The 41,926-nt window shown below is 74.2% G+C and carries 43 protein-coding genes and 1 pseudogene; 24 read left to right on the forward strand and 20 right to left on the reverse strand.

Going from position 1 to position 41,926, the window contains the following annotated elements; translation table 11 throughout:
• The 8 genes and pseudogenes from AC07BF_RS32190 to AC07BF_RS32225 form a co-directional block, all read right to left on the reverse strand.
• A partial coding sequence (locus AC07BF_RS32190) for a beta-ketoacyl synthase N-terminal-like domain-containing protein (RefSeq protein WP_478334291.1) occupies positions 1 to 644 on the reverse strand: 644 nt, incomplete at its 3' end.
• Positions 641 to 1,849: a beta-ketoacyl-[acyl-carrier-protein] synthase family protein gene (locus AC07BF_RS32195; RefSeq protein WP_478334292.1), complete on the reverse strand. Its 1,209-nt coding sequence runs from the start codon at positions 1,847 to 1,849 to the stop codon at positions 641 to 643. The genes AC07BF_RS32190 and AC07BF_RS32195, both read right to left, overlap by 4 nt.
• Positions 1,850 to 1,888: 39 nt before the next feature.
• Positions 1,889 to 2,224, reverse strand: a pseudogene (locus AC07BF_RS32200) (FAD-dependent oxidoreductase); the annotation flags it as partial.
• Positions 2,225 to 2,240: 16 nt separating this feature from the next.
• A complete protein-coding gene (gene panD, locus AC07BF_RS32205) occupies positions 2,241 to 2,690 on the reverse strand; it encodes an aspartate 1-decarboxylase (RefSeq protein WP_363587738.1) in 450 nt (149 codons plus the stop codon).
• Between the two features lie 78 nt (positions 2,691 to 2,768).
• Positions 2,769 to 3,674, reverse strand: coding sequence for a pantoate--beta-alanine ligase (panC, locus tag AC07BF_RS32210; protein ID WP_363587740.1), 906 nt, complete (start codon positions 3,672 to 3,674; stop codon positions 2,769 to 2,771).
• Positions 3,674 to 4,603, reverse strand: a complete 930-nt coding sequence (locus AC07BF_RS32215; RefSeq protein ID WP_363587795.1) for a Rossmann-like and DUF2520 domain-containing protein — start codon at positions 4,601 to 4,603, stop codon at positions 3,674 to 3,676. The genes panC and AC07BF_RS32215 overlap by 1 nt, the downstream gene beginning before the upstream one ends.
• Positions 4,604 to 4,824: 221 nt before the next feature.
• The gene (locus tag AC07BF_RS32220) at positions 4,825 to 5,514 is read right to left on the reverse strand and encodes a response regulator transcription factor (protein WP_350878413.1); all 690 of its coding nucleotides are present in this window, start codon (positions 5,512 to 5,514) and stop codon (positions 4,825 to 4,827) included.
• Positions 5,515 to 5,551: 37 nt separating this feature from the next.
• Positions 5,552 to 6,778, reverse strand: coding sequence for a sensor histidine kinase (locus AC07BF_RS32225; RefSeq protein ID WP_363587743.1), 1,227 nt, complete (start codon positions 6,776 to 6,778; stop codon positions 5,552 to 5,554).
• 128 nt (positions 6,779 to 6,906) lie between these two features.
• On the opposite strand from AC07BF_RS32225, the gene AC07BF_RS32230 reads away from it, so the two are divergent.
• Positions 6,907 to 7,923, forward strand: coding sequence for an SAM-dependent methyltransferase (locus AC07BF_RS32230; RefSeq protein WP_478334293.1), 1,017 nt, complete (start codon positions 6,907 to 6,909; stop codon positions 7,921 to 7,923).
• On the forward strand, positions 7,920 to 9,089 hold the full coding sequence (locus AC07BF_RS32235) for an NADH-quinone oxidoreductase subunit D (protein ID WP_363587747.1): 1,170 nt from the start codon (positions 7,920 to 7,922) through the stop codon (positions 9,087 to 9,089). The genes AC07BF_RS32230 and AC07BF_RS32235 overlap by 4 nt, the downstream gene beginning before the upstream one ends.
• Before the next feature lie 50 nt (positions 9,090 to 9,139).
• Here AC07BF_RS32235 and AC07BF_RS32240 read toward each other — a convergent pair whose 3' ends face one another.
• Positions 9,140 to 9,976, reverse strand: coding sequence for a DUF3109 family protein (locus AC07BF_RS32240; protein WP_363632237.1), 837 nt, complete (start codon positions 9,974 to 9,976; stop codon positions 9,140 to 9,142).
• Positions 9,977 to 10,243: 267 nt separating this feature from the next.
• Here AC07BF_RS32240 and AC07BF_RS32245 point away from each other — a divergent pair, with 267 nt between their 5' ends.
• From AC07BF_RS32245 to AC07BF_RS32270, 6 genes are all read left to right on the forward strand, one after another.
• Positions 10,244 to 11,095 (forward strand): glycerophosphodiester phosphodiesterase, encoded by an 852-nt coding sequence (locus AC07BF_RS32245; protein WP_478334294.1) that lies wholly within the window; start codon positions 10,244 to 10,246, stop codon positions 11,093 to 11,095.
• 123 nt (positions 11,096 to 11,218) lie between these two features.
• A complete protein-coding gene (locus AC07BF_RS32250) occupies positions 11,219 to 12,181 on the forward strand; it encodes a Ppx/GppA family phosphatase (RefSeq protein WP_363587751.1) in 963 nt (320 codons plus the stop codon).
• A gap of 608 nt (positions 12,182 to 12,789) precedes the next feature.
• Positions 12,790 to 13,617 (forward strand): sugar phosphate isomerase/epimerase family protein, encoded by an 828-nt coding sequence (locus tag AC07BF_RS32255; RefSeq protein ID WP_363587799.1) that lies wholly within the window; start codon positions 12,790 to 12,792, stop codon positions 13,615 to 13,617.
• 46 nt (positions 13,618 to 13,663) lie between these two features.
• Positions 13,664 to 14,431 carry a class I SAM-dependent methyltransferase gene (locus tag AC07BF_RS32260; protein WP_363632231.1) on the forward strand — a complete coding sequence of 256 codons (768 nt, stop codon included), beginning with the start codon at positions 13,664 to 13,666 and terminating at the stop codon, positions 14,429 to 14,431.
• Positions 14,432 to 14,642: 211 nt separating this feature from the next.
• Positions 14,643 to 16,487 (forward strand): dihydroxy-acid dehydratase, encoded by a 1,845-nt coding sequence (gene ilvD / locus AC07BF_RS32265; RefSeq protein WP_478334295.1) that lies wholly within the window; start codon positions 14,643 to 14,645, stop codon positions 16,485 to 16,487.
• Positions 16,488 to 16,558: 71 nt separating this feature from the next.
• Complete coding sequence (locus AC07BF_RS32270) at positions 16,559 to 17,089, forward strand: hypothetical protein (protein ID WP_363587757.1); 531 nt, start codon at positions 16,559 to 16,561, stop codon at positions 17,087 to 17,089.
• 3 nt (positions 17,090 to 17,092) lie between these two features.
• Here AC07BF_RS32270 and AC07BF_RS32275 read toward each other — a convergent pair whose 3' ends face one another.
• Positions 17,093 to 18,457 carry an SCO2583/SCO2584 N-terminal domain-containing protein gene (locus AC07BF_RS32275; protein WP_363587759.1) on the reverse strand — a complete coding sequence of 455 codons (1,365 nt, stop codon included), beginning with the start codon at positions 18,455 to 18,457 and terminating at the stop codon, positions 17,093 to 17,095.
• Positions 18,458 to 18,589: 132 nt separating this feature from the next.
• On the reverse strand, positions 18,590 to 19,039 hold the full coding sequence (locus AC07BF_RS32280; RefSeq protein WP_159398487.1) for a hypothetical protein: 450 nt from the start codon (positions 19,037 to 19,039) through the stop codon (positions 18,590 to 18,592).
• A 165-nt stretch (positions 19,040 to 19,204) separates the two neighbouring features.
• Between AC07BF_RS32280 and proC the strand changes: the two genes are divergently transcribed.
• From proC to AC07BF_RS32295, 3 genes are all read left to right on the forward strand, one after another.
• The gene (proC, locus tag AC07BF_RS32285) at positions 19,205 to 20,032 is read left to right on the forward strand and encodes a pyrroline-5-carboxylate reductase (RefSeq protein WP_063348845.1); all 828 of its coding nucleotides are present in this window, start codon (positions 19,205 to 19,207) and stop codon (positions 20,030 to 20,032) included.
• A 22-nt stretch (positions 20,033 to 20,054) separates the two neighbouring features.
• The gene (locus AC07BF_RS32290; protein ID WP_363632228.1) at positions 20,055 to 20,705 is read left to right on the forward strand and encodes an HAD family hydrolase; all 651 of its coding nucleotides are present in this window, start codon (positions 20,055 to 20,057) and stop codon (positions 20,703 to 20,705) included.
• A gap of 166 nt (positions 20,706 to 20,871) precedes the next feature.
• Entirely contained in the window at positions 20,872 to 22,068 is a 1,197-nt protein-coding gene (locus AC07BF_RS32295; RefSeq protein ID WP_363587763.1) for an MFS transporter, read from the forward strand.
• A 40-nt stretch (positions 22,069 to 22,108) separates the two neighbouring features.
• Here the strand turns inward: AC07BF_RS32295 and AC07BF_RS32300 are convergent, their stop codons facing one another.
• Positions 22,109 to 22,624, reverse strand: a complete 516-nt coding sequence (locus AC07BF_RS32300; RefSeq protein WP_363587765.1) for a hypothetical protein — start codon at positions 22,622 to 22,624, stop codon at positions 22,109 to 22,111.
• A gap of 120 nt (positions 22,625 to 22,744) precedes the next feature.
• On the opposite strand from AC07BF_RS32300, the gene AC07BF_RS32305 reads away from it, so the two are divergent.
• The 5 genes from AC07BF_RS32305 (at position 22,745) to AC07BF_RS32325 (ending at position 26,939) form a co-directional block, all read left to right on the forward strand.
• Positions 22,745 to 23,941 (forward strand): acetoin utilization protein AcuC, encoded by a 1,197-nt coding sequence (locus tag AC07BF_RS32305; protein ID WP_478334296.1) that lies wholly within the window; start codon positions 22,745 to 22,747, stop codon positions 23,939 to 23,941.
• 226 nt (positions 23,942 to 24,167) lie between these two features.
• Complete coding sequence (locus AC07BF_RS32310; RefSeq protein WP_063351305.1) at positions 24,168 to 24,377, forward strand: helix-turn-helix domain-containing protein; 210 nt, start codon at positions 24,168 to 24,170, stop codon at positions 24,375 to 24,377.
• A gap of 189 nt (positions 24,378 to 24,566) precedes the next feature.
• Positions 24,567 to 24,665 carry a 30S ribosomal protein bS22 gene (locus tag AC07BF_RS32315; RefSeq protein WP_003948845.1) on the forward strand — a complete coding sequence of 33 codons (99 nt, stop codon included), beginning with the start codon at positions 24,567 to 24,569 and terminating at the stop codon, positions 24,663 to 24,665.
• Positions 24,666 to 24,811: 146 nt separating this feature from the next.
• Positions 24,812 to 25,924, forward strand: a complete 1,113-nt coding sequence (locus tag AC07BF_RS32320) for an NAD-dependent epimerase/dehydratase family protein (protein WP_363587801.1) — start codon at positions 24,812 to 24,814, stop codon at positions 25,922 to 25,924.
• Positions 25,925 to 25,931: 7 nt separating this feature from the next.
• Entirely contained in the window at positions 25,932 to 26,939 is a 1,008-nt protein-coding gene (locus tag AC07BF_RS32325; protein WP_363587769.1) for a lysophospholipid acyltransferase family protein, read from the forward strand.
• A gap of 103 nt (positions 26,940 to 27,042) precedes the next feature.
• Here AC07BF_RS32325 and AC07BF_RS32330 read toward each other — a convergent pair whose 3' ends face one another.
• The 3 genes from AC07BF_RS32330 to AC07BF_RS32340 all read right to left on the reverse strand — a co-directional run bounded on the left by AC07BF_RS32330 (position 27,043) and on the right by AC07BF_RS32340 (position 31,080).
• Positions 27,043 to 28,365: a DUF5667 domain-containing protein gene (locus AC07BF_RS32330; protein ID WP_363632227.1), complete on the reverse strand. Its 1,323-nt coding sequence runs from the start codon at positions 28,363 to 28,365 to the stop codon at positions 27,043 to 27,045.
• A 270-nt stretch (positions 28,366 to 28,635) separates the two neighbouring features.
• A complete protein-coding gene (locus AC07BF_RS32335) occupies positions 28,636 to 29,457 on the reverse strand; it encodes an ECF subfamily RNA polymerase sigma factor, BldN family (protein ID WP_363587803.1) in 822 nt (273 codons plus the stop codon).
• Between the two features lie 570 nt (positions 29,458 to 30,027).
• On the reverse strand, positions 30,028 to 31,080 hold the full coding sequence (locus AC07BF_RS32340) for an HAD family hydrolase (RefSeq protein ID WP_400986262.1): 1,053 nt from the start codon (positions 31,078 to 31,080) through the stop codon (positions 30,028 to 30,030).
• Positions 31,081 to 31,199: 119 nt separating this feature from the next.
• Here AC07BF_RS32340 and AC07BF_RS32345 point away from each other — a divergent pair, with 119 nt between their 5' ends.
• The 7 genes from AC07BF_RS32345 (at position 31,200) to hemB (ending at position 38,569) form a co-directional block, all read left to right on the forward strand.
• Entirely contained in the window at positions 31,200 to 31,484 is a 285-nt protein-coding gene (locus AC07BF_RS32345) for a glutaredoxin family protein (protein WP_478334297.1), read from the forward strand.
• Positions 31,485 to 31,646: 162 nt separating this feature from the next.
• Positions 31,647 to 32,393 carry a 3'-5' exonuclease gene (locus AC07BF_RS32350; protein WP_478334298.1) on the forward strand — a complete coding sequence of 249 codons (747 nt, stop codon included), beginning with the start codon at positions 31,647 to 31,649 and terminating at the stop codon, positions 32,391 to 32,393.
• A 107-nt stretch (positions 32,394 to 32,500) separates the two neighbouring features.
• Positions 32,501 to 33,388 (forward strand): redox-sensing transcriptional repressor Rex, encoded by an 888-nt coding sequence (locus AC07BF_RS32355; protein WP_363587805.1) that lies wholly within the window; start codon positions 32,501 to 32,503, stop codon positions 33,386 to 33,388.
• 97 nt (positions 33,389 to 33,485) lie between these two features.
• Entirely contained in the window at positions 33,486 to 34,823 is a 1,338-nt protein-coding gene (locus AC07BF_RS32360) for a glutamyl-tRNA reductase (RefSeq protein WP_478317665.1), read from the forward strand.
• Positions 34,824 to 34,864: 41 nt separating this feature from the next.
• Positions 34,865 to 35,875 (forward strand): hydroxymethylbilane synthase, encoded by a 1,011-nt coding sequence (gene hemC / locus AC07BF_RS32365; protein WP_363587777.1) that lies wholly within the window; start codon positions 34,865 to 34,867, stop codon positions 35,873 to 35,875.
• A complete protein-coding gene (locus AC07BF_RS32370; protein ID WP_363587779.1) occupies positions 35,872 to 37,521 on the forward strand; it encodes a bifunctional uroporphyrinogen-III C-methyltransferase/uroporphyrinogen-III synthase in 1,650 nt (549 codons plus the stop codon). The genes hemC and AC07BF_RS32370 overlap by 4 nt, the downstream gene beginning before the upstream one ends.
• 67 nt (positions 37,522 to 37,588) lie before the next feature.
• The gene (gene hemB, locus AC07BF_RS32375; RefSeq protein WP_363587781.1) at positions 37,589 to 38,569 is read left to right on the forward strand and encodes a porphobilinogen synthase; all 981 of its coding nucleotides are present in this window, start codon (positions 37,589 to 37,591) and stop codon (positions 38,567 to 38,569) included.
• Between the two features lie 100 nt (positions 38,570 to 38,669).
• On the opposite strand, the gene AC07BF_RS32380 is transcribed toward hemB, so the two are convergent.
• The 3 genes from AC07BF_RS32380 to AC07BF_RS32390 form a co-directional block, all read right to left on the reverse strand.
• Positions 38,670 to 38,936 (reverse strand): hypothetical protein, encoded by a 267-nt coding sequence (locus AC07BF_RS32380; RefSeq protein ID WP_063348859.1) that lies wholly within the window; start codon positions 38,934 to 38,936, stop codon positions 38,670 to 38,672.
• A 239-nt stretch (positions 38,937 to 39,175) separates the two neighbouring features.
• Positions 39,176 to 39,520: a rodlet layer protein gene (locus AC07BF_RS32385; protein WP_363587783.1), complete on the reverse strand. Its 345-nt coding sequence runs from the start codon at positions 39,518 to 39,520 to the stop codon at positions 39,176 to 39,178.
• A gap of 76 nt (positions 39,521 to 39,596) precedes the next feature.
• On the reverse strand, positions 39,597 to 39,941 hold the full coding sequence (locus AC07BF_RS32390) for a hypothetical protein (protein WP_030232098.1): 345 nt from the start codon (positions 39,939 to 39,941) through the stop codon (positions 39,597 to 39,599).
• 302 nt (positions 39,942 to 40,243) lie between these two features.
• On the opposite strand from AC07BF_RS32390, the gene AC07BF_RS32395 reads away from it, so the two are divergent.
• Positions 40,244 to 40,900, forward strand: coding sequence for a hypothetical protein (locus tag AC07BF_RS32395; RefSeq protein ID WP_363617823.1), 657 nt, complete (start codon positions 40,244 to 40,246; stop codon positions 40,898 to 40,900).
• A 79-nt stretch (positions 40,901 to 40,979) separates the two neighbouring features.
• Here AC07BF_RS32395 and AC07BF_RS32400 read toward each other — a convergent pair whose 3' ends face one another.
• Positions 40,980 to 41,360, reverse strand: coding sequence for a hypothetical protein (locus tag AC07BF_RS32400; RefSeq protein WP_478334299.1), 381 nt, complete (start codon positions 41,358 to 41,360; stop codon positions 40,980 to 40,982).
• Between the two features lie 118 nt (positions 41,361 to 41,478).
• Positions 41,479 to 41,748: a chaplin gene (locus AC07BF_RS32405; protein WP_063348863.1), complete on the reverse strand. Its 270-nt coding sequence runs from the start codon at positions 41,746 to 41,748 to the stop codon at positions 41,479 to 41,481.
• Between the last annotated feature and the right edge of the window lie 178 nt (positions 41,749 to 41,926).

The following is a 41,926-nucleotide window of genomic DNA, read 5'->3' on the forward strand; positions in this document are numbered from 1 at the left end:
GCGGCCAGGGCCGGCGGCGGGACAAAGCGCAGTACGGTCCACAGTCCCCGGCCGCCGGCCGGTACGGGCCCGCCGCCCCGGCGGAGCACGAACAGCGCCGCTCCCGCTTCCGGTTCGGCGTCCGCGGCCCGCGGGTCGGGGGCCTCGGCGGCCCCGGCCAGGGTCACGGCGGCGCGGCCCGCGGCCAGTTCGAGGGCGGCCAGGTGCAGGGCCTCGACGCCGGCCACCCGCGGCGAGGTCACGGTCAGGTTGAAGCCCTTGAGCACGTGCTCGGTCGACAGGCGGCCTGCGACGAGGTTCACCGCGAAGTACGGCACGCTCATCGGGCTCAGCGCGGAGGCCCCCTCGCGGCGGACGGTCTCGTCGATGGCCGCGTGCAGGGCCGCCACGGCGCTGTTGGTGCCGACGACGGCGCCGCGCAGCTCCGGGGCCGCGGCGAGCGGGTCCGCCTCCGGGCCGCAGTCCTCCAGGGCCGTCCGGGCCGCCGCGAGCAGGTACTGGCAGGCGGGCGGCAGGTACTTGTACCCGCGGCCGAGCCGTGCCCGGTGGTCGAACCACGACTCCGCCGGGCCGGTCCCCTCCGGCGGCAGGACCAGTCCCGCACCGTGGACGACGGACTCGGCCACCACGACACGAACCGTCACCGCGACCCGCCCCCGAACACCATCGTGAAGTTGCTGCCGCCGAACGCGTACGCGTTGACCAGTACGTTCGGCTGCCGCAGCGCGGTCGGTCCGTCCTGCGGCAGCCAGACCGGGCACTCCGGGTCCTGCCGCGCGAGCGCGATGTTCGCCGGGATCTCCCCGTGCCGGACCATCAGCGCCGCGGACACGGCGGCGAATGCGGCCGCGGCGCCGGCGGTGTGGCCGATGAAGGCCTTCAGGCTGAACAGCGGGGTGTGCGCGGCGCGGTCGCCGAGGACCTCCCGCAGGACCTGGTACTCGACCACGTCGTTCTGCCGGGTGCCGGTGCCGTGCGGGACGACGCACCCGACGTCGCCGGGGCCGCGCCCGGCCTCCTCCAGGGCCGCGCGGGCCACCCGTACCAGCTGCTCGCCGCCGGGGTCGGGCGCGGTGGGGTGGTGGGCGTCGCAGCTCCACGCGGTCCCCAGCACCCTGCCGTAGACGGGTCGGCCGGCCGCGGCCCGGGCGGACTGCAGGACCAGTACGGCGGCCCCCTCACCGAAGACGGTCCCCCGGCGGCCGGCGTCGAAGGGCCGGCAGGTCTCGGGGTCGGCCGCGCCCAGCCGGCTGAAGCTGGCCAGGGGCACCCGGGCGATGCCCTCCGCACCCCCGAGCAGCACGGTGTCGGCCTCGCCGCGGCGGATCAGGTCCACGGCGACGGACAGCGCGTAGCCGCTCGCGGCGCAGGCGTTGCTCACGCTGATGTTCGGCCCGAAGGTGGCGAGTTCGGCGCCGACCGCGGACGCGACGGAGAACATGGGCTCCCAGGACGCCGCCGCCGGTTCAGGGGTCCCGTCCCCGGCGCCCTCGCCGTCGTGGCCGCCCTCGCGCCCCCCGCTCTCGCCGACGGCGGTTCCGATCACCACGGCGGCTTCCGCGACCTCGTGCGCGCCCAGGCCGGCGTCGGTGACCGCCTCACGGGCGGCGGTCAGCGCGAAGCGCGCGGCACGGCCCAGGGCGCCGGGCGACGCGTCCGCCGCGGCGGTCCCGTCGGCGGGCACCTGGTAGGCGAGTACGTCGGGCACGTGCTCGGTCAGGCCCGGTACGGGGGTGGGCCGCGAGGCGGCGGCCTTCAGCCCGGTCCAGAACGCGTCCGCGGTGGCGCCGAGGCAGCTGACGGCGCCGATTCCGGTCACGAAGACGTCGGGGGTGGCAGAGGGGCGCAAGGGTCAACTCACTCTCGTGGGAGCCGCATACGGCTGCGCGGCCGACCCGGCGATCAGCCGGCGGACGGCGTCCGGGCCCTCGGTGACCAGGGTGCGCACGGCCTCCTCGTCACAGATCCCGGCGCCGGCCACCAGGGTGTCGTCCAGGTGCTGCTCGGGGGTGTCGCCCTCGCCCAGGGCGGCCGCGATGCCGCCCTGGGCCCAGCGGGTGGAGCCGTCGTCCAGCATCGCCTTGGTGACCACCATGGTCCGCAGGCCGGCCTTGCGGGCGTTGAGGGCGACGGTGAGGCCGGCCACCCCGGAGCCGACCACGACCACGTCGGTGGTGGCGGTCCAGCCGGGAGCCGGGGCGGTGAGGCGGTGCGTGGCGGACATGGCGTCAGTGGCTCCTTCAGCGCGCGGCGGTCGGGGCCGCGCCGTTGCCGTCACCGTACGCCCCGTCGCCGCGGAGCAGTCCGGTGCCCTCCGGGGCCTCGGCGGGGTCGCCGCCCAGGCCGGTGATCCGGTTCCGCTCGTCCACGAAGACGATGCTCGGTTCGTAGCCCTTGGCCTCGGCCGTGTCCATCTGCCCGTAGGCGATGAGTATGACCAGGTCGCCGGGGTGGACCAGGCGAGCGGCGGCGCCGTTGATGCCGATCACGCCGGAGCCGCGCGGGCCGGCGATGGTGTAGGTCTCCAGCCGGGCCCCGTTGTCGATGTCGACGATGTGGACCAGCTCGCCGGGGAGCAGGTCGGCGGCGTCGAGCAGGTCCTCGTCCACCGTGACGGAGCCGACGTAGTGCAGGTCGGCCTGGGTCACGGTGGCCCGGTGGATCTTGGACTTGAGCATGGTGCGGAGCATTGCGGGTCACGCCTCCTGTGAGTGCATGCCTGAAAGGGGAGCTCTTGCCGAACGGTTCCGTGCCGGGTGGCCGGTTGCCTAGCGGCAGATGACGTGGACGTTGTCGATCAGGCGGGTGGAACCCACCTTCGCGGCGACGGCCAGCACCGCCGCGCCCTGGAAGTCGTCCGCCGCTTCGCTGAAGTCGTGCGGGTCGATCAGGGCGAGGTAGTCGAGGGTGATGCCTTCGGCCGCGTCCAGGACGGCCGAGGCGGCCTCGCGGACGGCCTTCGGGCCCTGGGCGGCGGCGTCCCGGCCGGCGAACAGCGCCTTGGAGAGGGCGAGGGCCTGCTCGCGCTCGTCGGTGGAGAGGTAGCGGTTGCGCGAGGAGCGCGCCAGCCCGTCCTCCTCGCGGGCGGTCGGCACCCCGACCACCTCGACGTCGAAGTCCAGGTCGGCGACCATCCGCTGGATGATCGCGAGCTGCTGCGCGTCCTTCTCGCCGAAGAACGCGAAGTCCGGGTCGGTGATGTGCAGCAGCTTGGCGACGACGGTCAGCACGCCGTCGAAGTGGCCGGGGCGGGTGGCGCCCTCGAAGCGCTCGCCCATCGGGCCGGCCGACAGGCGCACCTGCGGCCGGCCGTTCGGGTACACCTCGTCGACGGAGGGCGCGAACACCACGTCGGCGCCGTTCTCCTCGGCCAGCTTCACGTCCTCGTCCAGGCTGCGCGGGTAGCGCTCCAGGTCCTCGGCCGGGCCGAACTGCAGCGGGTTGACGAAGACCGTCACCGCCACCCGGCCCTCCTGGCCGACCTGCTTGCGGGCGGCCCGGATCAGCGCGGCGTGGCCCTCGTGCAGCGCGCCCATGGTCATCACGACGGCGTTGTCGACCGGGCGCTCGTCCGGCCAGAACGCGGCCTCGAAGTCGTCCACGGTGCGGGTGACGACGGCCCGGTGGACCTTCGGCGCCCGCTGGGTCCTGACCGGCTGCTTTCCGCGTGCCATTAGCGATTCTCCTCGTTCAGTACGTCCAGCAGCGCCGCCGCCGACGCTTCGTCGATCGTCCCGTTGGCGAGCGCCCGCTGCGCGGTGGCGCGGGCCATCGCCCGGTAGGCCGCCGGGATGTCCGGGGACACCGTACTGAGCTGCGCCAGGTGGCGCCGCACGGTGCCCGCGTCGCCCCGGGCGACCGGGCCGGTGAGGGCCGCGTCGCCGGAGCGCAGGCTGTTGTCCAGGGCGGCGCCGAGCAGCGGGCCGAGCAGCCGGCCGGGCTCGGCGACGCCGGCCGTGCGCAGCAGGTCCATCGCCTGCGCGACCAGGGTGACCAGGTGGTTCGCGCCGTGCGCGAGGGCCGTGTGGTAGAGCGGGCGGACCTGCTCCGGCACCCACTCCGGCTCGCCGCCCATCTCCACCACCAGCGCCTCGGCGACCGGCCGCAGCTCCTCGGGGGCGGTCACCCCGAACGGGCAGCCGGCCAGCCGGTCCAGGTCGACGGAGGTGCCGGTGAAGGTCATCGCCGGGTGCAGCGCCAGCGGCAGTGCCCCGGCCAGGGTGGCGGGCTCCAGGATGCCGACGCCGTGCGCGCCGGAGGTGTGCACCAGCAGCTGCCCGGGGCGGACGGCGCCGGTCGCGACGAGGCCGGCCACCAGGTCGGCCAGCGTGTCGTCCGGCACGGTGAGCAGCACCAGGTCGGCGGCGGCCAGCACCTGCGGCGGGGTGACGATCCGCACCCCCGGCAGCAGCGCCTCGGCGCGGCGGCGGGAGGTGGCGGACACCCCGGAGGCGGCGACCACGGTGTGCCCGGCGAGCTGCAGGGCGGCGCCCAGCGCCGGGCCGACCCGGCCGGTGCCGACCACGCCGACGGCCAGCCGGGCCGGGCGGTTGCCGGGGTCGGTCGGGTCGTCGGCGTAGCCCGGGTAGCTCGGGTCGTTCAGGTGGCTCGGATCGCCGAAGCCGTCGGCGAGCGGGGCGAACCCGCCGTCGGCGGCGTGGTCGGCACTGTCGGACGTGTTCACGGCCCGGCCCTCGTCCTTAGCTCCTCGTTCCGGTCCTCTTCGGGTACCGGACGTACCGGCCCATTCTACGGGCGCTCAGCCGGTCCTCCACGGGGTGCTCCACGGGATGCCCGGGGATGCCCGGGGATGCCCGGGGGCGCTCAGTCCGTCGCCCCGGCCCGGATCAGCCCGGCCTCGTAGGCGAGCACCACGGCCTGGACCCGGTCGCGCAGGCCGAGCTTGGCGAGGATCCGGCCGACGTGGGTCTTCACGGTGGCCTCGGAGAGCACCAGCCGGGCCGCGATCTCGCCGTTCGACAGCCCCTGGGCGACCAGCAGGAACACCTCCCGCTCCCGCTCGGTCAGCGGCCCGAGGGCGTCCGCGCCGGGCGCGCTCTGCGGAGTCGGCAGCACCTCGGCGAAGCGGTCGATCATGCGGCGGGTGGTGGTCGGCGCGACCACCGCGTCCCCGCCGTGCACGGCGCGGATCGCGGCCACCAGCTCGGTCGGCGGGACGTCCTTGAGCAGGAAGCCGCTGGCGCCGGCCTTGAGCGCGGCGAAGGCGTACTCGTCCAGGTCGAAGGTGGTCAGGATGAGCACGTGCGGGGCGTTGGGCACGGGGCTGCCGTCCTCGGCCAGGCAGATCCGGCGGGTGGTCTGCACCCCGTCCAGGCGCGGCATCCGCACGTCCATCAGGATCACGTCCACCTCGGTGTGCCGCAGCTGCTCCAGGGCCCGGGCGCCGTCGCCGGCCTCGGCGACGATCTCGATGTCGCCCTGCGACTGCAGGATCATCCGGAAACCGGTGCGCAGCAGTTCCTGGTCGTCGACCAGCATCACGCGGATGGTCAAGGTGGCTCCTTCAGGGGGCGTCGGGGGGACCGGGGGGTTAGTGGGCCGCCTTGAGCGGCAGGATGGCGCGGATCCGGAAGCCGCCGCCGGGGCGGGGGCCCACGTCGAGGCTGCCGCTGACCATGCCGACCCGCTCGCGCATGCCGATCAGGCCGTGGCCGAGGCCGTCCGTGCCGCCGGTGGCCAGTTGCTCGTCGGTGCTGCCGCGGCCGTCGTCCTCGACGAGGACGGCCAGCTCGCGCTCGCCGAAGTCGACCGCGACCCGGGCGTGCACGTCGGGGCCGCCGTGCTTGCGGACGTTGGTCAGCGCCTCCTGGACGATCCGGTAGACCGTCAGCTCGACGCCGCGCGGCAGCTCGCGCGGATGCCCGGAGGTCGCGTAGTCCACCTGAAGCCCGGCCGTGCGGACCTGCTCCAGCAGCTCCGGCAGTTCCTCGACGCCCGGCTGCGGCACGTACTCCTCGGCGGTGTCGGCGGTGCGCAGCACGCCCAGCAGGCGGCGCATCTCGACCAGCGCCTGCCGGCCGGTGGACGCGATCGTGCCGAGCGCCTCCTTCGCCTGCTGCGGCGAGTTGTCGAGCACGTACGCGGCGCCGTCGGCCTGGACGATCATCACCGAGACGTTGTGCGCGACCACGTCGTGCAGCTCGCGGGCGATCCGGGCACGCTCGGCGGCCACCGCCACCTTGGACTGGGCGTCCCGCTCGCGCTCCAGCCGGGCGGCACGGTCCTCCAGCTCGGTCAGGTAGGCCCGGCGCACCCTGGTCAGCCGCCCCCACGCCCAGCACAGGATGAACGGGGTGCTCATCAGCAGCGTGATCAGCGCCGCCTCGCCGAAGGAGTACGGGCGGGTGTGGAAGTCCCCGGCGCCGTTGGAGACCGTCTTCAGCGGGTGGAGCTGCCAGAACACCAGGGGCCCGGCGGCCAGCCCGGCGACCAGCGCCAGCCGGGACGTCCACTTCTGGCCGAAGGCGGCGCCGGTGTACGCGAACACCAGGTAGGCGATGGAGGAGGCGGCCGGGAGGACGTCGGCGGCCACCTGGCCGAGGCCCAGGCCGGTGGCGGCGGCCACGGTGACGTCGGGGAAGCGTCGGCGGAAGACCATGAGCGCGGGCAGCAGCACCGCGATCAGGATCTGTGCGTCGAAGCGCCAGCCGTCGCTGGAACTGTCGTTCGGCAGCAGGCTGGCGAAGAGCACCATCGCAGCCCAGGCGGCGTCGACCACCACGGGGTGACGGCGGAGCCAGGCGTTGAGTCGATGCACGTCTCCAGCCTAGGCAGTCACCTGGCGTGTTCAGGTCCGCCGGTAGGGCGATCCGTCCTACTCCGTAGGTCGGAGACGCACCGTACCGGTGGGGAGGGCGCGCCCGGCTCCGGGTAGCGTCCCGCGCTATGACTTGGATGCGGTGGGCGCCCGCCATGGAGCAGGCCCTGTACGACCCGGACGGCGGCTTCTACCGCAGGCCGGAGGGCCCCGCCGGGCACTTCCGCACCTCGGTGCACGCCTCGCCGAGGTTCGCCCGCGCGGTGGCCCGGCTGCTACTGGAGGTTGACGCCGCCCTGGGCCGTCCGGAGGAGCTGGCCCTCGTCGACGTCGGGGCCGGACGCGGCGAACTGCTCACCGGGGTGCTGGCCGAACTGCCCGGCGAGGTGCTGGCGCGGCTGCGCCCGTACGGCGTGGAGATCGCGCGGCGCCCGGCGGGCCTGCCGTCCACAGCCCTGTGGACGGACGAGGTGCCGCGCGGCCTCACCGGGCTGCTGTTCGCCAACGAATGGCTGGACAACGTGCCGCTGGACGTCGGCGAGGTCGACGAGGACGGGGTGCTGCGCTATCGGGAGGTGGACACCGCGACCGGCGGGGAACGGCTCGGCGGGCCCGCCTCGGCGGCCGACGCGGCCTGGGCCGAGCGCTGGTGGCCGGTCGGGCGCCCCGGGGACTTCGTGGAGTTCGGCGGCCCCCGGGACGCCGCCTGGGCGCGGGCCGTCGCCGGGCTGGAGTGCGGCCTGGCCGTCGCGGTCGACTACGGGCACACCGCCGACCGGCGCCCGCTGTTCGGCACCCTCACCGGCTTCCGGGGCGGCCGTGAGGTGTCGCCGGTGCCGGACGGCTCCTGCGACGTCACCGCGCACGTCGCCCTGGACTCCGCGGCGGCGCCCGGCCTCCACAGCCTGTGGACAACCCAGCGGGACGCCCTGCGCGCCCTCGGCGTGAGCGGCGCCCGGCCGCCGCTCGCGCTCGCCTCCACCGACCCGGCCGGCTACCTGCGGGCGCTCGGCGGGGCCGGCGAGGGCGCCGAACTGACCGACCCGGCCGGGCTCGGCGCCTTCGGCTGGCTCGCCCAGGCCGTCCGCATGCCGGTACCGGAGGCCCTGGCCGCCCTGCCGGGGTGGCAGACTCTGACCTCATGAGGGAGACCACGGTCGGCATCGGGGCGGGAGCCGAGAACTTCACCGGCGAGGCGGGCACCACCGACATGGTGCTCAACATCGGCCCGCAGCACCCCGCCACGCACGGCGTGCTGCGACTGCGGCTGGTGCTCGACGGCGAGCGGATCATCACCGCCGAGCCGGTGATCGGCTACATGCACCGGGGCGCGGAGAAGCTGTTCGAGGCCCGCGACTACCGGCAGATCATCATGCTGGCCAACCGGCACGACTGGCTCTCCGCCTTCGGCAACGAGCTCGGCGTCGTCCTCGGCGTCGAGCGGATGCTCGGCATGGAGGTGCCCGAGCGGGCGGTGTGGATCCGCACCCTGCTCGCCGAACTCAACCGGGTGCTCAACCACCTGATGTTCCTCGGCTCCTACCCGCTGGAACTCGGCGGCATCACCCCGATCTTCCACGCCTTCACCGCCCGCGAGGACCTCCAGCACGTCCTGGAGGAGGCCTCCGGCGGGCGCATGCACTACATGTTCAACCGGGTCGGCGGCCTCAAGGAGGACATCCCGGCCGGCTGGCTCGGCCGCGTCCGCACCGCCGTCGCCACCGTCCGCTCCCAGCTGCCGGTCTTCGAGGACCTCGTCCTCGGCAACGAGATCTTCCGTGCCCGCACCGCCGGCGTCGGCGCCCTCACCCGGGCCCAGGCCGAGGCGTACGGCGTCAGCGGGCCGATCGCCCGCGCCAGCGGCCTCGATTTCGACCTGCGCCGCGACGAGCCCTACCTCGCGTACGGCTCCGACGAACTGCGGCAGGTGCTCACCGTGGTCACCCGCGAGGAGGGCGACTGCCTGGCCCGGTTCGAGTGCCTGCTGGAGCAGACCCTCAACTCGCTGGACCTCGCCGACGCCTGCCTCGACAAGATCGCCACCCTGCCGCCCGGCCCGGTCAACCAGCGGCTGCCCAAGGTGCTCAAGGCCCCCGAGGGCAGCACCTACTCCTGGACCGAGAACCCGCTCGGCATCAACGGCTACTACCTGGTCTCGCGCGGCGACAAGACGCCGTGGCGGCTCAAGCTGCGCTCGGCGTCCTTCAACAACGTCCAGGCGCTGACCGAGCTGCTGCCCGGGACGCTGGTCGCGGACATGGTGGCGATCCTCGGGTCGATGTTCTTCGTCGTCGGGGACATCGACAAGTAGGGCCCGGCCCTTCGCGGGCCGGGCCCGCGCGGGCCCGGTGCTTCCCGGGCTCAGCCCTTCTTCGGCCGCTTGGCCGGGTCGGCCGGGTGCGGGGCCACCTTGCGGTCGCCCTTGGTGGCGATCCGCTCCGCGCACAGGCCGGCCAGCACGTCGTACGCCGCCCTGCCCATCAGCTCGGTCAGCTCGGGGCGGTAGCTGACGTACACCGGGTCCGGCCCCTGGTGCGCCGCCGGGCTGCCCGTGCACCACCAGTGCAGGTCGTGGCCGCCCGGGCCCCAGCCGCGGCGGTCGTACTCGCCGATCGAGACCTGGAGGTAGCGGGTGTCGTCCGGCCGGTCGATCCAGTCGTAGGTGCGGCGGACCGGCAGCTGCCAGCAGACGTCCGGCTTCGTCTCCAGCGGCTCCCGGCCCTCCTTGAGCGCCAGCGCGTGCAGCGCGCAGCCGGCGCCGCCCGCGAAGCCGGGGCTGTTCACGAAGATGCAGGCCCCGTTCACCCGGCGGGTCTGGCGGTCGCCGTCCTCGTCGAGCATGGTGACGCCGCCGTCGGACGTGATCCGGCCCGCGGCGTCGGTGCCGTGCGCGAAGTTCTCCCACAGCTCGGGCGTCAGCCGCTTCGCGTGGCCGAGGACGCGCTTCTCGTCGTCCTCGTCCGAGTAGTGCGCGCCCAGCGTGCAGCAGCCGTCCGACTCGCCGCGGCCCTCGCGGATGCCGTGGCAGCCCTGGCCGAAGACGCAACCCCAGCGGGAGGTCAGCCAGGTGAGGTCGCAGCGGAACACCTGCTCCTCGTCGTCGGGGTCGGCGAACTCGACCCAGGCGCGCGGGAAGTCGAGCGGGACCTCGTCACGGGGGATCCCGCCGAGCGGGGCCTCGCCGCGCAGGGTCGGCATCGCCAGGTCGACGGGGGCGGGGGAGGCCTTGGACTTCTTCTTGGACGTTTCTGCTGGTGCCACCCGGCAAGGGTAGAGCCTTCGGGGCGGCCTGCCCGGACCCGTCCGGGTGATCCGGGGTGCGCCGCGGCGCCGGTGGCGGCCGGCCGACCGCAGGCTGGAGGGAACCGGGCGGCACTGTCGGGTTGTCAGATCAGTTTGATGATCTCGCGTTGACCCGTATTGGATGCCCTGGAACACCCCGGATCACCACTGGAGCACCGAGCCGTGACCGCCTCGCCCCGCGCCGCCCAGACGGCCGTCCTCGCCGCCCTCGCGGTCCTGGCCGCCGGGTGCGCCTCCGCGCCCGCGCTGCGGGCCCGGTCGGCCGCCGCCGCTCCGCTGTACGACGCCCCGGTGGTGATCGGCCACCGGGGCGCCCCGCGCAACGCCCCCGAGAACACCATGGCCTCCTTCGAGACCGCCCTCGACCAGGGCGCCGACTGGCTGGAGACCGACGTCCAGACCACCAGGGACGGCGTCCCGGTGCTGATGCACGACCCCACGGTGGACCGCACCACCAACGGCAAGGGCGCCATCGCCGACCTGACCGCCGCCCAGATCGCCGCCCTGCGGGTGACCGTCGGCCCCGGCCCCACCGAGCCCGTCCCCACCCTCCAGGAACTGCTCAAGCGCCTCTCCGACAGCAACGCCACCCTGCTGATGGAGATCAAGTGGCAGCGCGCCGAGGACGTCACCCGGATCGCCCGGATCGCCGCAGCCAGCGGTGCCCGGGTCGTCCTCTACTCGTTCTCGGCGGAGCACCTGCGCCAGGCCCACGCCGCCGCGCCCGCCCTGCCGGTCGTGCTGATCCAGGGCTCCGCCATCGCCGAGGACCCGGGTGACCTGCCGCTGCGCGGCATCGCCCTGGACGCGGCGCTGGCCAGCGCCTCCCGGATCGCCGCCGAGCGCAAGGCGGGCCGCGAGGTGTACGTCTGGACGCTCGACGACGAGGAGTCCTGGCAGCTGATGTCGGCCCGGGACGCCGACGGCCTGATCACCGACACCCCGGGCCGGGCCCGCCGCTGGGTGGACACCAACTGCCGCCCCGAGCGCCGGGCCGGACCGCGCGGCCACTGATGCGTCCGGTCGCCGGAGGCGGCCTGACGCGTCCGGTCGCCGGAGGCGGGGTACGGCCGGGACCGGTGTGAAGACGGTCGAGACCGGTTTCGCCCGGGGCCGGATCGCGTAGCGTGGAGAGTTATGCGACTCGGTGTACTCGACGTAGGTTCCAACACCGTCCACTTCCTCGTGGTGGACGCCCATCCGGGTGCCGCCCCGCTGCCCGCGTACTCGCACAAGGCCGAACTGCGGCTGGCCGAACTGCTCGACGGCGACGGCGCGATAAGCGAGGCAGGCGTCGAGCGGCTGGTCGGCCACATCGCCTCGTCGCTGCGGGTCGCGGAGGACAAGGGGGTCGTCGACATCCTGCCGTTCGCCACCTCCGCCGTCCGGGAGGCCGCCAACGGCGAGGAGGTGCTGCGCCGGGTCGCCACGGAGACCGGGGTGGAGCTGCGGGTGCTGTCCGGGCAGGACGAGGCCCGGCTCACGTTCCTGGCCGTCCGGCGCTGGTTCGGCTGGTCCTCGGGCCGACTGCTCAACCTGGACATCGGCGGCGGCTCGCTGGAGATCGCCTGCGGCCTGGACGAGCAGCCCGACGTCGCCTGCTCGCTGCCGCTGGGCGCCGGCCGGCTCACCGCCCGCTGGCTGCCCGGCGACGTCGCCGACCCGGACGGGCTGCGCGGGCTGAGACGCCACATCCGGGCCGAGATGGCCACCGTCGCGGGCGAGGTCGCCCGGCTCGGCGCGCCGCAGCACGCCGTCGCCACCTCCAAGACCTTCAAGCAGCTGGCCCGGATGACCGGCGCCGCCCCCGCCGACGCCGGCCCGTACGCCGACCGTCGGCTCACCCGCAGCGGGCTGTCCGCCTGGCTGCCGCGACTGTCCTCGATGACCGTCGAGGAGCGGGCGCGGATCCCCGGCGTCTCCGAGGGCCGCGCCAAGCAGTTGCTGGCCGGGGCGCTGGTCGCGGACGCCGCGATGGACCTGTTCGGCCTCGACGAGCTGGACGTCTGCCCGTGGGCGCTGCGCGAGGGCATCATCCTGCGCCGCCTGGACGCCATGGACGGCTCCGCCGACCGCCGCCGCCCGGCCCTCACCCCGTAGGGCCCCCGCGCCGCAGGGCTCCACACCGTCGGCCCCATGGCCCGTCCGGCGGCTCCCGCCGGGGCCGGCCGGGGATCCGGTCCCGTTCGGAGCGCGGTCCGCTTACGCTGTCTCCCGTGGCGCAACCAGCGGGCGAGGACGGGACGCGGGAGGGCCGCGCTCCTGGGGACGGGCAGCCGCGGCCGGACGGCCCGCGCCGCAAACTCGGCAAGGCCGTCAAGGGCGCCACCGGGGCGCAGGCCGCGAAGGCCGTCGAGGCGGCCCGGCGCACCGGGCGCAAGAGCGCCGCGCGCAAGGCCACCGAGAAGCCGTCCGCGCCCGAGGCGAAGCAGCCCGCGGGAGGCGCGTCCGAGGCGAAGACGCCCGCCGGGACGAAGTCTGTCGGGACGAAGTCCGAAGTGAGCAAGCCCGCCGGGACGAAGCCCGCGGGGACGAAGCCCGAAGCGAGGAAGTCCGGAACGCGGAAGGCCGCCGCGACCGCTGCCCCCCGGGAGACCCGCACCGCCCGGGCCGCCGGCGCCGCCAAGGCCGCCGTCCAGTCGGTGCGCTCGGTCAAGGCCGCCCGCCGCGACGCCGCCCGCCCGCCGCTGCTGCGCACCACCGACCGGCTGGTGCTGCCCTCGCACCCGGCCCTGCACATCCCCGACACCAAGGTGGTCCTGTCCACCGCGTCGGTGTACCCGGCGGGCACCGCCGTCGCCTTCGAGCTGGCCGCCAAGCTCGGCTACGACGGGGTCGAGGTGATGGTCTGGAACGACCCGGTCAGCCAGGACATCGAGGCCCTGCGCCGTCTCTCCGACGCCCACCAGCTGCCGATCCTGGCCGTGCACGCGCCGTGCCTGCTGATCACCCAGCGGGTGTGGACCACCGACCCGTGGACCAAGCTGGTCCGGGCCCGGGCGGCGGCCGAGAAGCTCGGTGCGAGCGCCGTCGTGGTCCACCCGCCGTTCCGCTGGCAGCGCCAGTACGCCCGGGACTTCGTGACGGGCATCAACCGGATGGCGGGCGAGACCGACGTCCGCTTCGCGGTGGAGAACATGTACCCGTGGCGCTACCGCGACCGCGAGGTGCTGGCCTACGCCCCGGGCTGGGACGTCACCGACGAGGAGTACCGGCACTTCACCATCGACCTCTCGCACGTCGCCACCTCCCGGATCGACGCGTTCGCCATGGTCGAGCGGATGGGCGACCGGCTCGCCCACATCCACCTCGCCGACGGCAGCGGCTCCGGCAAGGACGAGCACCTGATCCCGGGCCGCGGCAAGCAGCCCTGCGCCGAACTGCTGGAGCACCTGGCCCGTACCGGTTTCGACGGCCACGTGGTGCTGGAGGTCAACACCCGCCGCTCCGCGTCCCCCGCCGAACGCGAGGCCGACCTGGCCGAGGCGCTCGCCTTCACCCGCTTGCACCTGGCCACCCCCTCGCGCGTACGCTGAGGAACCGCGCCCGGCTGGGTGCGAACTTCCTTGCTTAAGGGGAGAGATGACGGACCAACAGGACTTCCGGGAGATCGCCGAGAGCTTCGGCGGGGTCGCCGCCGAGTACGACCGGGCCCGCCCCGGCTACCCGGACGGGCTGTTCGAGGCGCTGGAGCGGCTGTCCGGTCGCAGCCTCAAGGGGGCCCGGGTGCTGGACGTCGGCGCCGGCACCGGCATCGCCACCCGGCTGCTGGCCGCGCGCGGCGCCGACGTCGTCGCGGTGGAGCCCAACGCGGGCATGGCCGCCCAGTTCCTGGCCTCCTCGGCGGGCCTGCCGCTGGTCAGGGCCGGCGGTGACGAACTGCCGTTCCACGACGACTCCGCGGATCTGATCAGCTACGCCCAGTCCTTCCACTGGACCCGCACCGAACGGGCCATCCCCGAGGCGATCCGGGTGCTGCGGCCCGGCGGCGCCCTCGCCGTCTGGTGGAACGTGCACGACGAGACCGTGCCCTGGGTCCGGGCCCGGGTGGAGCGGCTGAGCGCCGCGCTGCCCAACTACCACGGCTACGGCCGGATCGCCGAGTTCACCGCCCTGCTGGCCCCGGCCGGGCTGAGGGTCGAACGCGCGGTGCTGCGCTGGGAGCGGCGGATCACCGTCGACCACGTGCTCGACGACCTGGTCTCCCGCTCGTTCATGGCCGCGCTCTCCCCCGCCGAGCGCGAACCGGTGCTGGCCGTCGAGCGGCAGGCGATGATCGCCGAGTTCCCGGACGGCCGGGTGGTCGAGCCCTACGTCCTGGAACTGGCGGTGGGGATCACCCCGGCCTGACCCGCGCCCGGACGGCCCGCGCCCCGCCTGACCCGCACCCCGCCTGACCCGCACCCCGGCCCGACCCGCGCCCGGACGGCCCGCCCGCGTGACCGCATCGCGGACGGACCGTCCGCCGCCTGGACGGCGGGCGTAGGCTCGGTAGCCACAGCGGCCCCCGCATCCTCCTACCGGCGGGGCGCCGGCGAGAGCCCCGAAGGAGTGGAGCACAGTGCCCGAGCTGAAGTCCCGTACGGTCACCCACGGTCGCAACATGGCAGGCGCCCGGGCGCTTCTCCGGGCCGCCGGCGTAGCCCGCGAGGACTTCGGCAAGCCGATCATCGCGGTCGCCAACTCCTTCACCGAGTTCGTCCCGGGCCACACCCACCTCCAGCCGGTCGGCCGGATCGTCTCCGAGGCGATCAAGCAGGCGGGCGGCATTCCGCGCGAGTTCAACACCATCGCCGTGGACGACGGCATCGCGATGGGCCACGGCGGCATGCTCTACTCGCTGCCCTCGCGCGACCTGATCGCCGACTCGGTCGAGTACATGGTCAACGCGCACTGCGCCGACGCGCTGATCTGCATCTCCAACTGCGACAAGATCACCCCGGGCATGCTGATGGCCGCGCTGCGCCTGAACATCCCGACCGTCTTCGTCTCCGGCGGCCCGATGGAGGCCGGCAAGGCCACCCTCGTCGACGGCACCGTGCGCAGGCTCGACCTGATCGACGCGATCTCCGAGGCGGCCAACGAGAACGTCTCCGACGAGGACATCGCGATCATCGAGGAGAACGCCTGCCCCACCTGCGGCTCGTGCTCCGGCATGTTCACCGCCAACTCGATGAACTGCCTCACCGAGGCCATCGGCCTCTCGCTGCCCGGCAACGGCTCCGTCCTCGCCACCCACACCGCCCGCAAGGCCCTGTACGAGCGGGCCGGGCGGACGGTCGTCGAGATCGCCGACCGCCACTACGGCCAGGACGACGCCTCGGTGCTGCCCCGCGCGATCGCCACCCGCGCCGCCTTCGAGAACGCCATGGCCCTGGACATCGCCATGGGCGGCTCGACCAACACCATCCTGCACCTGCTCGCCGCCGCCCAGGAGGCCGAGCTGGACTTCGACCTGCGGGCCATCGACGCCGTCTCCCGCCGGGTCCCCTGCCTGTCCAAGGTCGCGCCCAACGGCTCGTACTACATGGAGGACGTGCACCGGGCCGGCGGCATCCCCGCCATCCTCGGCGAGCTGTACCGCGGCGGAATGCTCAACGAGGACGTCCACACCGTCCACTCCGACTCGCTCGCCGAGTGGCTCAAGACCTGGGACGTGCGCGGCGGTTCGCCCTCCGCCGAGGCCGTCGAACTGTGGCACGCCGCCCCCGGCTGCGTCCGCTCCGCCGAGGCCTTCTCCCAGTCGGAGCGCTGGGAGTCGCTGGACACCGACGCCGCCGGGGGCTGCATCCGCAGCGTCGAGCACGCCTACTCGATCGAGGGCGGCCTCGCCGTCCTGCACGGCAACCTCGCCGAGGACGGCTGCATCGTGAAGACCGCCGGCGTCGACGAGTCGATCTGGACCTTCAGCGGCCCGGCCGTGGTCGTCGAGTCCCAGGACGACGCCGTCGAGGCGATCCTCGCCAAGCGGGTCAAGGAGGGCGACGTCGTCGTCATCCGCTACGAGGGCCCCAAGGGCGGCCCGGGCATGCAGGAGATGCTCTACCCGACGTCCTTCCTCAAGGGCCGCGGCCTCGGCAAGGCCTGCGCGCTGGTCACCGACGGCCGCTTCTCCGGCGGCACCTCCGGCCTGTCCATCGGCCACGCCTCCCCGGAGGCCGCCTCCGGCGGCACCATCGCCCTGGTCGAGGACGGCGACACCATCGCCATCGACATCCCGGGCCGGAGCATCTCCCTGGAGGTGCCCGACGAGGTCCTGGCCGAGCGCCGCCGCGCCCTGGAGGCCGCGGGCGGCTACCGCCCGAAGAACCGCGACCGCCAGGTCAGCCAGGCCCTGCGCGCGTACGCCGCGATGGCCACCTCCGCCGACAAGGGCGCCGTCCGCGACGTCACCAAGCTCGGCTGAGTCCCGCAGCACCGCAGGAGCCGTCCCGCAGGCCGGGGCGGCTCCTCGCGCGTTGGGTGATAATCGACCCCGTGAGCGAGCAGCCCCCCACCCCCGCACCCAAGCCCGCCGGCGCCCCCGAGCCGGAGCCGATCCGCTGGTTCGGCACCAGCTGGGTGAACCGGGACAACGGCTACTGGCTGCGCCGCGTCGCCGTGTCGGCCGGCGCGCTGGTCACGACCGCCGCCGCCGTCCTGCTGCTGCGCTTCGGCGTCGAGGGCGTCGCCCTCTCCGACGGCGGCGGCTTCCTGAACGGGCTGCTGACGGCCGCGATCGCGGTCTGCTCGATGATGTGCGTCATGCGCACCTGGAAGGTCCTCACCGAGGGCAAGGACCAGTTGAGCGGCTGGATGGCCGAGGACAAGTCGCTCGGCGCGGTCTGGCTTATCGGCGGCGCCGGCAGCCTGGCCGCCTACTTCGCCCGCAGCCTGGTCGAGGCCCCCGGTGAGGCGGTCAGGCGCTCCTCGTACGAGCGGGCCGTCGCCCAGTACGAGAAGCGCCAGGCGGGCCGCAGCGGCCGGCCCGGCGCCAAGGCGCCGGGCCGGGGCAAGCGCCGGGGCTGAGCCTCAGAGGCGGCTGGCCGCGCCGCACTCGTCGGCGGTCGACAGGTCCTTGCGGCGGTCGTACGGGTCCGTGGTGGGGCCGGTCGGACGGCTGCCCGGGGCGTCCGGCGACTGCGCCGCGAACTGGTCGAACTGCGGGTGGTAGTAGCCGTCGTAGACGTCGCAGGACGAGTTGGCGGACTCCGAACCGCCGCCCTCGCCGAACACGAGCTTCTTCGGGTTGGTCCGGTAGCGGGCCGGGTCGTAGAAGCGGAAGTTCTCGACCCGGCGCACGATCGTGCGCGTGGTCCAGGTGTCCCCGGTCACGTCGGCCGCTGGCACCAGCAGACCCACCGGCTTGGCCGTGCCGTCCTTCGGCGCGGCCGGCTTCGTCGGCGGTTGTCCGCCCGTCGGCGGCTGGGGTGACGCGGCGCGCTTGGTGGCGTCCGGGCCGGGGCGCATCGCGTACACGTAGCTGAAGTCGGCGTGGACGAGGAGGCCCTTGTCCCCGTCGCCCTCGAAGGTGATCCGGCCCTGCACCTTGACCGCGTCGCCCACCTGGACGGCCTCGCGCTGGTCGAAGCGGCTGAACCAGGTGGTCGGGTCGGTGTCCTTGGAGGGTTTCGCCAGCGCGTTGATCGCGCGGTCCCGGTCCTCCCGGTCCAGCAGCGCCAGGGCGGCTTCCGGCCGGCCGCCCGCGATCACCTGCGGGTCCAGGTTGGCGGCGGTCAGGTAGTCCTTGACCAACTGCAGCTGGGCGCCCACCTGTTCGGCGGAGAACACGCCGGTGGCCCGGGCGTCGGGCAGGACGAAGGCCTCGGCGCCGTTCGGCCAGCCCTCGGCGATGGAACCGGCCCACGGGTGGTCCACGGTCGGCTGCTGCTCGTCGACCTTCGGCGGTGCGGCGGTCGGCTTGGCCGTCTCCGGGGCGACGGTGGGCGCGGGGGCGTGGGCCGTCGAGGAGTCGCCGCCGTAGTGGTCGGAGTACCAGCTGCGCAGCCCGTCGAGGTTCAGGGCCGCGAGCAGCACCGCGATGGTCAGCACGACGTACAGCGGCGCGCGCCAGTCCAGCCGGCGGCGGCGCGGGCGCGGGTTGCCCCACGGGTCGGTCACCGGGGGCTTCGGCGTGCGGCCGAACCGGCGGCCGGCCTTGGCCGGGCCGTCGTCGACCGAGCGGCGGCCGCCCGGGTCGACCGGCGGGGTGTGCTTCCACCGGGCGGCCAGCATCCGGGTGCGCCCGGACTGCTCGGTGACGGCGGCCCCCTTGACGAACTCCTCGTCCAGGACGAGGTCTGCGAACGGGTCCTTCCCGCCCGCTCCGGACGGGTCGGACCCGCCCGGCTCGCGGCCCTCGGCGGGGCGCGGTTGTGGATCTTCGGCTGTCGGCATCGCGCCAGTATGCCGACGGGGTGTGACGATTCGTCGATCGGGGGCACACCTTGTGGTGAACTCGTGTGCGGGCGCGGTGATCCGTCCCGGTCTGTTCCGTTCCGGCCGTTTCCGGCGCGCTCTGCGGGGGCGTCAGTCCTTGGTGCGGGCCTGCTTCACCGATCCCACGATCCCGGCGACGGCCAGCAGGATGCCGGCCGGCAGCAGCGCCAGGAAGAACGCGCCGAACAGGCCCGCGTCCCCGAGCAGCAGTTGCGCCAGCATGTCCAGCACCAGCAGCCCGCCGGCCGCCGGGAGGGCCGACTGCCACGGGTGGTCGTTCGCCCAGCGGCGCAGCCGCCGTTCGGAGGTGTCGCGGCGCAGCTGCCCGCCGACGGTGCCGACCAGGAAGAAGAAGAACAGGGCCCAGCCGGCCGGCCCGGCCAGCATGCCCAGGGACCAGTGCCCGGAGATCGCGTCGATCCCCAGGGCGGTCGCACCCACCACCGCACCGACCCCCGCGGCCGTCCGCCACGGTCCCACGGTCGCCGAGGCGACGGCGAGTTGCCGGTTCTCACGTCGGGACATTTCGTCGTGTGCCATGACTCCACGGTGCTCCCGTGCGGCGCCGGAGGCCATAGGGGAAACCCCCGAGATTCTCCCTAGGGACGAGGTGGGGCAACCCGTCGCCGACCACGGGCTGGACGGTCCCTGCGGGTGCCCCCGTGCGGTGCGAGGATGGCCGCAGTACCGAGGTAAGGAGCGGCCATGGGCGCCAGCGCAGCACACGGACAGAAGATCGCCTTCCTGGGCACGGGCAAGATCGGCGAGGCCCTGCTCTCCGGCCTGCTGCGGGCCGGCAAGGACCCGGCGGACGTCCTGGTGACCGCCCGCCGCCCCGAGCGCGCCGCCGAACTCGCCGCCCGCTACGGCGTGGTGGCCGCCTCCAACGCCGAGGCCGCCAAACTCGCCGACACCCTGATCCTCGCCGTCAAGCCGCAGGACATGGGCACCCTGCTGGAGGAGCTGGCCCCGCACGTTGGCGCGGACCGGCTGGTGATCTCGGCCGCGGCCGGCATCCCCACCGCCTGGTTCGAGGAGCGGCTGGCGGCCGGCACCCCGGTGGTCCGGGTGATGCCCAACACGCCGGTCCTGGTGGACGAGGGGATGAGCGTCATCTCCGGCGGCTCGCACGCCACCGAGGAGCACCTGGAGCGGGCCGAGGAGATCTTCAGCTCGGTCGGCAAGGCGCTGCGGCTGCCCGAGGCCCAGCAGGACGCGGCCACCGCGCTCTCCGGCTCCGGCCCGGCCTACTTCTACTTCCTGGTCGAGGCGATGACGGACGCGGGCATCCTGCTCGGCCTGCCCCGGCAGGTGGCGCACGACCTGATCGTGCAGTCCGCGATCGGCGCCTCGGTGATGCTGCGCGACTCCGGCGAGCACCCGGTGAAACTGCGCGAGGCCGTCACCTCCCCGGCCGGCACCACCATCGCGGCCATCCGCGAGCTGGAGAACCACGGGGTGCGGGCCGCGCTGCTGGGCGCCCTGGAGGCGGCGCGGGACCGCTCCCGGGAGCTCGCCTCCGGGGGGAAGTAGCCGGCTGGGTAGGCTCGACGGCATGGCCTACGACCTGGTGATCTTCGACAACGACGGTGTCCTGGTGGACAGCGAGCCGCTCTCCAACCGGGTGCTGGCCGCGTACCTGACCGAACTCGGCTACCCGACCACGGTCGAGGACTCCTACCGGGACTTCATGGGCTGCGCCGCCCACCGCATCCACGACGTGATCGCCGAGCGGTACGACGCCGCGACGCTGCCGGAGGGCTTCGACGAGCTGTTCCACGGCCGGGTCTTCGACGCGTTCGGCACCGAGCTGACGGCCGTCCGGGGTGCGGAGCAGCTGCTGAAGGAACTGCGGCAGCGCTCCGTCCCCTACTGCCTGGCCTCCTCGGCGCACCACGTGTGGATCCGCACCGCGCTGGACGTCACCGGCCTGCGCGGGTACGTCGCCGAGGAGCGGATCTTCAGCGCCCAGGACGTCGGCGTGGGCAAGCCCGCGCCGGACCTCTTCCTGCACGCCGCCCGCACCCTCGGCGTCGACCCGGCCCGCTGCCTGGTCGTCGAGGACAGCCCCAACGGCGTGCTGGCGGCCCGGGCCGCGGGCATGGACGTGTACGGCTACACCGCGCTCACCGACCCGGCGAAGCTGACCGCCGCCGGGGCCACCGGGCTGATCGCCGACCTCTCCGAGGTCACCGCCCTGCTCTGACCCGCCCTGCTCTGACCCGCCCTGCTCCGACCCGCCCTGCTCCGACCGGTTCCGCCCGGCCCTTCCGTCCGGCTGCGGAAAGTCCCTGCGCGACCCCTCCCGCAATCGCGGTCCACCGCCTACGCTCTCGCCAACATCGTCGTACCGGCCAGTAGCGAGGTTCGCCATGAGTGCCGCGTCACCCGCGATCCCGCCCGGCCTGCGCGCCGGGCGGGCCGCGCTCGCCGTCAGCTTCCTGCTCCAGGGCACCACCTTCGCGCTGCTGGTCACCTGCATTCCGGAGATCCAGCACCGGTACGGGCTGAGCGACGCGCTGCTGCCGCTGTTCCTGGCCGCGGTGCCGATCCTCGCCGGGGTCGGCTCGATCACCTCCGAACAGCTGGTGAAGCGCACCGGCGCGCGGGCCGTGCTGCGGGTCGTCCAGCCGCTGGTCTGCCTCAGCCTCGCGGGCGCCGGCCTCGGCGACACGCTCTGGCAACTCGCCGTCGCGCTCGGGGCGTTCGGCCTGCTGGTGGGCGCGCTCGACGCGAGCATGAACATGCTGGGGGTGGGCCTGCAACACCGCTACGGCCGCTCGATCATGATCGGCTTCCACGCCGCGTTCAGCCTCGGCGGCATCCTCGGGGCGGCCCTCGCCGGCCTCGGCTCGCACTACGGGCTCGGCCTGCCGGTGCTGTTCGGCACGGTCGCGGCGGTGATCGCCCCGCTGGCCCTGCTGACCGGCACCCGATTCGCCGGACCGGCCGAACTCGGGGACGCCGTCCGGGAGGCCGCCGAGGCCGCCGCGCGGTCCATCCCCTGGCGGCCGCTGCTGCCGCTGTGCCTGGCGATGGCCTTCGCGTACATCGCGGACGCCTCGGTCTCCAACTACAGCGTCAAGTACCTCACCGACGGCCTGGGCAGCGCCGCGGACGTCGCCAAGCTGTCCTACCTCGGCTACATGGTCGCGATGCTGCTGGGCCGCGCGCTGGGCGACCGCGCGGTGCAGCGCTGGGGCGCCGTCCCGGTGGTCCGGGCCGGTGCCGGGCTGGCCGCGCTCGGCTTCGCGCTGGCCGCCGCCGCGCCCGCCGCCTGGGTGGGGATCGCCGGGTTCACCGTGCTCGGCTTCGGCATCTGCGCCATCATCCCGCAGGTGTTCGCGGCCGGGGGCCGGCTGTTCCCGGCCGACTCGGACGCCGCGGTGGCCCGGCTGAACCTCTTCAACTACGTGGGCTTCCTAGTCGGTTCGCCGCTGGTCGGGACGATCGCCGACGCGAGTTCGTACCGCTGGGCGCTGCTCGCCCCGATGCTGCTGGTGCTCGCCGTCCTGCCGCTGGCCGAGCGCTTCGCCCCGGCCCCGGCGCTCGCCCCCGCCACGGTGTGACGGGGGCGGGGGCGGGGGCGAGCGGGGGCGGGAAGGGAGGTCAGCCGATCACGGTGGCCAGCTCGGGCAGGCCGTTGGCCCACAGCTGGTCCTTGATGCCACCACCCGACTGGTAGTACTCGTAGTAGACGTACGGTGCCCAGTTCAGGGTGTACGGCCCGGTCCAGGTCGGGGCCGAGGTGATCTGGACGGTGACCGCGACGGTGCGGGTCTCGCCCGGGGCGATCGGCGCCCGGAAGTGGAAGTTCGCGTTGTTCCCGTTGACGGCGCAGTCGGTGGAGTCGCCGGAACACCCGGTGACCGTGAACGCGCCGGCCTCCTGGTTGGCCGGCCAGATCGGCTGGATGAACTCGTAGGCGAAGTAGATGTCGGTGGTCTCGGTGTTGGTGAGCGAGAGCGTCAGGGTCAGCTGGTCGCCCGCCGCCGCCGTCTTCTTGTCGACGGCGAACGAGCTGCCGCTGACCGCGGCGGAGGCCGGCTGGGCGGCAAAGAGCAGGCCAAGTCCCAGTAATGCAGCGAGAATTACCCCAAGGCGTTGCGCGCTGAATGGCTTCATGGCGGAGAGGATATGAAGTCGTGAAGGTTTTGTCTGTAGGGCCTCCGCGGGGGCCCTGAGCCCCGCCCCCGGCGCGCCCTGGACAAGGCCCGGCCACCCCCACCCGCTACGGTGGAGGCCATGCCCGACGCCGAGCGTGACACCCCCTGCGGCCTGCACCTCTTCTGGGACGAGGCCGTCACCGCCTACGACTTCGGCCCCGGCCACCCGATGGACCCGACCCGGCTGGCGCTCACCATGCGCCTGGTCGAGGCCCTCGGACTGGACGCCGGGCCCGGGGTGACGGTGCGGGCCGCACCGCCCGCCGGCGAGTCCACCCTGCGGCTGGTGCACACCCGGGAGTACGTCGAGGCGGTCAAATACGCCGCCGCCCACCCCGACGAGTCGGATGCCCGGCACGGGCTCGGCACCGACGACAACTGGTCCTTTCCCGCTGTGCATTCGGCCTCCGCGCTGATCGCCGGTCAGTCCGTGGCCGCCGCCGAGGCGGTCTGGCGCGGGGAGACCCCGCACGCCGTGAACTTCGCCGGCGGGCTGCACCACGCGATGCCCGCCAAGGCCTCCGGCTTCTGCGTCTACAACGACCCGGCGCTGGCCGTCGCCCGGCTGCTCGAACTCGGCGCCGAGCGGGTCGCCTACGTCGACGTGGACGTCCACCACGGCGACGGCGTCCAGCAGGCCTTCTGGAACGACCCCCGGGTGCTCACGATCTCGCTCCACGAGCACCCCGCCACGCTCTTCCCGCAGACCGGCTGGCCCACCGAGACCGGCGGCCCGGACGCCCCCGGCTCCGCCGCCAACCTGCCGCTGCCGGCCGGCACCGGCGACGCCGGCTGGCTGCGCGCCTTCCACGCCGTGGTGCCCGAACTGCTCACCGCCTTCCACCCGCAGGTCCTGGTCACCCAGCACGGTGCCGACACCCACCTGGAGGACCCGCTCGCCCACCTCGCCGTCACGCTGGACGCCCAGCGGATGATCGCCGAGGAACTGCACGACCTCGCCCACCGGCTCACCGGCGGCCGCTGGATCGCCACCGGCGGGGGCGGCTACGCCGTCGTGGACGTCGTCCCGCGCACCTGGACCCACCTGGTCGCCACCGCCGCCGGACGGCCCGTCGACCCGGCCACCGAGACCCCCGAGTCCTGGCGCGCCGAGGTCTACCGCCGCACCCGCCGGCCCGCCCCGCTGCGGATGACCGACGGCGCCCGACCGGTCTGGCGCGACTTCGACGCGGGTTACGATCCGGCCGACCGACTCGATCAGGCCATCCTCGCCAGCCGCCGCGCGGTGTTCCCCCACCTCGGCCTCCTGGCCTGAGACCGGCCTCCCCGCCCAGGTGCGGGTGGGCCGTGCGTACGCCCACTCCCGCGTTCCGCCGAGTGACTACGTACTGCAACAGTCCTATCTCTCACCGTACGAGGACCGCACCTCCCCTCTTCCCACTGGTACCACCCATAACTACTCTGGGGATACACGTGTGCCGGTGGAGTCACCGGAGGGGAAGCCGGTGCCTTGCACACGGGTGAAGGGTCGGGTGATGGTCATGAGTTCCGGCGAACGCCCCTTGCAGGAAGTCGTCTTCCTGACCGTGGCGGAGGTTGCCTCGGTCATGCGGGTGTCGAAGATGACGGTGTACCGGTTGGTGCACAGCGGAGAGCTGCCGGCCATCAGGGTCGGGCGGTCCTTCCGGGTGCCCCAGCAGGCGGTGCACGAGTACCTCAAGGAGTCCTACGTGAGGCTTGAGAGCGCGTAGTTCCGGGTGGGCGGGGGTGGGGCCGCAGCTGCGGATCCCACCCCCGTTCGCCGGGGATTCCCCGCGAGTTTCCCGGTCACCGGGAGCACGATTACGGCCCTGGGCCCGTGGACGGTAGGCTAGGCCGTCCGTCAGTCGTATGGACTCCGTCTCTCACGGGCGAGAGTCTCAGTGAGCGAGGGTTGTTCCGTGGGCTCTGTCATCAAGAAGCGTCGCAAGCGTATGGCCAAGAAGAAGCACCGCAAGCTTCTGAAGAGGACCCGCGTTCAGCGTCGCAACAAGAAGTAAGCGCCCCCGGCCGCGCTCAGCGCGCCCGGCGCTTCCACCGCCCGCCCAGGCCTCGGCCTGGGCGGGCGGTGTCGTTTCACGGCCCGGCAGGGCGGCACGGTACGGTGCACGCAGGCCGCTCGGGCCGAGGGAATGGGGTGCACACCGTGGGCGTGGTCGTGCTCGTCACCGGCGTGGCACGCCATCTCGGTGCCCGCTTCGCCGCCGAGGTCCGCCGTCGTCCGGGTGTGGACCTGGTGGTCGGCGTGGACGTGCAGCCGCCCCGGCTGCCGGTCGAGGAGCCGGAGGGACCGGCCGCCGAGTACCGCTTCCACCAGCTCGACCTGCGCCGCCCGGCGGTCTCCCGGGTGATCGCCGAGCACCGGGTCGACACCGTGGTCCACCTCAGCGTCAGCGCCACCGGCCTGGGCTCCACCAACCGCTCCGCGGTGAAGGAGTCCAACGTCATCGGCACCATGCAACTGCTCGGCGCCTGCCAGAAGGCGCCCGGGGTGCGCCGGTTGGTGGTGAAGTCGACCACCGGCGTCTACGGCTCCGCGCCCCGCGACCCGGCGGTGTTCACCGAGCGGATCCAGCCGAAGAACCCGCCCGGCGGCGGCTTCGCCAAGGACGCGGCGGAGGTCGAGGGCTACGTCCGCGGCTTCGCCCGGCGCCGCCCGGACGTCGCGGTGACGGTCCTGCGCTTCGCCAACATCGTCGGCCCCGGCGCGGACACCCCGCTCAGCGAGTACTTCGCGCTGCCCGTGCTGCCGACCGTCCTCGGCTACGACCCCCGGCTCCAGTTCGTGCACGAGGACGACGCCGTCGCGGTGCTCTGCCGGGCCGCCGCCGAGGCCGAGCCGGGCACCGTCAACACCGGGACCTTCAACGTGGCCGGGGAGGGCGTCCTGCTGCTCTCCCAGTGCGCCCGCCGGCTCGGCCGGCCGACCGTGCCGCTGCTGCTGCCCGCGGTCAGCTGGATGGCCGGGCTGGCCCGGCAGACCCGGCTGCTGGACGTCTCGCCGGAGCAGCTGCGGCTGCTCACCCACGGCCGGGTGGTGGACACCGCGCGACTGCGCGAGACGCTCGGCTACCGCCCGGCGTTCACCACCCCGGAGGCCTTCGCCGACTTCGCCGCCGCGCAGGGGCCCGGCCTGCTGCCGCCCGAGCGGCTGGCCGCCGTCACCGACCGGCTGGCCGCCCTGCTCGGCCCGGTGCGGGCCCCGGCCGCCGGCGTCCCCACCGTCCGTACCGACCGCCCCCGCCGACCCAGGAGCTGAACCCGCGATGAGTGCCGCAGCCGAGAACGCGCCGGGCGAGGCCAGGGTCATCCCGATCGAGTCCGCCCCCAGCTGGACCTCGCCCGACGACCCCGGGCCCGCCGACCGGCTCGCCGACGCCGTCGGCGGGGCGTTGTCCGGGCAGCTCGGTTCGGCGGCCACCAGACTGTTCGGCAAGGGCTGGGAGGGCCGGGCCGCGGACGGGCTGGCCTTCCTGCGCCGCCGGATCACCGGCGACTACGAGGTGGACGAGTTCGGCTTCGACCGGGAGCTCACCGAGGAGGTGCTGCTCGCCCTGCTGCGCCCGCTGGCCGAGAAGTACTTCCGGATCGAGGTCCAGGGAGTCGAGAACATCCCGGCCGAGGGCGGCGCGCTGATCGTCGCCAACCACTCCGGGACGATCCCGCTGGACGCCCTGATGACCCAGGTCGCCATCCACGACCACCACCCGCACCACCGGCACCTGCGGATGCTCGCCGCCGACCTGGTGTTCGTGCTGCCGGGCGTCAACGAGCTGGCCCGCAAGGCCGGCCACACGCTGGCCTGCAACGAGGACGCCCAGGCGCTGCTGGAGCGCGGCGAGGTGGTCGGGGTCTGGCCGGAGGGCTTCAAGGGCATCGGCAAGCCGTTCGCCGAGCGGTACAAGCTCCAGCGCTTCGGGCGCGGCGGCTTCGTCTCCTCGGCGCTGCGCGCGAAGGTGCCGATCGTGCCGTGCTCGATCGTCGGCGCCGAGGAGACCTACCCGATGATCGGCAACGTGAAGACGCTGGCCCGGCTGCTGGGCCTGCCGTACGTGCCGATCACGCCGACCTTCCCGTGGCTGGGGCCGCTGGGCGTGCTGCCGCTGCCGACCAAGTGGACCATCCGGTTCGGGGAGCCGATCGCCACCGACGGGTACCCGGCGGAGGCGGCGGACGACCCGATGCTGGTCTTCGACCTGGCCGACGAGGTGCGCGAGACGATCCAGCACACGCTCTACAAGCTGCTGGTGCAGCGGCGGTCGGTGTTCTTCTAGGTTTCCCGCGACCTTCGGGGGCCTCCCGTGGCCTCCGAGGCACGGCCGAGGGCCCCGGCGATCCCTGGAACTCCAGGGATCGCCGGGGCCCCGCGTCGTCCGGTCAGCCGCCGAGGAGCCGCAGCCCGGGCAGCAGGCCCGGGATCAGCGGGGGCACCTCGACGCCCTGCGGCTGGCCGGCGGCCGGGGCGCTGGGCGTGCCGGAGGGCGGCTGCGGTGCCTGCGGCGGGGCCGGGGCGGCGCTCGGCGAGGTCCTGCCGCCGGTGAGCCCGCTGGTGAGGTCCCCGACGAGCCCGTTGACGGCGTCCGGCGCGCTGCTGGGCAGGGTGCTCGGCAGGCCGCCGCCCTTGGCGCCGGTGCCGCCGGGCGTGCTGGCGCCGGTGCTGGCGGGGGCCCGCTCGGTGCCGCCGGGGCGGTTGTTGCCGCCGCTGGTCGCGCCGGTGGCACCGCCCTGGGCCGGGCCGTCGCCGGGCGCGGGGCCGGAGCCGTTCGCCGGGGTGTCGGCGGGGGCGCCGCCGGTGGCCGGGCCGGCCGTGTCGCCGCCCGCTCCGGTGCCGGCCGGGCCACCGCTCTTGGCGGCGGGCTGGGCCAGGCGCAGGGGCGCGACGTCCTCGCTTATGTCGTCGAAGAGCTGGTCGACCAGGTGGGCCTGCTGGGTGAGCTGGACGGGCAGCTGGCCCGCCAGTTCGGTCCAGCGGCCGTCCTCGCCCTGGGCGAAGCCGGCCAGGGCGCGCATCGGGCCGAGCGAGCCGTTGCTGCGGTAGACCGAGCGGAGCAGCTCGCGGCCCTTGATGGCGTCGGCGTGCATGTCGTCCAGCGCGCGGCGGACCCGTTCGACGGTGCCCGGGCTGAGCCCGGTGGCCGGGCCGGGGTGGCCGACCAGGGTCTTGGCCTCGCCGAGCCTGGTGGCGGCGTTGTCGAGCAGCAGTTCGCCGCGCTCGGAGTCGGTGTCCGCCAGGTCGAGCCTGAGCCCTTCGAGGCCGCGCTTCATGCCGTACAGCGTGTCCCCGGGGAGGGCGTTGGAGCTGGCGGCGGCGGCGCCGGCGAGGCTGCCGACGGCCAGTCCGGCGACCAGCCCGCCGATCGCGAACCGGCGGCTCCAGCGGCCGCGCGGCGCCGTCCGGATGGCCCGGTGCCGGCGTTGGCGGGGCACCGTGGCGCCCGGTCCGCCGGCGAAGGCCTGCTCGAACGCGGCCATCAGCTGGGCGCGTTGGACGGTCCGTACCTCCGGGTCCAGCGCCGGTCCGGGCATCGCGCCCAGTGCGTCGGTCAGGCCGACCAGTTGGGCCATCGCGACCGGACCGGCGCCGGTGGCAGCGGTGTTCGCCGATTCGGCGTCCGCTGCGCCGCGCTGCTCCGCCCGGTGGGCCTCCAGCGCCTCGGCGAAGGCCTTCGCCCGTCGGTGCTCCAGCACGTTTGCCGTCACGGGCCACACCTCCCTTCGTCGTTGTCGACACCCCGGCCTGCCGGACGGTTGCCTCGGCGGGCCAAAGCCACTCCATCGGGTGACAGGTCGCAATTCGGCTTGACCGTACGCCTGGTGGGGACTTGCATGCTGGCCAACGAGTGGTGCGGGCGGTGGGTTACGCACGGCTGATCATCGGATCGACCGTTCACCCGGACGTGTCGGTCGGGTGCGGACGGTGACGGCCCGTCGGGCCGCCCGCCGGCTATGCCGCCCCCGGTCACCGCGGCCTCACCGGGCGTCCGGCGGCAGCAGTCGGGCCAGGGTGCGGACGGCGCGGTACTGGAGGGTCTTGATGGCACCCTCGTTCTTGCCCATGATCCGCGCGGTCTCGGCCACCGAGAGCCCCTGGAGGAAGCGGAGCGTCACGCACTCCTGCTGCTGCGGGTTGAGCCGGTGCACCGCGTCCAGCAGGGCGGCGTTGGAGAGCGACTCCAGCACCGACTCCTCCGGGCTGCGCTCGCACTCGTTGGAGTCGAGCATCTCGCCGGTGGTCACCTCCAGCCGGAAGCGGCTGGACTTGAAGTGGTCGGCGACCAGGTTGCGGGCGATGGTCACCAGCCAGGCGCCGAAGTCCCGGCCCTGCCAGGTGAAGGTGCCGATCCGGCGCAGCGCGCGCAGGAACGTCTCGCTGGTGAGGTCCTCGGCGGTGGCCCGGCTGCCGACCCGGTAGTAGATGTAGCGGTAGACGGTGTCCGAGTAGTGGTCGTAGAGCCGGCCGAAGGCCTCGCTCTCGCCGGCCTGGGCCCGCTCGACCAGCTCCATGATCGGGTTGTGCTCGGTCTCGTAGCCGGGGCTCGGCGCGGTCCGGGCGCGGCCGCGGCCGACGCCGGTGCTGCCGGTGCGGCCGCGCGAGCCGGTGCCGGTGGAGCCGGCGGCGGTGGTGCGCAGCGCCAGGCCGGAGCCGTGCGGGTGTCCGAACGGGGCTCCGGCGGGCACGAGTTGGGGCGAGGCGGCGAGCTGGCTGCGGAGCAGGTTGCGCAGCAGGTCCAGGCCGGTGGAGATCTGCCGGTCGGCGACGGGGCGGCCGCGGAGGCCGGTGCGGGGGCGCAGGGGCGCGGACGACGGGCGGGAGGGTGCAGGCGCGTCGTTCCGGACGGGTGGGTACACGGGACTCCCAGAGGCAGAACTGTGGACGGATCACCTCCGCCTGCGCGGAGAGCACTCCCGCGCCGCCCGTTCGAGCGGGGCGCGTGGGTGACGTGCATCCAGGAGAGAATAACGCTTTGTGCAATGACAGCTACACCGTGTGGTCGAAGTGGTCGTTTGGGATCCATTTATCGCGCATATTCGGCTGACACTGACCGGACCTGTCATCGTTCATCCGGCTCAACGTGACCGTTCGGGCGCCCAGGGTGACCAATTCGGCGGTCAGGCCGGTGGTTTCCCAGTCTTGAGGCCCGGCAACCCCCGACTTTCCCGGTCTGGCGAACGATCAGAACCAGTCGCCGGGTGACAGGTTCGTTCATTGGGCCGGAAAGCCGTACCGGAAACGGGAGTTCGCCCGTACGAGGGGCCAGGTCAGAGGCCTGGTTGACGGCCGGTCGCCCGCGCGGGGAGGCCGCGGGAAGGTCGTGGGCAGGCCTGTCGGCTGGGGGCGCGACCGGGGGTGGCGGAAGCCCGTCAGGCACAGCGGCGGCGGCGGTTCAGGGCCACCCCGGCGGCCGCCGCACCCGCGAGCACCCCGAGCGCGGCCGCGGCCGGCAGTCCCACCCGGGCCGCCTTCCGGCCGGTCCGGAAGTCCCGCACCCGCCAGCCCTGGGCCCGGGCGTGGCGGCGCAGCGCGCCGTCCGGGTTCACCACGTACGGGTGGCCGACCAGCGAGAGCATCGGGATGTCGTTGGCCGAGTCGCTGTACGCGGCGCAGCGGTCGAGGTCCAGCCGCTCGTGCCGGGCCAGCGCGTGCACCGCGGCCGCCTTGGCCGGGCCGTGCAGCAGCTCGCCGACCAGCCGGCCGGTGTACCGGCCGCCGTCGGCCTCGGCGACGGTGCCCAGGGCGCCGGTCATGCCGAGCCGGCGGGCGATCACCCGGGCCACCTCCAGCGGGGCGGCGGTGACCAGCCAGACCCGCTGGCCGGCGTCCAGGTGCATCTGGACCAGGGCGCGGGTGCCGGGCCAGATCTTGTCGGCCACGACCTGCTCGAAGACCTCCTCGCAGATCGCCTCCAGGTCGGCGGTGCTCTTCCCGGCGACCAGGCCGAGCGCGGTGTGCTGGGCGTCCGAGATGTGCTCCGGGTCCTCGGCGCCGTTCAGCCGGAACCAGGCCTGCTGCCAGGCGAACCGGGCGATGTCGCGGCGGGTGAGGAAGCCGCGCCGGTAGAGGCCGACCCCGAGGTAGAAGATCGCGGCCCCGCGCAGGATGGTGTTGTCGCAGTCGAAGAACGCGGCGGCGCGCGGGTCGCCCGGCTCGGGGGTGTGGTTCTCGGCCGGGGCCTTGGGCGCCTTGCCGGGCCTGCCCGCGGCGGGCGCGGCGCTCCCGGAGCTCTCGGCGCTCTCGGCGGCGACCTCGGCCGGAGCGGTGCTCCCGGCGGGCGCGGTGCTCTCCGCGGGGGCGGTGGCCGACTCCGGCTCGGCCTGCAGCGCAGCTGCCGCCGCCTCGGCGGCAGCCTCGCCCGCCAGGGCGCTCCGCTCGGTGGTGGAACGCTTCGCCTGGGTGAGCCTTCGGAGCACGGCCATGTCATCGAGCATAGCCAGCCGGGCGCGCGGCGGCCGTGACGGCGGCGTGCCCGCGCGGTGAACACCGGGCGGTCCCGGGCCCCGGCGGGGCGGCCGCCGGGCGGGCGGACAATGGCCGGGTGAGCCCACTGCTGCGACGTGACAAGAGCCCGAAGCCCGCGCCGGCCGACCGCACCGTGACCCTGGTCGGCAAGCCCGGCTGCCATCTGTGCGACGACGCCCGGGAGGTGATCGTCCGGGTGGCGGGCGAGCTGGGCGCGACCTTCGAGGAGAGGGACATCACCCAGGACGAGGAGTTGTACCGGCGCTACTGGGAGCAGATCCCGGTGACCCTGATCGACGGCCGCCAGCACGACTTCTGGCGGGTCGACGAGCGCCGCCTGCGCGCCGCCCTCGGCGGCTGACCGCTCCCGCGCACCGCCGCTGCCGCCCCGCCACTCGGCGGGGGCGGTTCGCCGAATCGTTGTCAAAGACACCCCGGTCCGGCTTGGGCCGGGGCCGGTTGGTCGGCTTACGATCGAACGCGTTTGCGCCCGAGGGGGGCTGAGCACGCGAGGAGTGCCGCCATGCTTCCCGGCCCGACCCCTGGGACGCCCGAAGCCCCGCCGGGCGCCAGGGGCTTCGCCGTGGTGGACGTGGAGGCGACCGGCCGCAGCCCGTGGCGGCACCGGGTGGTCGAGATCGCGGTGGTCCTGCTGGACGAGCGGCTGCGCCCGGAGGGGGAGTTCGCCACCCTGCTCGACCCGCTGGGCCCGGTCGGTCCGACCCACGTGCACCGGATACACCAGGCGGACGTCGAGGGCGCCCCGCGTTTCCGGGAGATCGCCCCGCGGCTGCTGGAGCTGCTGGCCGGCCGGGTGCTGGTGGGTCACCACGTCAGCTGTGACCACAAATTCCTGGATCGCGAGTTCGCCCGGATCGGGGTCGCGCTGCCGCCCGTGCCGCTGCTGTGCACGATGCGGCTGGCCCGCGCCCACCTGCCGCAGGCCCGCGGCCACGGCCTGGCGGCCTGCGTGGAGGCGGCGGGCCTGGGCTGGTACCCGGCGCACACCGCGCTGGGTGACGCCCGGGTGACCGCCGAGCTGCTGCGGCACTGCGTCGGCGTCCCGTCCTGCCCGCCGGACGACTGGGCGGGCCCGCTGCGCGAGGCGGCCCGGGTGCCCTGGCCGCGGCTGGGCCGGGCCCGCTCCCGCCCGTTCGGCACGCCCGTCCCGCTGGTGCGCCGGGAGGCGCCGTACGGCCCGTGGCTGCCCACCGCGCCCGCCCCGGCCGTCCTCCTGGCGGAGCGCGGTGCTATGGGCTCGACGGCGTGATGCGCATCACTGTGTGGGGACAAAACGGACACCATCTTTGTGCACACGTTCACAAACGCATAGCCTGGCTGCCAAAGCCCAGCTTCACCCACAGGAGCACCGTGGCAATCGGCCGATCACCACAGAGCAGTTCGCAGACGCCCGACCAGGGCGCCGCGCGCCGACCCTCGCGTGCCCGGGGCATCCCGGAGGCGACCGTCGCCCGCCTCCCCCTCTACCTGCGCGCGCTCACCGCGCTCTCCGAGCGTTCGGTGCCGACGGTCTCCTCCGAGGAGCTGGCCGCCGCCGCCGGCGTGAACTCGGCGAAGCTGCGCAAGGACTTCTCCTACCTGGGCTCCTACGGCACCCGCGGCGTCGGCTACGACGTCGAGTACCTCGTCTACCAGATCTCCCGCGAGCTGGGCCTGACCCAGGACTGGCCGGTCGTCATCGTCGGCATCGGGAACCTCGGCCACGCCCTCGCCAACTACGGCGGCTTCGCCTCCCGCGGTTTCCGGGTGGCCGCCCTGCTGGACGCCGACCCGAACGTGGTCGGCGGCAGCGCGGCCGGCCTGCCGGTGCGGCACATGGACGAGCTGGAGTCGATCGTCGAGAGCCAGCACGTCTCGATCGGTGTGATCACCACCCCGCCCGGCGCCGCCCAGCAGGTCTGCGACCGGCTGGTGGAGGCCGGCGTCACCAGCATCCTCAACTTCGCCCCGACCGTGCTGACCGTCCCGGACGGCGTGGACGTGCGCAAGGTCGACCTCTCCATCGAGCTGCAGATCCTGGCCTTCCACGAGCAGCGCAAGGCCGGCGAGGAGCCGGACCGCACCGAGTCGGTGCTGGACCGCGCCCCGGGCCCGGTCCGGGCGGCGGCGGCCAAGCTGCGCCGCGCGGCGGGCGGCAGCGGCAAGGGCCGCGGCACCGCCGAGACCGCGGCCAAGGACCAGGCCGAGCAGGGCCAGTCCGGCAAGGGCGGGGAGGGCGATCTCCCCGCGGTGATGCCCGCATGAGCGAGCGAGTCAGCCGCAGGACGCAGGTCGTGCGAAGCGCCCGCCGAGCGGTGCGGGGCGGCATGAGTACGGACAACCGTGGGACCTGGGGGCGGGCGTGAGTCTTCTCGTCGTTGGACTGAGCCATCGCACGGCGCCGGTCGGCGTGCTGGAGCGCGCCGCGCTGACCGGTGAGGTGCCGACCCGGCTGCTGCACGACGCGGCCGCCACCGCGACCGTCGCCGAGGCCGCGCTGCTCAACACCTGCAACCGGATCGAGCTGTACGCGGACGTGGACAAGTTCCACGCCGGCGTCGCCGAGCTGTCGCTGCTGCTCGCCCATCACAGCGGGGTGGACCTGGAGGAGCTGACCTCCCACCTCTACGTCCACTACGAGGACCGCGCCGTCCACCACCTGTTCTCGGTGGCCTGCGGCCTGGACTCGATGGTGGTCGGCGAGGGCCAGATCCTCGGCCAGCTGCGCGACGCGCTGGCCACCGCGCAGGAGGAGCACACCGCCGGGCGCGGCCTGAACGAGCTGTTCCAGCAGGCGCTGCGGGTCGGCAAGCGGGCGCACAGCGAGACCGGCATCGACAAGGCCGGACAGTCGCTGGTGACCTTCGGCCTGGAGCAGGTCGCGGCGGGCGCGGGCGAGATCGCCGGCAAGCGGGCGCTGGTGGTCGGCGCGGGCTCGATGAGCTCGCTGGCCGCCGCCACCCTGGTCCGCTCCGGCGTCACCGACGTGCTGATCGCCAACCGGACGCCGGCCCGCGCCGAGCGCCTGGTCGAGATCCTCGGCTCCGGCGTGGCCCGCACCCTGGACCTGGCCAAGGTGCCGGAGGCGCTGGCCGACGTCGACCTGGTGATCTCCTGCACCGGCGCGGCCGGCGTGGTGGTCAAGGCCGGGGACGTGGCCGCCGCGGTCGCCGCCCGCACCGCCGACCAGCCGCTCGCCCTGCTCGACCTGGCCATGCCGCGCGACGTCGACCACGCCGTGCACGAGCTGCCCGGCGCCCTGCTGGTGGACCTGGAGAGCCTCTCCCACGCGCACGCCGCCACCCCCGGCGCCGGTGACGTGGACCAGGTCGGCCGGATCGTCGCCGACGAGGTGGCCGCCTTCGGCGCCGCCCAGCGGGCCGCCCGGATCGCGCCGACCGTGGTCGCGCTGCGGGCGATGGCCTCCGGCGTGGTCTCCGCCGAGCTGGGCCGGCTGGACTCCCGGCTGCCCGACCTGGACGAGCGCTCCCGCGCGGAGATCACCCAGACCGTCCGCCGCGTCGTCGACAAGCTGCTGCACGCCCCGACCGTCCGGGTGAAGCAGTTGGCCGCCGAGCCCGGCGGCGCCTCCTACGCGGACGCGCTGCGCGAGTTGTTCGACCTCGACCCGGCGGCCGTGCACGCCGTGTCGGGCACACCCGTCGGCGGCCCCCAGCCCTCGGGCGGGGGCACCAGATGAACCGTCAGCCATCCCACGAGTACCACCGGGACGATCACCTCATGAATGGTCAACCGATCACGGAGCAGACTCCGGCCGCCACCGCGACCCTGCGGCTCGGCACCCGGCGCAGCGCGCTCGCCATGGCCCAGTCGGGCATGGTGGCACGCGAGGTCACCCGGGTCACCGGGCGCCCCGTCGAGCTGGTCGAGATCACCACCTACGGCGACACCTCCCGGGAGGCGCTGGCGCAGATCGGCGGCACCGGCGTGTTCGTCTCCGCCCTGCGGGACGCGCTGCTGGAGGGCCGGATCGACTTCGCCGTGCACTCGCTCAAGGACCTGCCCACCGCCGCCCCGGAGGGCCTGGCGCTGGCCGCCGTCCCCGAGCGCGAGGACGCCCGGGACGCCCTGGTCGCCGCCGAGGGCCTGACCCTGGACGAGCTGGTGGAGAAGCTGGCCGGCGCCGGCCGCCCGGCCCGGATCGGCACCGGCTCGCCGCGCCGGATGGCCCAGCTGAACGCCTGGGCCACCGCCCGCGGCGCCGCGCTGGAGACCGTCGCGATCCGCGGCAACGTGGACACCCGGATCGGCTACGTGACCAGCGGCGAGCTGGACGCGGTGGTGCTGGCTACGGCCGGCCTCAACCGGCTCGGCCGCAGCGCCGAGATCTCCCAGCACCTCGACCCGGAGCTGATGGTTCCGGCCCCCGGCCAGGGCGCGCTCGCGATCGAGTGCACCAGCGCCGACACCGACCTGACCGCCGCGCTCGCCGCCCTGGACCACGCCCCCACGAGGGTCGCCGTGGTCGCCGAGCGGGCCCTGCTGGCCACCCTGGAGGCCGGCTGCTCGGCTCCGGTGGCCGCGCTGGCCACCTGGGTCCGACCGAACGAACTGCGGCTGGAGGGCGTGGTCGGCGACCCCGACGGCGCCGCCCTGCTGAAGATGTCCGCCAACGGTCCGATCGTCCTCGACGAGACCGCCGAGCAGCACGCGACGGCCCTCGGCCGCGCGCTGGCCGCCCGGCTGCTCGACGCGGGCGCGGCCACCCTGATGGGGGAGCGAGCCCGATGAGCCCCACCGCCGCCACCGAAACCCCGTTCCCGGGCGGCCAGTCCGCCACCGGACGGTGCACCTTCCTGGGCGCGGGCCCCGGGGACCCGGGGCTGCTGACCCTGCGCGCGGTCGAGGTGCTGTCCTCGGCCGACATCCTGGTCGCCGACCCGCTGACCGCGGTGGCCGTGCGCACCCACTGCCCGGCCGGTGTGCAGGTGCACACCCCGGCCGCCGAGGGCGCGGACTTCGACCTGGCCCGGCTGGTCGCCGAGGCCGTGCGGGCCGGCAAGCACGTGGTCCGCACCGTCGACGGCGACCCGGGCCTGGACGGCTGCGCCGCCGAGGAGATGCTCAGCTGCGCCGGCGACGGCATCCCCTTCGAGGTGATCCCGGGCGTCGCCCAGTCGGTCGGCGTCCCGGCGTACGCGGGCGTCCCGCTGCGCGGTGCGGCCGGCACCGACGTGCGCTTCGTGGACGGCACCGCGCTGCTGGCCGGCAGCCCGGTGGACCTGGGCGCGCCGGAGACCACCCTGGTGGTCCGGACCACCCTGGGCCAGCTGCCGGCCACCGCGGGCGCCCTGGTCGCCAACGGCCGCAAGCCGGAGTCGGCGCTGAGCGCCACGCTCTCCGGCACCACCACCCGCCAGCGGACCTTCACCTCCACCCTGTCCGGCATCGCCGCCGACCTGAAGGCCGCCCGGGTGCTGCCCTCGCCGGTCTCCGCCCCGGTGGACCCGGCGACCTCGGTGATAGCCGTGGTGGGCGAGCAGGTCGCCCACCGGTCCTCGCACTCGTGGTTCGAGACCAAGCCGCTGTTCGGCTGGAACGTGCTCGTGCCGCGCACCAAGGAGCAGGCCACCGGCCTGTCCGAGCAGCTGCGCTCGTACGGCGCGGTGCCGCAGGAGGTGCCGACCATCGCGGTCGAGCCGCCGCGCACCCCGCAGCAGATGGAGCGGGCCATCAAGGGCCTGGTCACCGGCCGCTACGAGTGGATCGCCTTCACCTCGGTGAACGCGGTCCGGGCGGTCCGGGAGAAGTTCGAGGAGTACGGCCTGGACGCCCGCGCGTTCGCCGGGATCAAGGTCGCGGCGGTCGGCGAGACCACCGCGCAGGCCCTGGTGGACTTCGGCGTGAAGCCGGACCTGGTGCCCTCCGGCGAGCAGTCCGCGGCCGGCCTGCTGGAGGACTGGCCGCCGTACGACCCGGTGTTCGATCCGATCGACCGGGTCCTGCTGCCGCGTGCCGACATCGCCACCGAGACCCTGGTGGCCGGCCTGGTCGAGCTGGGCTGGGAGGTCGACGACGTGACGGCGTACCGGACGGTGCGCGCCTCGCCGCCGCCGGCCGAGACCCGCGAGGCGATCAAGGGCGGCGGCTTCGACGCGGTGCTCTTCACCTCGTCCTCGACCGTGCGGAACCTGGTCGGCATCGCGGGCAAGCCGCACAACGTCACGGTCATCGCCTGCATCGGCCCGGCCACCGCCAAGACCGCCGAGGAGCACGGCCTGCGGGTCGACGTGATGGCCCCGGCGCCGTCGGCGGCCGCGCTGGCCCAGGCGCTGGCAGACTTCGGGGCCAGGCGCCGCGACACCGCCACGGCCGCCGGCGAGCCGGTCTACCGGCCCAGCGAGCGCCGTCCGGGTTCGCGCCGCAAGGCCCGCTGACACCCTCGGGACCGGGGGCGGCGATCCGTCGCCCCCGGCACTGCACAACCGTTCGGAGAGAGAAGCCGTGTCCGCTGAATTCCCGTACGTACGCCCGCGCCGGCTGCGCCAGAGCCCGGCGATGCGCCGCCTGGTCGCCGAGACCCGGCTGCACCCGGCGGAGCTGATCCTGCCGCTGTTCGTCCGCGAGGGCGTCAGCGAGCCCGTCCCGGTCACCTCCATGCCGGGCGTGGTCCAGCACACCCGGGACACCCTGCGCAAGGCCGCGGTGGAGGCGGCCGAGGCGGGCCTGGGCGGCCTGATGCTGTTCGGCGTGCCGGCCGTGCAGGACGCCACCGGCAGCGAGGGCACCAACCCGGACGGCATCCTCCAGCAGGCGATCCGCGACGTGGTCGCCGAGGTCGGCGACGCCCTGGTGGTCATGTCCGACCTCTGCCTGGACGAGTACACCGACCACGGCCACTGCGGCGTGCTGGCCGCCGACGGCAGCGTGGACAACGACGCCACCCTGGAGCGCTACGCCGAGATGGCCCGGGTGCAGGCGGACGCGGGGGTCCACCTGGTCGGCCCGTCCGGCATGATGGACGGCCAGATCGGCGTGATCCGGCGGGCGTTGGACGAGGCCGGGCACCAGGACGTGGGCATCCTCGCCTACACCGCCAAGTACGCCTCGGCGTTCTTCGGGCCGTTCCGCGAGGCGGTCGGCTCCTCGCTCAAGGGCGACCGCAAGAGCTACCAGCAGGACCCGGCCAACGCCCGTGAGGCGCTGCGCGAGCTGGAGCAGGACCTCGCCGAGGGCGCCGACCTGGTGATGGTCAAGCCGGCCATGGCCTACCTGGACATCCTGCGCCAGGTCGCCGACGCCTCCCCGGTGCCGGTCGCCGCGTACCAGGTGTCCGGCGAGTACGCGATGGTCGAGGCGGCCGCGGCGAACGGCTGGATCGACCGGGAGCGGATGATCATGGAGACGCTCACCTCGATCCGCCGCGCCGGCGCCGAGCAGATCCTCACCTACTGGGCGGTCGAGGCCGCCGCGATGCTCAAGTAGTCGGCGGTCACTCGCCCGCTCGCCTCAGGCTCGCTCGGGGCGGTGCGGGCAACGAGAAGGCCGGGCCGTTCCCCGTGGGGGCGGCCCGGCCTTCCGGGTTCTACTTCCAGCCGTTGATGTGCGCGAAGCCCTCGCCGCCGCCGATCACGTCGGTGGAGGTGGCGGCGCCGCCGCCGAAGCCGCCGGCGATGACGTCGCTGGTGTGGCCGACGCCGAAGCCGGCACCGGCCACGAACGGCTGGTCGCCCGAGGCGACGAACTCGCCGCCGCCCGCGAAGCCGACGTGCGCGAACGCCGGGGTGGCGGCACCCGCGAGCGCCAGCGCGGCGGTGGCGGTCAGTGCGGCCTTGGCCAGCTTGCTCTTCATGGAAATGCCCTCTCTTTCGGAGCGCCCCGGCGGGCGCTGCCTCTGACACGTGATCACATCCGGCCGTTCGGGTCGGCACCCCACGCGCCGGTCCGAACGTCCGCTCACCCGGCCGGTCCGCGCCTGTTCGGCGGCGGCCGGCCGGACACCTCGCCCGTGGCGCCTCGAGCGCCCGTAGCGCCCGGAGGGCCCGGGGAGACGTACCTCCCCGGGCCCTCCGTCCGTGCCGTGCCCCTTGATCAGCCGATCAGGTGCGAAACGCCCGCGTCGCCCGAGGACTGGGTGTTCTGGCCGACGTTGCAGATCTGCTTCGGGGTGCTGTTCAGGATCGGCACCTCGACCGGAACCGCGACGCCGACCACGGCGACGGCGATGTTGTGGACCTCCGGCAGGCAGATGTTCGCGTTGTCCAGGGTGTGGAAGTTCGGGCTGCCGTTGCCGTGGGTGCCGGTCTGGTTGGTGCCGCCGTTGCCCTGGACGGAGGTGGCGGCGCCGTCCGAGTCGACGATGGCGGAGGCCGAGCCGGCGGACATCGCGATGGCGGCGGCGGCCAGGCCGGCGGCGGCGAGGGACTTCTTGATCATTTCCGGTTTTCCTCTCGAGGGGTGAATCGGGGAGCGATTCGAAGGGTGGTTCAGGGGAGTGCAGCTGGGGGAACGGTCAGCCGATCAGGTGGGACACGCCCGCGTCGCCGTGGCTCTGGGTGCCCTGGCCCTGGGTGCAGTACTGCTTGCCACCGCTGTTGGCGATCGGGACCTCGACCGGGACGGCCACGCCGAGCACGCCCACCGCGATGTTGTGGATCTCGGGGAGGCAGACGTTCGCGTTGTCCAGGAAGTGGAAGTTCGGGCTGTTGTTCCCGACCGTGCCGGTGAAGTTGGTGCCGCCGTTGCCCTCGATGGAGGCTGCGGCGCCGTCCGCGTCACCGATCGCCGAGGCGGGCGCGGCGGCGGCGGCCAGCGCGGCGACGGCCAGGCCGGCGGCGGCGAAGGACTTCTGGATCATGGGGAGATCCCTCTCTGAAATGCTCTTGGTTTCCGTGCGTACAACGCGTAGAACGCTCAGACCCGGTCTGCAGTCACTGACGTCCAGATCAAAGAATGACGGCACGGAAGGTTACGGGGATTTTTGAAAAGAGTCCGGGAGGCGCGTCGAAGAGTGGTTTCCGGTCGGATTATTAGGCCGAACCGGTTAACCGCCGCAATCCGTACTCACGGTCACTCGTTGAGGCAGATTGCTTTCCGGCTGCGCCCCGCAGCCCCTCCCTTCAGGGATCTCCAGTACGGACAGGCAGAACGGTGAAAAGCATGAAGTTCTCCAAGCGGGCCGGCGCGATGCTGTTGGCGGTCGGTGCGGGCATGCTCGCCTCCCAGGGAGCGGCCAGTGCCGCCCCGGTCAGCCCCGACCAGGTCGGTGCCCTGGAGGACAAGCTGGCCACCCAGCAGGTCCCGGCGGACGTTCCGCTCACCCCGCTCGGCAGCCGCGTCACGGCCGGCATCCCGACCTCGCTGCTCCTGCCGCCGGCGCCCGGCCGCACCACCAGCACCGAGCTCATCCCGGACCGGCTGGTCCCCGAGCTGCAGACCGGGAAGGTCGGCCCGAGCGCCAAGGCCCAGTTGCCGCTCCCGCTGGTCGACCAGGGCGCCGACCTCGGCCAGGTGCTGCTGGAGGCCCCGGCCGCGCCGCTGCACGCCGACACCCCCGGCCTCGCCGTCGGCAAGCCGCTCGCCCTCGTCCAGGACGGCACCGGCCAGCTGGCCGACGGCCGGCTCAAGGTGGGCGAGGTGGACCCGCGACTGGTCACCGGCACGGTGCAGGCCGTTCCGGGTGCCACTGCCAGCCTCGGCGACGACGACCACCCGATCTCGGTCACCGACAAGGTGGGCGACCTGGCCGCGACCACCACCGCGACCACCACCGGCGTGGTGCAGCAGACCGGCCTGACCGACCTGACCCAGCTCTGAGCCCAGCGGCTCCGGGCACGGTGGAGCCCGGCACCCCGGACGCGACCGGGGTGCCGGGCTCCCGCCTGCGCCGGGCGGCTCAGCCCGGCAGCACGCCGGTCAGCCCACCGAGCAGCGGGAGGTCCCGGATGCCGCCGCCCGCGCTCAGCGGGCCGGTCAGCCCGCCGGTGCCGACCGGGGCCAGGCCCTGGTCGGGCTTGACGGTCGCGCCGTTGTTGAGCACGTCGGCCGAGGAGTTCGCCCACGGGTCCAGGCGCAGGTCCTTGACCGGCGCGAGCCCGTAGCCGAGGCCGGAGGTCGTCCCGTTCAGCGCCTGACCGACATCGGTCTTCGCCAGCTTGGCCGGGCCCGACGCGGGGGCCGAACCGGTCGTGGTGGCGGCCTGCGCCGAGCCGGTGCCGAGCAGCACCGTGGCGCCGACGGCGACGACCAGGCAGGCCCCGCTCTTCTTCGAAACCATGCGGATCACCCTTCGGTGGATCGGGGGCCGGACGGCCACCGGCCGCCCGGGGATGCCGAACTGCCCCCCGGCCGGCTGGTCGGGGGGCAGTACGGCCGGAACGGGTGCCGATCGGGGATCAGCAGTCGTCCGCGGGCGGCGGGGGGAGCTCCACGTTGGCGCAGCTGTTGCCGAACGCCGGGTTCAGCAGGCCGACGATGTTGATGGAGTTGCCGCACAGGTTGACCGGGATGTGCACCGGGATCTGGACCTGGTTGCCGGAGACGACACCGGGGGAGCCGGCGGCCACGCCCTCGGCGCCGGAGCTGGCGGCGGCGGACCCGGCCGCGCCGAGCACCAGGCCGGCAGCGGCGGCGGACAGGACGGCGGCCTTCTTCACGTTCTGCATGGGGGTTGATCTCCTCGATCACACACGGGTGGAGCGTGGGGGGGGGGGGGGGGGGGGGGGGGGGGGGGGGGGGGGGGGGGGGTTGGGGGGGGGGGGGGGGGGGGGGGGGGGGGGGGGGGGGGGGGGGGGGGGGGGGGGGGGGGGGGGGGGGGGGGGGGGGGGGGGGGGGGGGGGGGGG

The organism is Kitasatospora sp. NPDC043950 (assembly GCF_056435345.1).

Coding starts and splice junctions, on each gene's coding strand:
- AC07BF_RS32400 (WP_478334299.1), bottom strand. CDS start 41,360: ATGGTTTCGAAGAAGAGCGGGGCCTGCCTGGTCGTCGCCGTCGGCGCC.
- AC07BF_RS32380 (WP_063348859.1), bottom strand. CDS start 38,936: ATGAAGAGCAAGCTGGCCAAGGCCGCACTGACCGCCACCGCCGCGCTG.
- AC07BF_RS32310 (WP_063351305.1), top strand. CDS start 24,168: ATGAGTTCCGGCGAACGCCCCTTGCAGGAAGTCGTCTTCCTGACCGTG.
- AC07BF_RS32390 (WP_030232098.1), bottom strand. CDS start 39,941: ATGATCCAGAAGTCCTTCGCCGCCGCCGGCCTGGCCGTCGCCGCGCTG.
- AC07BF_RS32385 (WP_363587783.1), bottom strand. CDS start 39,520: ATGATCAAGAAGTCCCTCGCCGCCGCCGGCCTGGCCGCCGCCGCCATC.
- AC07BF_RS32260 (WP_363632231.1), top strand. CDS start 13,664: ATGACGGACCAACAGGACTTCCGGGAGATCGCCGAGAGCTTCGGCGGG.
- AC07BF_RS32305 (WP_478334296.1), top strand. CDS start 22,745: ATGCCCGACGCCGAGCGTGACACCCCCTGCGGCCTGCACCTCTTCTGG.
- panD (WP_363587738.1), bottom strand. CDS start 2,690: ATGCTCCGCACCATGCTCAAGTCCAAGATCCACCGGGCCACCGTGACC.
- AC07BF_RS32275 (WP_363587759.1), bottom strand. CDS start 18,457: ATGCCGACAGCCGAAGATCCACAACCGCGCCCCGCCGAGGGCCGCGAG.
- AC07BF_RS32325 (WP_363587769.1), top strand. CDS start 25,932: ATGAGTGCCGCAGCCGAGAACGCGCCGGGCGAGGCCAGGGTCATCCCG.
- AC07BF_RS32280 (WP_159398487.1), bottom strand. CDS start 19,039: ATGGCACACGACGAAATGTCCCGACGTGAGAACCGGCAACTCGCCGTC.
- panC (WP_363587740.1), bottom strand. CDS start 3,674: ATGGCACGCGGAAAGCAGCCGGTCAGGACCCAGCGGGCGCCGAAGGTC.
- AC07BF_RS32250 (WP_363587751.1), top strand. CDS start 11,219: ATGCGACTCGGTGTACTCGACGTAGGTTCCAACACCGTCCACTTCCTC.
- AC07BF_RS32295 (WP_363587763.1), top strand. CDS start 20,872: ATGAGTGCCGCGTCACCCGCGATCCCGCCCGGCCTGCGCGCCGGGCGG.
- AC07BF_RS32350 (WP_478334298.1), top strand. CDS start 31,647: ATGCTTCCCGGCCCGACCCCTGGGACGCCCGAAGCCCCGCCGGGCGCC.
- AC07BF_RS32300 (WP_363587765.1), bottom strand. CDS start 22,624: ATGAAGCCATTCAGCGCGCAACGCCTTGGGGTAATTCTCGCTGCATTA.
- AC07BF_RS32395 (WP_363617823.1), top strand. CDS start 40,244: ATGAAGTTCTCCAAGCGGGCCGGCGCGATGCTGTTGGCGGTCGGTGCG.
- AC07BF_RS32230 (WP_478334293.1), top strand. CDS start 6,907: ATGACTTGGATGCGGTGGGCGCCCGCCATGGAGCAGGCCCTGTACGAC.
- AC07BF_RS32405 (WP_063348863.1), bottom strand. CDS start 41,748: ATGCAGAACGTGAAGAAGGCCGCCGTCCTGTCCGCCGCCGCTGCCGGC.
- AC07BF_RS32370 (WP_363587779.1), top strand. CDS start 35,872: ATGAGCCCCACCGCCGCCACCGAAACCCCGTTCCCGGGCGGCCAGTCC.
- proC (WP_063348845.1), top strand. CDS start 19,205: ATGGGCGCCAGCGCAGCACACGGACAGAAGATCGCCTTCCTGGGCACG.
- AC07BF_RS32290 (WP_363632228.1), top strand. CDS start 20,055: ATGGCCTACGACCTGGTGATCTTCGACAACGACGGTGTCCTGGTGGAC.
- AC07BF_RS32240 (WP_363632237.1), bottom strand. CDS start 9,976: ATGCCGACCCTGCGCGGCGAGGCCCCGCTCGGCGGGATCCCCCGTGAC.
- AC07BF_RS32340 (WP_400986262.1), bottom strand. CDS start 31,080: ATGGCCGTGCTCCGAAGGCTCACCCAGGCGAAGCGTTCCACCACCGAG.
- hemC (WP_363587777.1), top strand. CDS start 34,865: ATGAATGGTCAACCGATCACGGAGCAGACTCCGGCCGCCACCGCGACC.
- AC07BF_RS32235 (WP_363587747.1), top strand. CDS start 7,920: ATGAGGGAGACCACGGTCGGCATCGGGGCGGGAGCCGAGAACTTCACC.